We start from the raw sequence: 57,671 nt of genomic DNA on the forward strand, positions 1-57,671 counted from the left end.
TGGTGATAACATCGCTATGACTGTTACTCTAATCGCACCTATCGCGATGGACGAAGGTCTACGTTTTGCTATCCGTGAAGGTGGCCGTACAGTTGGTGCTGGTGTTGTTGCAACTATCATTGCATAAGTTACGACGACTTCGTTGAATTTAATTTGACGACAGCGCACAAAAAAGGGCATCATTTGATGCCCTTTTTCTACACTTTAATACAAAAATGCATGTTTTTTGTTCAAGTGATAGAGATAAATTTTCGTAAGATGAAGTTTTTTATTAATGTTATTAAAGGCTTACCCCTTTTTCTTCATCCATGGCCTCGCTATAGCGGGGTTATTTTCGTCTAAATAAAGACTAGTTACAGGTTGGTTGTATGAATGCGAATGCCGAAAACCAAGAAAGCGAAAGCAAAATGGATGGCCTGAAATGGGTCGTAGTTTTTGCTTTGCTAGCTGCTGCTGTGGTTGGTAATTACCTGTACAGTGATGTTTCTGTTGTGCTGCGTACATCTGCAGTAATTGCTTTAGTGGCAGTTGCTGGGATCACTGCTGCATTTACAGCAAAAGGTAAAGCCGCGATTCGTTTTGCAAGTGAGTCGCGCATGGAAGTCCGCAAGGTGGTATGGCCTACTCGTCAGGAAGCTACGCAGACAACCTTTATCGTTCTAGCAGTCACTGTAGTGATGGCGTTAGCCCTTTGGGGTATCGACGGCATTATGGTCCGTTTAGTACGCCTATTTACCGGCGTGTGAGGTAAGAATTCATGAGCGAAGCTCCAAAAAAACGATGGTATGTAGTACAGGCTTTTTCAGGTTTTGAAGGCCGAGTTGCACAGTCACTACGCGAACATATCAAAATGCACGGTATGGAAGAGCACTTTGATGAAGTTCTTGTTCCTACAGAAGAGGTAGTTGAAGTTCGTGCAGGTCAGCGCCGTAAGAGTGAGCGTAAGTTCTTCCCAGGTTACGTACTGGTACAAATGGTGATGAACGACGAAACATGGCACTTAGTACGCAGTATTCCACGTGTTATGGGCTTCATTGGCGGAACTTCTGATCGCCCAGCTCCGATTTCTGATAAAGAAGCGGATGCGATCCTAAACCGTCTACAGCAAGCTAGTGAGTCTCCTGTTCATAAAACAGTATTTGAACCTGGTGAAGTTGTTCGTGTGACTGATGGTCCATTTGCTGATTTCAATGGTACAATTGAATCAGTAGATTACGATAAGAGCCGCGTGAAGGTTTCTGTATCGATTTTCGGTCGTGCAACGCCAGTAGAATTAGAGTTCGGTCAAATCGAAAAGAACTGATCAAATTCTGTTCAAGTTGTATTGTCAGGGGCGTGAGATTAGGCTATAATTTCGCGCCCTTTCGTTAGACGGGGAGTCTGTTTGTTTAAAAATAGACGTTTGAACCCAAATTTAGGTATATAGCAATGGCTAAAAAAGTAGAAGCTTACATCAAGCTGCAAGTTGCAGCTGGTATGGCGAACCCTAGTCCACCAGTTGGTCCAGCTCTTGGTCAACATGGTGTTAACATCATGGAATTCTGTAAAGCGTTTAACGCTAAGACTGACTCAGTAGAGAAAGGTCTTCCAACTCCAGTTGTTATCACTGTTTACAGTGACCGTTCATTCACGTTCGTAACTAAGACTCCACCTGCAGCAGTTCTTCTGCTTAAAGCAGCTGGCCTTAAGTCTGGTTCTGGTCGTCCGAACACTGAGAAAGTAGGTACTGTAACTGACGCTCAGATCCAAGAGATTGCTGAGACTAAAGCTGCAGACATGACTGGTGCTGATATTGAAGCTATGAAGCGTTCAATTGCTGGTACTGCTCGCTCAATGGGCCTAGTGGTAGAGGGTTAATAAGATGGCTAAACTGACTAAGCGCATGCGCGTTATCCGTGACAAAGTTGACTCTACTCGTGAGTACGAAATCAACGAAGCTGTTGCTCTTCTAAAAGAACTAGCTACTGCTAAATTCAATGAAAGTGTTGACGTTGCAGTTAACCTAGGCATTGATGCACGTAAATCTGACCAAAACGTACGTGGTGCAACTGTACTACCAAACGGTACTGGTCGTGATATCCGTGTTGCTGTATTTACTCAAGGCGCAAACGCTGAAGCTGCTAAAGAAGCTGGCGCTGAGCTTGTAGGTATGGAAGATCTAGCTGATCTAGTTAAGAAAGGCGAGATGAACTTCGACGTAGTTATCGCATCTCCTGATGCAATGCGCGTTGTAGGTCAACTTGGTACTATCTTAGGTCCTCGTGGTCTTATGCCAAACCCTAAAGTTGGTACTGTAACTCCTAACGTTGCTGAAGCAGTTAAAAATGCTAAAGCAGGTCAGGTTCGTTACCGTAACGACAAAAACGGTATCATTCACACTACTATCGGTAAAGTGAACTTCGATGCCGCTCAACTACAAGAGAACTTAGAAGCTCTTCTAGTTGCACTGAAGAAAGCTAAGCCTTCTTCAGCGAAAGGTACTTTCATTAAGAAAGTAAGCATCTCTACTACTATGGGTGCAGGCGTAGCATTAGATCAGAACTCTCTGAAAACTAACGTAGCGTAATAATTTGCAGAAGCGATAAGTTAGTGTATAATTTGTCGCTTCCGAATTCGTGGCTGGGGCTAATTGCTTGCAGTTAGCCTCCGTCAAAGACCGTAGGTGTTTTTCGGAACTTAATATTTACCTACGTAGACGGTGCCAGAGCATGATTGATGTATGTCTTTCTTGGATCTGCGCCGTAAGACTCTCCTGCTATTTGAGCAGTGAGTGGTGTCAAACAATCCAGGAGCAAATCCAATGGCATTAAATCTTCAAGACAAAAAAGCAATTGTTGCTGAAGTCAACGAAGCTGCCAACGGTGCACTTTCTGCTGTTGTTGCTGACTCTCGCGGTGTTACTGTGGGTGCGATGACTACTTTACGTAAGCAAGCTCGTGAAGCTGGCGTATACGTTAAAGTTGTTCGTAACACACTAGCACGCCGTGCAGTGGAAGGAACTGACTTCGAATGTCTACAAGACGTTTTTGTTGGTCCTTCTCTAATCGGTTTCTCTAATGAGCACCCAGGTGCTGCAGCGCGTCTTTTTAAAGACTTCGCTAAAGAGAACAAAGCATTCGAGATCAAAGCAGCTGCATTTGAAGGCGCTGTTGCAAACGTTGAAGTACTAGCAACTCTACCAACTTACGACGAAGCTATCGCACGCTTAATGATGTGCATGAAAGAAGCGTCTGCTGGTAAACTTGTACGTACTATCGCTGCAGTACGTGATCAGAAAGAAGAAGCTGCTGCTTAATAGCAGAGTTTTATCTGATTACTATTTAAACTTATTGTTGACTTTAAAAGAGAATTGTTATGTCTATCACTAACGAGCAAATCCTAGACGCAGTTGCAGAAATGTCTGTAATGCAAGTTGTTGAGCTAATTGAAGCTATGGAAGAAAAATTCGGTGTTACTGCTGCAGCTGCAGTTGTAGCAGGCGGCGCAGCTGCAGATGCAGCTGAAGAGCAAACTGAATTCGACGTAATCCTAACAGCTTGTGGCGCTAACAAAGTTGCTGTAATCAAAGCAGTACGTGGCGCAACTGGTCTTGGTCTTAAAGAAGCTAAAGCAGTAGTTGACGGCGCTCCAGCACCTCTAAAAGAAGGCGTTGAGAAAGCTGAAGCTGAAGCTCTTAAAGCTCAATTAGAAGAAGCTGGTGCTTCTGTTGAAATCAAGTAATAATTATTTGATTTCATAGCCTTTTATGGCTATTGGCTGGTGGCAAATTGCCACCGGCCTTTTTGCGCTGTAGGGCAGTGGTAATTTTCACCTTGTTTTGTATCCACTGTCTAGCAAAAAAACGACCCTGATTTCATTGGGTTGTTCCTACACATAAACAACGTTTAGTCACTACCCCCCGTGTGTATTGGGGTAGTTTGGATCACTTATCAGCGATCTGAGGAACCTATGGTTTACTCTTATACCGAGAAAAAGCGTATCCGTAAGGATTTTGGTAAGCGTCCGCAAGTGTTGGATGCTCCATACTTGCTGTCGATCCAGCTTGATTCTTTCCAAAAATTTATCGAGCAGGATCCAGAAGGGCATTACGGTCTAGAAGCTGCCTTTCGCTCTGTTTTTCCAATCCAGAGCTACAATGGCAATTCCGAGCTGCAATACGTTAGCTATCGTCTCGGTGAGCCGGTCTTCGATGTTAAAGAATGTCAGATTCGTGGCGTAACTTATTCTGCTCCACTGCGTGTGAAGCTACGTCTTGTCATGTACGATAAAGACGCGCCGGCTGGCACTGTAAAAGACATTAAAGAACAAGAAGTTTACATGGGCGAAATTCCGCTCATGACAGATAACGGTACATTCGTTATTAACGGTACCGAGAGGGTTATCGTATCCCAGCTACACCGTAGCCCGGGTGTCTTCTTCGACAGCGATAAGGGTAAGACCCACTCCTCAGGTAAAGTGTTATATAACGCTCGCGTAATCCCTTACCGTGGTTCATGGTTGGATTTCGAGTTCGATCCTAAGGACAGTGTATTCGTACGTATCGACCGTCGTCGTAAATTACCTGCGTCTATCATCCTTCGTGCACTTAACTACACAACAGAACAGATCCTTGACATGTTCTTCGAAAAAATTCATTTCGAAGTTCAAGGTAAATCTCTTGTTATGGAGTTGGTACCGGATCGTCTACGTGGCGAAACTGCAAGCTTTGATATTGAAGCGAACGGTACAGTTTACGTAGAGCAAGGTCGTCGTATCACTGCTCGTCATATTCGCCAATTAGGCAAAGATGGCATTGATCACATCGAAGTACCAGTTGAGTACATCGTTGGTAAGATCGCATCACGCGATTACATCAACGAAGAAACCGGTGAACTGATTGTAGCGGCTAACCAGGAATTAAGCCTGGAAGCATTAGCACTTCTATCTCAGGCGGGTCACAAGTCTATTGAAGTTCTGTTTACGAACGATTTAGACCACGGTCCTTACATGTCAGATACCCTACGTATCGACAACACAACTGACCGTTTAAGTGCATTGGTAGAAATCTACCGTATGATGCGCCCTGGCGAGCCACCAACACGTGAAGCAGCTGAGCAACTTTTTGAAAGCTTGTTCTTCTCAGAAGATCGTTACGATCTATCTGCTGTTGGTCGTATGAAGTTCAACAGTTCTCTACTTCGTGAAGAGACTACAGGTCCTGGTATCTTAGACCACGCAGACATCATTGATGTTATGCGTAAACTGATCGATATCCGTAACGGTAAAGGTGAAGTTGATGATATCGACCACCTTGGTAACCGTCGTATTCGTTCTGTTGGCGAAATGGCTGAAAACCAATTCCGCGTTGGTCTAGTACGTGTTGAGCGTGCTGTTAAAGAGCGTCTAAGCTTAGGCGATCTTGATGCAATCATGCCTCAAGACCTAATTAACGCTAAACCTATTTCTGCGGCAGTGAAAGAGTTCTTCGGCTCTTCTCAGTTGTCACAGTTTATGGACCAAAACAACCCACTGTCAGAAGTTACTCACAAACGTCGTATCTCGGCGCTTGGTCCAGGTGGTCTGACTCGTGAGCGTGCTGGCTTTGAGGTTCGAGACGTACACGCGACGCACTACGGTCGTCTATGTCCTATCGAAACGCCTGAAGGTCCAAACATCGGTCTAATCAACTCGCTATCTGTTTTTGCGCGTTGTAACCCTTACGGTTTCTTGGAAACACCTTACCGTAAAGTGATAGACGGAAAAGTTACAGACGATATCGAATACCTATCAGCAATCGAAGAAGGTCTATACGTTATTGCACAGGCTAACGCCGCGCTTAACGAAGACGGTTCATTTGCTGACGAATTGATCACTGCTCGTCAGAAAGGTGATTCAGGTCTGCACCCACGTGACCATGTTCAATACATGGACGTTGCAACCAACCAGGTTGTATCTGTGGCGGCATCTCTGATCCCGTTCCTAGAACACGATGATGCTAACCGTGCCCTAATGGGTGCGAACATGCAACGTCAGGCAGTTCCAACTATCCGTGCTGATAAGCCGCTAGTAGGTACTGGTATTGAGCGTCAAATCGGTGTTGATTCTGGTGTTACAGCTGTAGCTAAACGTGGTGGTACAGTTCAGTCTGTAGATGCATCTCGTATCGTTATCAAAGTTAACGACGACGAGTTGATCCCTGGTGAAGCAGGTATCGATATCTACAACCTAACTAAGTACACGCGTTCTAACCAGAACACATGTATTAACCAGCGTCCAACCGTGCTACCTGGCGAGCCAGTATCACGCGGTGATGTTCTTGCTGATGGTCCTTCAACAGACCTTGGTGAGCTAGCGCTTGGTCAAAACATGCGTATCGCGTTCATGCCTTGGAACGGTTACAACTTCGAGGATTCCATCTTAGTTTCTGAGCGTGTAGTTCAGGAGGATCGTTTCACAACAATCCACATTCAAGAGCTTTCTTGTGTGGCGCGTGATACGAAGCTGGGTTCTGAAGAAATCACTGCTGATATCCCTAATGTGGGTGAAGCTGCGCTTTCTAAGTTGGACGAGTCAGGTATCGTTTACATCGGTGCTGAAGTGAAGGGTGGTGACATCCTAGTTGGTAAAGTGACACCTAAGGGTGAAACACAACTAACACCAGAAGAGAAGCTTCTACGAGCTATCTTCGGTGAGAAAGCATCTGATGTTAAAGATTCATCTCTACGTGTTCCTGGAAGTGTTACTGGTACGATTATTGACGTACAAGTATTTACTCGTGATGGCGTTGAGAAAGACAAGCGTGCTCTTGAAATTGAAGAGATGCAGCTGAAAGAAGCGAAGAAAGATATCACAGAAGAATTCCAGATCCTTGAGGGTGGTCTTCTTGCTCGTGTTCGTACGCTTCTACTATCTGCGGGTTACGGCGAAGACAAGATTGCTTCAATGAACCGCGATGCACTATTCGCTGTTACGCTTGATGACGAAGCTTTACAAAACCAGTTGGAACAGCTTGCAGAGCAGTATGATGAACTGAAAGCTGAGTTCGATAAGAAGTTTGAAACTAAGCGTCGTAAGATCACTCAAGGTGATGACCTAGCACCTGGCGTACTTAAGATTGTTAAAGTATACCTAGCTGTTCGTCGTCGCATCCAACCGGGTGATAAGATGGCGGGTCGTCACGGTAACAAGGGTGTTATCTCTAAGATTAACCCTGTTGAAGACATGCCTTACGATGAGAAAGGTCAAACGGTTGATATCGTTCTGAACCCACTGGGTGTACCGTCTCGTATGAACATCGGTCAGATCCTTGAGACTCACTTAGGTCTTGCGGCGAAAGGTATCGGTGACAAACTTAACGATATGCTTAAAGAGCAGCAGGAGTTACACAAGTTCCGTAACTTCCTACAACGCGTATACAACCTAGGTGATACTCGCCAGAAAGTTGATATCGAAGCTCTTACTGATCAGGAAGTGCGTACTCTTGTACAAAACCTTCGTAAAGGTCTACCGATTGCAACACCTGTATTTGATGGCGCACCTGAGTCATCAATTAAAGAGTTGCTAAAATTGGGTGATCTACCTGAATCAGGTCAGCTAACGTTGTTTGATGGCCGTACTGGTGATGCATTTGAGCGTCCTGTAACTGTTGGTTACATGTACATGCTTAAACTGAACCACTTGGTTGATGACAAGATGCACGCCCGTTCTACCGGTTCTTACAGCCTTGTTACTCAGCAGCCGCTGGGTGGTAAAGCTCAGTTCGGTGGTCAGCGTTTTGGTGAGATGGAAGTATGGGCGCTTGAAGCATACGGCGCAGCATATACCCTTCAAGAAATGCTAACCGTTAAGTCAGATGACGTTAACGGCCGTACGAAGATGTATAAAAACATCGTTGACGGTGATCATCGTATGGAACCAGGTATGCCGGAATCATTCAACGTATTGTTGAAAGAAATCCGCTCGTTGGGTATTAACATCGAGCTGGAAGACGAATAAGACTGGGTTAGTCACCTATACTTATTAGTTACTCCGGTATAAATATGAAGGCGCCAGTAGACTGGCGCCTTTATGGGTCAACTCCTCACAGGAGCCGAATGTGAAAGACTTACTTAAGTTTCTGAAAGCACAACATAAGACCGAAGAATTTGATGCAATCAAAATCGGTCTAGCTTCACCTGACATGATCCGTTCATGGTCTTTTGGTGAAGTTAAAAAGCCAGAAACAATCAACTATCGTACCTTCAAGCCTGAGCGTGACGGTCTTTTCTGTGCACGTATCTTTGGCCCAGTAAAAGACTACGAGTGTCTTTGTGGCAAGTACAAGCGCCTGAAGCACCGTGGTGTGATCTGTGAAAAATGTGGTGTTGAAGTTACTCAGACTAAAGTACGCCGTGAGCGTATGGGTCACATTGAGCTTGCTTCACCTGTTGCCCACATCTGGTTCTTAAAGTCACTGCCATCTCGTATCGGTTTGTTAATGGACATGCCTCTACGTGATATCGAGCGTGTACTTTACTTTGAATCATACGTAGTTATTGAACCTGGTATGACCAACCTTGAGCGTAGCCAGCTGCTTTCTGAAGAGCAGTACTTGGATGCACTTGAAGAGTGGGGCGACGAGTTCGACGCTAAGATGGGCGCAGAAGCGGTTAAAGCACTTTTAGGCAACATGGACCTAAATGCTGAAATCGAAAATATGCGTGAAGAGTTAGAAGAAACTAACTCTGAAACTAAGCGTAAGAAGCTAACTAAGCGTCTTAAGCTAGTTGAAGCTTTCCTACAGTCAGGTAACAACCCAGAGTGGATGATCCTGTCTGTACTGCCAGTTCTACCGCCGGATCTACGTCCGTTGGTACCACTAGACGGCGGCCGTTTCGCGACTTCAGATCTGAATGATCTATACCGTCGTGTTATTAACCGTAACAACCGTCTGAAGCGTCTTTTAGATCTGGCTGCTCCTGATATCATCGTACGTAACGAAAAGCGTATGCTTCAGGAATCTGTTGATGCATTGCTAGATAACGGTCGTCGTGGCCGCGCTATCACTGGCTCTAACAAGCGTCCTCTGAAATCTCTTGCTGATATGATCAAGGGTAAACAAGGTCGTTTCCGTCAGAACCTTCTTGGTAAGCGTGTAGACTACTCAGGTCGTTCTGTTATCACAGTAGGTCCATACCTACGTCTGCATCAGTGTGGTCTTCCTAAGAAGATGGCACTAGAGCTATTTAAGCCATTCATCTACGGTAAGTTAGAGACTCGTGGTCTTGCTACGACAATCAAAGCTGCTAAGAAGATGGTTGAGCGCGAAGAAGCAGTCGTTTGGGATATCCTAGACGAAGTTATTCGTGAACACCCAGTAATGCTTAACCGTGCACCAACACTGCACCGTCTAGGTATTCAGGCGTTTGAACCAATCCTAATCGAAGGTAAAGCGATTCAGCTTCACCCACTTGTGTGTGCGGCATACAACGCCGACTTCGATGGTGACCAGATGGCGGTTCACTTGCCGTTGACGCTAGAAGCACAGCTAGAAGCACGTGCTCTAATGATGTCAACAAACAACATTCTTTCACCAGCATCTGGTGATCCGATCATCGTACCTTCTCAGGACGTTGTATTGGGTCTTTACTACATGACGCGTGAGAAAATCAACGCGAAAGGTGAAGGCATGTACCTTGCTGGACCAGCTGAAGCTGAGAAAGCATACCGTACTAAGATGGCTGAGCTTCATGCTCGCGTTAAAGTACGTATTACAGAATATGTGAAAGACGAGCAGGGTAACTTTGTTGAGAATTCTCAACTTGTTGATACTACTGTTGGTCGTGCAATGCTATGGCCTATCGTACCGAAAGGTCTGTCATTTAGCCTTGTAAATACTGAAGCACTAGGTAAGAAGCAAATTTCTAAGCTTCTTAACACCTGTTATCGTAAGCTGGGCATGAAAGATACTGTTATCTTTGCTGACCAGATTATGTACACAGGTTTTGCTTACGCTGCACTTTCTGGTGTATCTGTTGGTATCGACGATATGGTTGTACCTGCGGCTAAATACACTAAGATCGCTGAAGCTGAAGCTGAAGTTGCTGAAATCCAAGAGCAGTTCCAATCAGGTCTTGTAACTGCTGGTGAACGTTACAACAAAGTTATCGATATCTGGGCTACAGCGAACGAACAAGTTGCTAAAGCGATGATGGATAACCTGTCTTTCGATACTGTTATTAACCGTGACGGTGAAGAAGAGCAGCAAAAATCGTTCAACAGCGTATACATGATGGCCGACTCTGGTGCTCGTGGTTCTGCTGCACAGATTCGTCAGTTGGCGGGTATGCGTGGTCTGATGGCTAAGCCAGATGGCTCAATCATCGAAACGCCGATCACTGCGAACTTCCGTGAAGGTCTAAACGTACTCCAGTACTTTATCTCTACTCACGGTGCTCGTAAGGGTCTTGCGGATACCGCACTTAAGACAGCAAACTCAGGTTACCTAACGCGTCGTCTAGTAGACGTAGCGCAAGACGTAGTGATCACAGCAGATGACTGTGGTACTTACGCTGGTATCACCATGATGCCTCTAATCGAGGGTGGTGATGTTAAAGAACAACTTGGTGATCGTGTTCTTGGTCGTGTTGTTGCTGAAGACGTTCTAAAACCGGGTACAGAAGAAGTTCTAGCACCACGTAATACGCTTCTTGATGAGAAGTGGTGTGAGATCCTAGAAGCAAACTCTGTAGACCAAGTTAAAGTACGTTCAGTTGTAACGTGTGAAAATGACTTCGGTTGTTGTAAGTTCTGTTACGGTCGTGACCTTGCTCGTGGTCACTTGGTTAACTCTGGTGAGGCAGTGGGTGTTGTTGCTGCTCAGTCAATCGGTGAACCGGGTACACAGCTTACGATGCGTACGTTCCACATCGGTGGTGCGGCATCAGCAGCAGCAGCAGACAATAGCGTTGTAGTGAAAACTACAGGTTCTATGAAGCTGCACAATGCTAAGTTCGTAACGAACAATGCTGGCAAGCTTGTAATTACTTCTCGTGCATCTGAACTAAGCATCATTGATGAGTTCGGCCGTACGAAAGAGAACTACAAACTGTCTTACGGTACTATTTTAAGCAAAGGTGACGGTGCAGACGTTGTTGCTGGTGAAACAGTAGCAAACTGGGAAGCGCACACCATGCCAATCATCACTGAAGTGGCTGGTCGTATCCAGTTCGTTGACATGATCGACGGCGTAACAGTTTCTCGTCAAACAGATGACCTAACAGGTCTATCTTCAAGCGAAGTAACTGATGCAGCAGCTCGTCCAGCAGCAGGTAAAGATATGCGTCCAGCTATCAAACTTGTTGATGCTGATGGTAATGATGTAATGATCCCTGGTACTGATATGCCAGCTCAATACTTCCTACCTGGTAAGGCGATTGTTCAGCTTGACGACGGCGCTATGGTTGGTATCGGTGATACGCTTGCACGTATTCCGCAAAAATCTGGCGGTAACAAGGATATCACGGGTGGTCTACCACGCGTTGCTGACTTGTTCGAAGCACGTAAGCCAAAAGAACCAGCTATCTTGGCAGAAATTACCGGTACAGTATCGTTCGGTAAAGAAACTAAAGGTAAGCGTCGCTTGATCATCACACCAAGTGAAGGTCAGCCGTACGAAGAGATGATCCTGAAGCATCGCCAACTTAACGTTTTCGAAGGCGAAAAAGTTGAGAAGGGTGACGTAATCGCTGATGGTCCAGAAACTCCGCACGATATTCTACGTCTACGTGGTGTACACGCAGTTGCAGAATACATCGTTAACGAAGTTCAGGAAGTTTACCGTCTACAGGGCGTTAAGATTAATGATAAGCACATTGAGACTATCATTCGTCAGATGCTACGTAAGGTAACTATCACTGTTGCTGGTGATTCTGAGTTCCTAGAAGGCGAGCAAGTTGAATTCTCTCGCGTAACGATTGCTAACCGTCAGCTTGAAGCTGAAGGTAAGACTCCTGCAAGTTACTCTCGTGACTTACTAGGTATCACTAAAGCATCGCTTGCGACTGAGTCATTCATCTCAGCAGCATCGTTCCAGGAAACAACGCGCGTACTAACAGAAGCTGCTGTTTCTGGTAAGCGTGATGACCTACGTGGTCTGAAAGAGAACGTAATCGTGGGTCGTCTGATCCCAGCGGGTACAGGTTTCTCTTACCACCAACGTCGTCAATTGCAGCGTGATGTTGAGCTTGAGCCAGTAGCACCACAAGTTGATGCAGAGCAAGCCTCTCAAGACTTAGCGGCACTATTGAATGCAGGTCTTAACGACGAGAATTAATTCTCAACGTAACTGATTCTAAAAGGCATCCTTCGGGGTGCCTTTTTTATTGTTTGTAATAAATATCAGGCTAGTGGACGGGTTATGTAAGAGGGAAAAAGAAGGTGTTGGATAGTGTGTAATGAAGTGGCAGCCTATGTTACTGCCACATATTATAATGGCTAGGCTATGCGCCAGGAGGGCAAGATAGACTGTCGCTGATCAGCTCAATCAGTTTGTCTTCAAGGGCAAAGCGAAGTTCCATTAGCTCACCCACTTGAGATAAATCTTCATCAAATTTTTCAAGTAAATCGTCTTTTTTGACTTCACTGTATTTATCATTGAAGTTCAATAATGGATCTGTCGTTAAAGTGATTTTTGCGTAAAGAGTGGAAATTTCTTCGGTAGGTGAATAACCTGTTTGATGCCAGCGCTCCATTACGTTATCGTAAATTTTGAAGTGACCCGCTGAAATATAATCAACCAGAGCTTCACTGAATAACGATAATTGAGAGGCGGTAGGAAGTTGGCGGTTAGCCTCTTCTTTCGGGGCTAAGCCTGCTAGTTTACAAAAATCGATAAGCAGTTGTTGACGCATCATCAGCCATTGGTCAATGACGTCATTATGACCGCCCCATTCTTTTTTGACTTGTTCGAATTTACTAAGCATGAGCACGTCCTCATGGTCATGTCGATATCGTTAAATCGATAGTCGATGATCTTTCTCTTTTAAAGAGAGCTAGTTGTTCGGATAACTACTTGGTTTAAACTTTAGATTGCCAGTAAATTTACGCAGCCGCAAGGATGAAAGTAATAAAAATGTTAAAAAATGAGAATTTGGCATATTGCTGCGAAACCCTGAATGGTAAAATACTACTTGAAAATAGTAAGCTTCCATTGCGAGCAATGTCTGATTTAGCGACTAAGATGAGTGATATTCGACAAATAGGTACGTTTAATGGGATACCTGTTTATTGGGGAGAAGCTAAGTTTTTAGACGATTCAGACGTTTTCTATAGTTTGCGCGAATTATTAAATGAAGATTCAGGGCTTTTTAATCTTGTCGGACGAGCAATCCAATTATCTCATATGCTCTATCAACAACACTTTTGCGGACGCTGTGGTCATGAAGCAATGTTGTGTGAAGACCAATTGGCAATGCAGTGTCAAATTTGTAAGGCAATGGATTATCCACGTGTTTCGCCTTGTATTATTGTCGCGGTACGTAAAGATGAGAAAATTTTGCTCGCGCAGCATCCCCGACATAAAACAGGTATGTATACCGTGATTGCGGGTTTTGTTGAAACCGGTGAAACACTAGAGCAATGTGTTGCACGTGAAGTATTGGAAGAAACAGGCATTACTGTTGCGAATATTCAATACTTTGCTAGTCAGCCGTGGGCATTTCCCTCTAATCTGATGATGGGATTTACTGCTGATTACGCCAGTGGTGATATTAAGCCTGATTATGAAGAGTTAACCGACGCAATCTGGGCTGATGCGGAGCATTTACCTCAGTTACCGCCACAAGGGACAATCGCACGTCGGTTAATAGATCATACGCTGTCTTTTTCAAGCTCGCCCTGTAATGATTAACAATCAGGTTTAACGCGTTATCGTATCGTTATTTCCTATTGATAGAATAAGATATGCTCTATTTTGTTCTGAGTAATGAATGATACAATAAATGCAGAATTTACCCATGGAGTCTCAAATGAGCGAATTAAAGAATGACCGCTACCTACGTGCGTTGTTAAAACAGCCTGTTGATTACACGCCGGTGTGGATGATGCGCCAAGCGGGTCGTTATCTCCCAGAATACCGTGAAACACGTAGCGTTGCAGGTGACTTTATGTCGCTATGTAAGAACGCTGAGCTAGCAAGTGAAGTCACATTGCAGCCACTGAAGCGTTTTCCGCTTGATGCTGCTATCTTGTTCTCAGATATCTTGACGATTCCTGATGCAATGGGTCTTGGCTTATACTTCGAAGCAGGCGAAGGACCTAAATTCCAACGTCCTATTACTTGTAAAGCTGACGTAGATAAAATTGGTTTACCCGATCCTGAAGGTGAGCTGCAATACGTAATGAATGCCGTTCGTCAAATTCGTCATGATCTGCAAGGTGAAGTACCATTGATTGGCTTCTCTGGTAGCCCATGGACATTGGCGACTTACATGGTTGAAGGTGGTAGCTCTAAAGCTTTCACTAAGATCAAGAAGATGATGTATGCAGAGCCACAAACACTACACCTATTGCTAGATAAGTTAGCGGATAGTGTTACTGAATACCTTAATGCACAGATCAAAGCCGGTGCACAGGCTGTGATGGTATTTGATACTTGGGGTGGTGTGTTAACCCCACGTGATTACAACGAATTCTCGCTGCGTTACATGCATAAGATTGTAGATGGCTTAATTCGTGAAAATGAAGGTCGTCGTGTACCAGTTACGCTGTTCACTAAAAATGGTGGCATGTGGCTTGAGCAAATCGCAGCAACGGGCTGTGATGGCGTAGGCTTAGATTGGACCATTGATATCGCAGAAGCGAAACGTCGCATCGGTGATAAGGTTGCACTACAAGGTAATATGGATCCATCCATGCTTTATGCGCAACCTGAACGTATTCGTCAAGAAGTAGCAACGATTCTTGAAGGTTTTGGCGATGGTGGTACAGGCCATGTCTTTAACTTAGGTCATGGTATTCACTTGGATGTTCCGCCTGAAAATGCTGGTGTGTTTGTTGAAGCCGTGCATGAATTATCGAAGCCTTACCATAAGTAATTTGCCAAATTGATATGATAAAACTGAAACCCACGTAATTGCGTGGGTTTTTTTTATCTCTAAACTTGGTCTTTGATTGCTAAATGCTGGTGGACGTATTGGCGAATATAAGGGACGACGTCTAATTCAAACCATGGATTCTTTTTAAGCCAAATGGCATTACGAGGCGATGGGTGAGGCAATGGAATGTAGCGTGGTGCCCATTGTTGCCATTGCCTTACGGTTTCTGTGAGTGTTTTCGGCTTATCTTGTAAATAATAGTTTTGTGCGTATTGTCCGATCAGTAATGTCATACCGATATTAGGCATCAGATCAAGCACTGGCTGATGCCATTTTGGTGCACACTCTGGGCGAGGCGGTAAATCACCAGTTTTCCCTTTTCCGGGATAACATAAACCCATCGGCATAATGGCAATGTGTTCTGGGTTATAGAAGGTATCTTTGTCCAACCCAAGCCATTGGCGTAGACGATCACCGCTAGGATCATTGAATGGGATCCCTGTTTGATGGACTTTTAATCCGGGCGCTTGTCCAATAAGCAATAACCTAGCTTTAGAGCTAAATTGAATCACAGGCCGTGGTACTAGGTGATCTTTGCAGATCTCGCAGTGGTGAATAAGATCGCGTAAGTTATCAACTTGTTTCATCTTAGTTGTACGTTCAAATATAGTTGCACTTTTAATATCCACTTTTAAAATCAATAAGATAATTTAGATCTTGCTGTTGTTTAAAGCGGAGGTAATTAGTTTTGAATATCTCTATGACTTGTTCTGGAAAACTTTCCGCCGCTATATGTGGAGTGATACTGATTTTTGGATGATGCCAAAAAGGATGATCTTGGTTAAGTGGCTCTTGCTTGAACACATCAAGGTAAGCATGGTTGAGTTGTTTATTATCAAGCGCATTAATTAAGTCTGATTCAACAACAGTATTACCTCTACCAACATTGAAAAAAAGTGCATTACGACAGTGCGACCAGCATTGTTGGTTATAGATATCATTCGTGTGTTCTGTTGATGGCAGAATAGAAACAATCACATCAGCCTTGCTGAGTGCGTGCTGCAATTCTGTAATTGGATATGTTTGAGTAAAATCAGTAGAGGCTGATAAGCCTTGCCTGTTGACACCAATGACCGAGAAGTTCAATGCTTTTGCCGTTTTTGCGAGTATACAGCCGATGCTTCCTGTTCCTATGATTACCATGGTTTTACCACTGACAGATTGATAAGGGATTGGCTGCCATAAAGATTGTGTTTGTTGCTGTGCGTATTGGTGGAAGTGACGATAGTAATTAAGGCACTGACCAATAACATATTCACTGATCAAAGGGCCAAAATATCCTTTAACGTTAGTGAGTAAATAATCTTGTCGTAGGTGAGGTTTAATGAGGGCATCAATGCCTGCAAATGTTGATTGTAACCATTTTAGTTTGGGTAATTGTTCGAGTTGGTTGGCGATCAAAGGAGGATCCGCTAGAATTATGCTTGCTTGCGAAGGATCATCGGTTAAGCAAAGGTCCGGTAACTGCGCCTGTGCCAATAATTGGGTATAGCGTTGTTGTTGCTTTGATATTACTGAAACTTTGATCATGCTTTTCCTTTAGCCTTATTCGTTTATCAAGTAAACTTCACTTCAAATCACTACTGTAGATTATCTCATGCTTAAAAATCCGATCCAGTTACGCTTAGAAAAATTAGAACCGTGGCAACACCTGACATTTATGGTGTCTTTGTGTGAGCGTATGTACCCAAATTATGTATTTTTCTGTGCAGAAACAGGATTTGCTGATTCTTATAAATATCGAGTGATCTTAGATAGCGTCTGGGAGATTTTGACCGTTAAAAACGCCAAGATTAACTTCGAGAATCAGCTAGAAAAATTAGAAGATATGGTGCCAAGCGAAGATGAGTTTGATATCTACGCGGTAAGCCCTGCGATTGATGCGTGTGTTGCACTTGCTGATCTTCTTCATGCGATGTTAGATCGTGATCTTATGATGGAAACAGTGATCAAACTAAGTGCTTTATCGGCAGAAACTGTTGCTAATCTTGAGTACGCACAAACAGGTATCGAGATCACTAACGATAATCAAAAAGAAAATGAAGCAGTATGTGCGGAATGGGATACCCAGTGGGCGATTTTCCGTGCATTAAAAGAAGCGGAAACACGTGATATTGAATTGATTAAAGATCTTCGTGCAGAGTTGCGTGATGAGCCTGTCAGTAATATCGGTATTGAGCTCTAACAGCTAATATCGCCATGACAGTAAAAAAAGAGCCTAAGGGCTCTTTTTTTGTATCGGGTGAAAGTGCGTTGTTCAGCATAAAAATATTTCGTTATATAAGCAAAATATCGTAGAAAAGACGGTTATTTCATTATTTGTATTGTTTGTGTTTCAGTATGTTTGGGATTTGTGAAGTTTTTAGTTCTGGTTTTTGATTTAAAATCCAGTGAATATCACTGCTTGGTGATTTGAATTTGCACCATTACACTTATTTTATTTTGGCTATTGTAATTCGATCCCTTCACCGTTTATAACGTTACAGCGCCGTAGCACATTGTTTATGGCAATAATGGTTTATTCACGAGGAGGTACAATGCATACATTTATAGCAATGACATTCGCTACCTGTTTTTGTGGTCGTAATATTACTGCGCAATATGCGATGTGTGACGGTAATATCCGCCAACTCCTCATGCTCTCTCTAAAACGTATTTAGAGCTGGCTGCTTATATTTAAACATTACTGTCAGCTTGCGAAGAAGCTGATAGGTCCTTTGAAACATATTCCCATCTCGCTTCCTCCAAGCTGAAAGTCACAATCAAAGGAATACTATGTTAAGTGCACGCAATATTGCCGCATTAGGCTTTATGACATTCGCCATGTATTTAGGCGCGGGAAACTTAATTTTCCCTCCATTCTTAGGTTATCAAGCTGGTGATAACTTTCTAAGTGGCATGACAGGATTTCTTTTAACTGGAGTGGGTTTACCTGCGATTGCGCTGGTGATTGTCGCTTGGGTTCGAGGCTCTGATAACTTAACTGCTGCATTACCGAAACCTTTAGCAACTAGCTTTTGGGTGATGTTGTTTATTGTGATTGGTCCTGCTTTTATTATTCCTCGTACGATCACCGTGGCTTACCAATTTAGTCTTGCTCCCTTCATGGGTGATGTTGGTCTTATCCCTTTTTCTATAGCATTTTGTATCGCCGCTATTTTGTTCTCGTTATATCCCGGTAAGCTGGTGGACACTTTAGGCAAATGGTTAACGCCAATACTGCTAACGATTTTAGGTGTGATGGCTGTTGTCGCTATTTTATATCCTTCAGGTTATGTCACTGAAGCGACGGGAGCTTATGTTAATGGGGCGATGGCTGAAGGTTTAACCCAAGGTTATATGACAATGGATGCGTTAGGATCGATTGGTTTTGGCTGGGTTATCTTCCGTGCTATTGAAGGTATGGGCGTTAAAGAGCCTAAAGCCATTGCAAAATACACCTTAATTGCGGCGCTTATGTATTCAAGTGCAATGGCATTAGTGTACTTGTCTCTTGCTTATATTGGCGTAACAAGCGAAGGGCTGGGATTAAACTTCACTAATGGTGGTGAGATCTTAACCGCTTTCACCAATTATCATTTTGGTGTGTTTGGTACTTTGTTATTAGGTGCGGTATTGGTATTGGCGTGCTTAACAACAGCGATTGGGGTGACAACTGCGGGTAGTGAGTTTTATAGCCGTACTTTCACACCGGTGACCTATCGTAAAAGTGTTATTGTGATTATGGTGCTATCAGGCATTATTGCTAACGTTGGCTTATCGCAATTGTTGAAAGTGACATTACCTGTGGTTGTTGCGTTACACCCTATTGCGATTTCATTACTGATTATTGCACCACTGCGTCATCAATTATCACAAAAGATGGTATTGGCAACCTTAGCCGTTGCGATGATTTTTGGCTGTATTGATGCAACGCATATTCTTGAAGCGATGCCAGCACAGATGGATAAGATACTAGAGGCTAATCTACCGTTATATCACTATTACGCAGGTTGGATTTTGCCGACGGTAATCACCTTGGTTATCGGATTAATTGCGCAGCGTTTGACAGTAAAACGCCAAGTACTGACTAAAGAATACTAATGTACTGAGTGGTTTAAAGAGATAATAAAAAAGGGACCGAAAGGTCCCTTTTTTCATGATGGAGGATTATTTTTCTTCATCATTATTTTGAATTACACCATGCTTTTTCTTCCACTTTTCCCAACGCTGGAAAGCCAGTTGCTGCATGTCAGTATTTTTATCGGCTTCATCGACAATTTCTTCACCTACCAGGCTTTCGAAAATATCTTCTAAGGTCACGAGACCTTGTACTGTGCCGTATTCGTCAACGATTAAGATAAGCTGTGAACGTTCCTGCATTAAGCGCTCAAAAGCCTTAGGTACGCTAACGTTATTCATAATAACGGGTAGTGGGCGCATTAATACACCGAGTTCTTGGCCCCCTTTACCCGCTTGGCTTTCAGCAAATAGCTCTAGGCGGTGAACGAAACCGACAATGTTGTCACTCTGCTCGCTATATACCAATGGACGAGAGAACGGGCTATTTTTATGCTGAGACAAGAATTCATTAATGGTTTGCTCTGCATCAACACGGAATAGCACCGGACGTGGCGTCATAATTTTCGTTACGCTTACATCACGGAATTGCAGTAAGTTGGTTAGGATTTTTGACTCGCCTTCACCTAATTCACCTGTTTCGTGTGCTAATAACGCCATTGCTGAAATTTCATCACGTAATTTTGGTTGCTCATGACCGCGTGATAAACGACGAGTAATTTGCTCTGATACCCACACTAGAGGGATCAAAAGCAATACCATCCAACGCAACATAGTCGCTGAGAATGGTGCAAGTTGACGCCAGTAAGTTGCACCAATGGTTTTTGGCACAATTTCAGACAGTAATAAAATACCTATGGTTAATACGCCCGAGAACACACCTAACCATTCACTACCAAATACGATAGTCGCTTGTGCACCTGCGGTTGCAGCACCGATGGTGTGAGCGATGGTGTTTAGGGTCAAGATCGAGGCAAGAGGCCGATCAATATTATCTTTGAGCGCGGTGAGTTTTGCCGCCGCAGGGTGGTTTTGTTGGCGTAATGTGGCGATATAACTTGGTGAAATACTAAGTAACACCGCTTCTAATACGGAACAAATAAACGAAACACCAATCGCAACGGAGATGTAAATCGTAAGGAGTACCATGTCAACCTATCAGTAAATTAGCGAATATCAGCTATATTAATCGGGGCTGGGCAGAATAAATACAACTATTTTTATGCGGTATTTGGTAACATTTTGTGAACTTGCGCTCAGATTGTGGTTAAAGAGTCCGCACCTGAGTCGAATAAAGCAGACAAACCTTTGCCACACGGGCTTCTTTTGAATTAGAGTTGTCTCGTCTTACGAAAAACCTTAGAAGGGAAACCTAATGAACAAGACCCAACTGATTGACCTGATCGCAGAAAAAGCGGATCTATCTAAAGCACAAGCAAAAGCAGCTTTGGAATCTACTCTTGACGGCATTACTGATGCGCTAAAAGACGGTGACCAGGTTCAACTAATTGGCTTTGGTACATTTAAAGTAAACCATCGTGCAGCTCGCACTGGCCGTAACCCACAAACTGGTGCTGAAATTCAAATTGCTGCAGCTAACGTTCCTGCGTTTGTTGCTGGTAAAGCACTAAAAGATGCATTGAAGTAATTGTGATACCGCCAGAATGAATTATTCATCTGGCGGTTTTTTTATGTCTAAAATTTCATTTCTCTTTTCTTTTCTTCTTCCTCTCATTCTCACTGGATGTGTTGCAGGAAACCTTGCTGATAACACCGCATTGCCGATCACTAAGGTGAATGTTGCTGAGCAAAAAGTAGATGGTACATATATCTATTGGTATTTATCCCGTCAGAATGCTCCAGAACGGCTAGGAGAGCGTGTGTACAGTACTAAGCAAGGTGATTATCAAAGTGATTACCAATGGCAGTCAGGTAAGCTTAAAACGCTGTTACAACAGGGTGAGCGGTTAATCGATGGACAGCAAGTTCCCTTTGAATTACAACTTCGCTTCGATAGCCAAGGAATCGCAGTTTATCAACGCTATAAAGAAGATGGGCATATCTTACCGTTAACGACAAATGAAATAACGGAGCTCAAACAGCACAGCGAATATTTAGTCCATCGGATTGAACGACTAAAAAGATCAAAACAGTATTTTGAGCAAGGCTATAGACAGCAACAACAGCAGATCTCTTGTCAAACTCAACAGCCGATCACGATTGATGATCCTAATGTATTATCCGCATTTTCCCCATCGGGACATTGGGCGGCTATTGGCGAGCAGAAAAACGGTAGGTTAAGAATTCATAAGTTGTTATCGGGTGTGGTGAGTGAGACTTGTCTACAAGCACCGACACTGATTGATACGAAGCAATAAATGCTTGCAAAAAAAGACAATAAAAAACGCGCTCATTAAGCGCGTTTTTTAACTTAGGGAGAATGCGTTTTATTGCTGTTGCTCACGAGCAATAGCGCGATAACCAATATCGTCACGATGGAACATGCCATCCCACGAAATTTGTTTTGCCAACGTATAAGCACGCTGTTGTGCTTCTAAGACAGTATCGCCCATCGCGGTTGCACACAGCACACGACCACCGTTAGTGACGATATCGCCTTGATTATTCGTTGTGCCGGCGTGGAAGACTTTCTCGCCAGCCACTTCTTGTTGCGGCAAGCCTGAAATCACATCACCCTTGTTGTAGCTTGCTGGATAGCCGCCAGCGGCTAAAACAACACCGATAGAAGCGCGTGGATCCCATTTCGACTCTACGGTATCTAGCTTGCCATCAATCGCTGCTAAACATAGCTCAACCAAATCAGACTGCATACGTAACATGATAGGTTGAGTTTCCGGATCACCAAAGCGACAGTTGTATTCGATCACTTTTGGGGTGCCATCGCTCATGATCATCAAGCCAGCATAAAGGAAACCTGTATAAGGTGCGCCTTCTGCGGCCATCCCTTCAACCGTTGGGTAGATCACTTCTTTCATCACGCGGTCATGGATATCTTGTGTTACAACAGGGGCTGGTGAATAAGCGCCCATGCCACCCGTGTTAGGGCCAGTATCGCCATTTCCAACACGTTTATGATCTTGGCTGGTGGCCATAGGTAGAACGTTTTTACCGTCTACCATTACGATGAAACTGGCTTCTTCACCATCTAAGAACTCTTCGATAACTACGCGGTGTCCGGCTTCACCAAATGCATTGCCAGCGAGCATATCGCGTACGGCATCTTCGGCTTCTTGCTCTGTCATTGCGACAATCACGCCTTTACCTGCTGCTAAGCCATCCGCTTTTACTACAATCGGTGCGCCTTTTTGCTTTAAGTAAGCAAGAGCGGGGTCGATTTCAGTAAAGTTTTGATATTCCGCCGTTGGAATATTGTGGCGAGCAAGGAAGTCTTTAGTGAAAGCTTTAGAACCTTCAAGTTGTGCTGCGGCTTCTGTTGGGCCAAAGATGGGCAGTTTAGCTGCGCGGAACGCATCAACCACACCAATAACCAGTGGCGCTTCTGGGCCGACAATGGTTAAACCAATTTGATTATTTTGCGCAAATTCAACTAATGCTGCGATGTCTTCAACACCAATCTCAACATTTTCCAGTTTAGGTTCAAGTGCTGTTCCTGCATTACCAGGAGCAATAAATACCGTTTCTACTTGTGGGTTTTGTGCAACTTTCCAGCCTAATGCGTGTTCACGGCCGCCGTTACCAATGATCAGTACTTTCATCGTTAATCCTTATTGCTTCGCGCTAAATACTTAAAAATCTCTGCTCTTTAAAAAAGAGCAGAGACTAAATCGATAGTTTTATTCACTTAAGTTTGTGATGACAACTTAGTGGCGGAAGTGGCGCATACCGGTAAATACCATCGCCATGCCATGCTCGTCAGCAGCAGCAATGACTTCATCATCACGCATTGAACCACCCGGTTGGATAACACAAGTAATGCCTGCTTCTGCTGCGGCATCAATACCATCACGGAACGGGAAGAATGCATCTGATGCCATTACGCTACCCGCGACTTCTAGGTTTTCGTCAGCAGCTTTAATACCTGCAATTTTGGCAGAATAAACGCGGCTCATTTGGCCTGCACCAACACCTATGGTCATATTGCCTTTTGCATACACAATCGCGTTTGATTTCACGTATTTCGCTACTTTCCAGCAAAATAGTGCATCACGCAGTTCGTCTGTGGTTGGTTGACGTTGAGTGACAACGGTTAAATCATCAACCGATACCATACCTTGGTCACGGTCTTGAACCAATAAACCACCATTTACACGTTTAACGTCAAAACCCGTGGTTTTGGTTGTCCATTCGCCACACTCAAGAAGACGTAAGTTTTTCTTGGTTGCAACAACGGCTGCCGCCTCTGCTGATACTTTCGGCGCGATAATAACTTCGACAAATTGACGATCAACAATCGCTTGTGCAGTTGCTGCATCTAATTCACCGTTGAACGCAATAATGCCGCCAAATGCTGAGGTAGGGTCAGTTTTGTAAGCGCGATCGTAAGCTTCAAGTAAATTGTCCCCGAGTGCGACACCACATGGGTTAGCATGTTTTACAATCACACAAGCGGGTAAATCGAATTCTTTCACACACTCAAGTGCTGCATCTGTATCGGCGATGTTGTTGTATGATAGCGCCTTACCTTGAAGTTGCGTTGCCGTTGCGACAGAAGCTTCTTGTGGGTTGGCTTCAACATAGAATGCTGCTGCTTGGTGGCTGTTTTCACCATAGCGCATGTCTTGTTTTTTCTCGAATTGCTGATTGAAAGTGCGTGGAAACTTCGATTCCTCGTCACCTTCTTTGTTGTCGCCGTAAGATGGCACCATAGTACCAAAGTAGTTGGCGATCATACCGTCGTAAGCTGCAGTATGTTCAAAAGCTGAGATAGCTAAATCGAAACGTGTTGCCTGAGTTAGTGAGCCATTGTTGGTGCTAATTTCTGTTAGTACGCGGTCGTAATCGTGCGCATTAACGACAATCGCTACATCTTTATGGTTTTTTGCTGCAGAGCGAACCATTGTTGGACCACCGATGTCGATGTTCTCAACTGCGTCGGCGAGCGTACAACCGGCTTTGGCAACAGTTTCAGCAAAAGGATAAAGGTTAACAACAACCATATCGATAGGGTTAATACCGTGCTTTTCCATTACTTCGTCGTCAGTACCACGACGGCCTAGTACGCCACCATGAACTTTTGGGTGAAGGGTTTTTACACGGCCATCCATCATTTCTGGGAAACCGGTGTAATCAGAAACTTCAGTGACTTGAATGTTTTTCTCGGCAAGTAAACGAGCGGTACCGCCTGTCGATAAGATTTCTACGCCGCGATTGGCAAGAGCCTGTGCGAATTCCACAATACCTGTTTTGTCTGATACGCTGATCAGTGCACGGCGAATAGGACGAGCGTTTTCCATGGCTACTATCTCTTTTAATTACACGGTGAATAGAATATTTCCCAAGACCAAGCCCATTTGGTGTGAATTGGTTTTGGGAAATATCCTGATTCTCATCACATCAACAAAACTTGGGTGATGACAATAGTGATTTATCAATAATGGTCATTTGTGTGTAATGTGACCATTATTTTACATGAATAGGAAGATTACGCAAACGTTTGCTTTTTTGGGTGTCTTTAGGAGAAATGAGCAAGATGGCGATGTATTTGATTGGTCAATTAGCAAAGTTATGTCAGGTCAGTAGCGATACATTACGGTTTTACGAAAAAAATGATTTGCTCCAGCCTGCAGGCCGAAGCGACAGTGGTTATCGTTTATATAGTGATGATAATTTATCGCGAGTTAAATTTATCTTACGGGCCAAAGCTATTGGCTTAAGTTTGGAAGAAATTCGTGAGCTATTAGATATCCGACTGGAAGCTAGTCAACATAGTTGTGCGGAAGTAAAAGCGATCACCCAAGCTAAGCTTGACGAAGTGGATATGAAAATAAAGGAACTCTCGCGTATTCGACGCGCGTTAAAAAAGATCAATGATGCGTGTTGTGGCCATGTGGATGATGATGCGAGCCATTGCTCAATCCTTGAGGCCTTGAACGATAGCTGTGATACGCCAGATCCTATCGGTGACACCAAGTCATGTTGTTCAAGGCACAAGAAATAGAACGTATAAATTAATCGCTGGTGGCTTCTTTTGCATTTTGGATCGCATCTTTTGTGGTATCACGGAAAAAGTGTCCCGTTGCTTTGGTTGCATCACGGGTCGCGTGACCAATCTCAGTGAAGCCATCTTTAATATTTTGTTTATCGCTACTGCTACAACCAACTAATGGTAACGAAGCGATCAGTAGTACCGCTAAAACATGTTTATTTAACATCTGAGATCCCTTGATAAAATTTCAAAGACTAGTGTAGCGTTTTTTTATCATGAACCAAGTTAAATTCATGTCATGAATATCGTGATTAGCGTCATTATATTTCATTAGGGCATTGTGAAATTTTGTGATAATTTCCAGTCAAAAGCGTATCGCTAATACGAATTAAAGATAAGGAAAATCGATGTTAAAAGTAAATGAATATTTTGATAGCCAAGTAAAATCAATTGGCTTTGAATCTTCGGGTGATCATGTCAGTGTTGGCGTAATGGCACCTGGCGAATATACTTTTGGTACTGTAGCACCTGAGCGTATGACGGTGGTTAAAGGTGCATTAACTGTAAAACTACCAGGCCATGTTGACTGGGAAACTTACAACGCAGGCGATAACTTTGAAGTTCCAGGTGACAGTTCATTTAATGTGGAAGTATTGGTTACTACTGCTTATCTTTGTGATTACTTATAATTTTAAATTATAGTGATTATCTAAAAGCTTCACTTCGGTGGAGCTTTTTTGTTTGCCGCTGTTTGATATCTCTATGCCGATCCTCGTTCAATTAATTGTGGCGGTAAAATAAACTGTTGTGCCGTTTCATTATGAACCGTCATTTTTGCGAGTAACCGTTGTCCTGCAAGTTGACCCATTTGTCGCGTAGGAGAGCTGATCATGGTTAGGCTTGGCTGAGTTAAAGCCGCTTCAGGGGTATCATCAAACCCAATTAAGCCGATTTGTTGACCAATATAGTTATCTTTTCCGACACTTTTCCCTACCCGTTGAATACCATACATCGCCCCTAATGCAATGGCTGGTCGGTGGCATAATAGCGCGGTAATTTTAGGATGCTGAGTTAGCAGTTGTTGAACATGATCCGCGGCTTGGCACTGGTTATTCTGAGCTTCAATTATCCATTCATTTTTAAACGGTAAGCCATATTGCATTAATGTCGTGCCATAGCCGCCAATACGCTCAGCACGGGTGAGTGAGTCACTGCTGCCACCAATATACGCAATATGACGATGACCTTGTTGGATCAAGTGCTGAGTTGCAAGGATTGCGGCTTGATGATTATCAGGCCCAATATAATCGACCTCATTATTCACGGCGGAGCGGGCCAAGCAAACCGCAGGAATATTGGCTTGTTTTGCCATTTCGAGTACTTTGTTGGTTGCTTCTCTTACCGGGCTAAATGCAATACCTGCGACACCTTGTTGGATCATCGATTGGACACATTGGATTAATTTGTCTGCTTGATGGTTGGACTGAGCAAGAAATAACATATGGTCATGTTGTTCAAGCTCATCGCTTAACCCTGCCGTGACTTCGGTATAAAAGGGATCTGTAATATCCGCTAAGATCCAGCCGATCAAATTTGAGTGATTGGATCGTAAATTCGCTGCGGCGTTATTGCGAACATAGCCTAAGGCTTCAACTGCTTGATTGACCTTATCGATTGTCGCTTTTGATATACGGCCTTTATTGCCCAGCACCAAAGAAACAGTAGAAACGGAGACGCCGGCATAGTCGGCAACATCGGTGATCTTTACTTTGCTTGATTTAGCCATTAGATAGTTAATTACCCTGTATTTATCTATCAATATAAAACGTTATATCTATAATCCGAATATTAACAGGATCACAGTTTTTAATATGTGTTATGGCGCGAGATATGTTCCGTGATCTCGATGCCGATAAAAGTTGATAAAACGTTTTATCATTTATTTCGTAATTCAGCAAAAGCGTTGGCAGAAGTTTTGAGCTCATCTTCGTCGACGTTTTTTTTCAACAAAGTGATAAAACGTTTTACCACTTTGTTTTTGACGAAGATAAAACAGTGATCAGGTGACAATGATGTCTAAATCTGCAAATAAAACAACGCTATGGGAATTTTTCCAAAGCTTAGGTAAAACGTTTATGTTGCCAGTGGCACTTTTGGCGTTTTCCGGTATTTTACTGGGTATTGGTAGCTCGTTATCAAGTGCTGCAGTAAAAGAAAGTATGCCTTTTCTTGATAATACCGTACTGCAATTGCTGTTCATGTGGATGACCAAAGTTGGTTTGGTTGCATTTATCTATTTACCTATCATGTTTGCCGTAGCCATTCCTCTTGGCCTTGCTCGTGAAGAAAAAGGTGTTGCCGCGTTTGCAGGTTTTGTTGGTTACGCAGCACTTAACTTATCGATTAATTTTTACCTAACAGTGGCTGGCGTATTAGGCAATGCGATCGAAGAAAAAGCCTACGGTGTGAAGTCTGTTTTAGGCATAGAGTCGATTGATACTGGCATTTTAGGCGCGGTGATCGTCGGTATTATTGTGGCGAAACTGCATGCACGTTTCTATACCTACAAAATGCCTGATGCATTAGCTTTCTTTGGTGGCGCGCGTTTTGTTCCGATCATCTCAACCTTAACGCTCGGTGTGGTTGGTCTATTAGTACCGCTAGTATGGCCTTACTTTGCTATGGGTATTAATGGTATTGGTAGCTTAATCTCTCACTCAGGCCCATTTGGTCCATTCCTTTTCGGTACCGGTGAGCGTTTGTTATTGCCATTTGGCTTACACCACATTCTTGTTGCATTGGTGCGTTTTACGGAAGCGGGTGGCACGATGGATGTGTGTGGTAACACGGTAAGTGGCGCATTAAATATTTTCTATGCAGAGCTTTCTTGCTCAACAACTAATGGCTTCTCTAACTCGGCAACATCATTCTTGTCGCAAGGTAAAATGCCTGCTTTCCTTGGTGGATTACCCGGTGCTGCTCTTGCGATGTACCACTGTGCTCGCGTTGAAAATCGCAGCAAAGTAAAAGCGTTATTGTTATCAGGTGTGGTTGCGTGTGTGATTGGTGGTATCACAGAGCCATTAGAATTCTTATTCCTGTTCGTTGCACCAGCACTGTACTTTGTTCATGCTATTTTAACAGGTGTTGGCTTTATGGCGATGCACCTATTAGGCGTAACGATTGGTAATACTGATGGCAACATTATCGACTTTTTGATTTTCGGTGTACTTCAAGGTACGGCAACGAAATGGTACTTAGTACCTCTTGTTGCTGCAGTATGGTTTGTGATGTATTACAGCGTATTCCGCTTTGTGATCACTCGCTTTAATTTAAAAACTCCAGGCCGTGAAGTGGCTGATGTAAAAGATGAGTTAGCCTTTGCGGAAACGGGTGAGAAAACGACGGGTTACAAAGGTAATATTATTTTAGAAGCACTGGGTGGTGCTGCAAACATTACGTCACTGGATAACTGTATTACTCGTTTACGTTTATCGGTTAATGATATGAGTTTAGTGAATGACGCCGTACTCAAAGCTAACGGTGCGTTGGGGGTCGTTAAGCTTGACGATCATAACTTACAAGTCGTGATTGGGCCTCAGGTGCATATGGTCAAAAATGAAATGCAGGGCTTAATGCCAGCGACGGCATAATATGATTGCGGAGCCTAGTGCTCCGCTTTTTTGTTTTGGATAACTGTTTTTGCTTGTTGCAAGAGGTTGATATGTTTGATTTCTCTACCCCAGTTAACCGTTATGGTACCTATTGTACCCAGTGGGATTATGTTGAAGCTCGGTTTGGTGAAGCGGATTTATTGCCGTTTACTATTTCTGATATGGATTTCGCCGTTGCGCCATGTATTGAGAAAGCGTTATCTGAGCGATTAGCACATGGTGTATTTGGCTATAGCCGATGGAATCATGATGATTTTAAATCTGCGATCACAGGATGGTTTTCACGCCGCTATCATAGTCCAATCAATCCCGAGCATATTGTGTATGGTCCATCGGTGATTTACATCATTTCGCAATTAGTGATGCAGTGGACAAAACAGGGGGAAGGAGTCCTCATTCATACTCCAGCCTATGATGCGTTTGGTAATATGTTAGCGGCTAATGATCGTCTCATGCTAACAAGCCCGTTGTTAAAAACGGCTGGTGGCAGTTATGAGATTGATTGGGCACAATTTGAAGCACAAGCGGCAAAATCAAACTGTAAAGTGTTATTACTGTGTAGTCCACAAAATCCAACTGGACGAGTATGGACACGTGATGAACTCAGCCGTATGGCACAGATCTGTTTGCAACATCAGGTGAAAGTGATCTCCGATGATATCCATATGGATATGGCATTTAATGATTATATTCCTTGGCCTGAAGTGGCATTAGATGATAATTGGGCGTTGGTTTCTTCAGGATCAAAGTCATTTAATATTCCTGCATTAACGGGCGCATATGCGTTTATTGCCGATCAAACGGTGCGTGAACGGTACCTTACTCAGTTAAAAGCGGCACATGGTTTATCGTCACCGTCGATTTTAGGCGTTATAGGACATATTGCCGCTTATAACCAAGGTGAAGTATGGCTCGATAGTTTAAAAGACTACCTTCAAGCTAACCTTTGTTATGTCGCAGAGCAGTTAAATCAGGCCTTTCCTGAGTTGAATTACCAAGTGCCTGAGGGGACATATTTAGCGTGGATTGATTTAACGCCATTGAGCGTGGATATGGATGCCCTACAACAACGTCTAATTAGTCATTACAAAGTCGCCATTATGCGCGGTGATACCTATGGTCAAGAAGGGCAAGGCTATGTTCGTTTGAATGTCGGTTGTCCTCGTAGCAAAGTAGAAATAGGTCTCAAGGCATTGATGAGTGCATTGCATGATCTAAAACATCAATAGAATATTGCTTGTTTTATAACTAAGAAAAGCTTCGCGTCGGCGGAGCTTTTTTGTATCTGCTATTGCCACTCATTTTTAGAGATCAAGCGTTTTATCAATTGCGCCTTTATATGACATGTAACGCATATGTTGGATTTATAAAAATTATCTGGAGAGAAAGCATTATAGTAACAGTATTTAGCAAGGTTGAGTTCTGGTTAATCACGCCTAACATGTTGCTTTAGATACTTAGAGCCTAATTGATCTTGTCGTTATAGCGAAACTATTTCATGACTAAACGTAATAAGTAGGATAGGGAGTTCTATGAATCTATCGTTAACACATGCATCAATTAGTACCAAAGCTTGGATCATATGGCTGTTATTTGCCATCGGTCTTATTTCTATTTCTGCATTAAATATTTCCTCAACTAATCAACATATGCGAGCTAATTATGAGGGAGGTATTAAGCAAATAGTAGAAGGGGCGGTAGGAGTGGTTAATTACTATCATGCACTTAGCTCCAATGGCACATTGAGCGAAGAAGAAGCGCAAAAACAGGCTTTAGCGGCAATTAACGCAATGCGTTTTGATGGCGGAAATTATATTTTTGCGGGAAATAAGGAAGGCTATCAAATCGCAACCCGTTTTGATGAAATGATGGGGACTGACATTCTGTCACTAACAGACGGTAATGGACGACGATTCGTCGAAGAGCTTTACAGTGTCGGTAAGCAAGGTGGTGGTTTTGTTGATTATATGTGGAAGTCATCGTCAGATCCTAATCAACTGATTTTAAAAACGAGCTATGCTGATTATTTTCATCCTTGGGGCTGGATGATTGGCGCAGGAATGAATATCAAAGCCTTAAACCAAGATATTCAAGCCAGCCAATGGCTATCGTTTGTGAATGTTGCTGTTATTTTGGCAATACTGTCATTATTGATGGCGTATTTTATTCGTAGTATTACTTTGCCAATTAAAAAAACCGTTGCTGCGATGCGCGATCTATCAACCGGTGAAGGTGATTTAACTCAGCGTCTTAAAGAAGAGGGCGGTCCTGAATTAACGGCACTTGCGAAACATTTTAATCGCTTTGTTATTTCTATTCAGGCCATTATCCATAATATTAGTGATGCAGGTTCACAACTGACTCACTCTTCGCGTTGTTTATCACAATCAGTGTTATCGATGGATAGTAATTTAAATCAACAGAAAGAAGACACCGATCAACTCGTGGGGTCAATGGGGGAAATGCTCACTGCGGTTGAAGAAATTGCAGGCAGAACCGTTGATGCCACTGATTTTAGTATTAAAGCAGCGAAACAAACAGAAGCCAGTAAAGTGATTATTCAGCGTAATATTGAAGAGTCACAATTGCTCGCATTAGATATTGGTGAAGCCAGTAAAGTGATCACCCAACTAGCAACAGATAGCCGTAATGTCGATACCGTGTTGGAAGTGATACGTGGCATTGCAGAGCAGACCAACTTATTAGCGTTAAATGCTGCGATAGAGGCTGCAAGAGCCGGTGATGCAGGGCGAGGCTTTGCTGTTGTTGCTGATGAAGTTCGCACCCTATCACAGCGCACACAAGAGTCGACGATTGAAATTCAAACCATTATTGAAAAATTACAACAAGGTGCGGAGCAAGCGGTTGGTGTCATGAATCAGGGGGCTGAAAAAGCCCAGAATGCGTCAAAGATTTCTGCATCGGCAGGGGAAGCGTTGAATTTAATTGTTGAAGAAGTTCATGCGATACAAGGGATGAATCAGCAGATCTCAGCCGCAACAGAGCAGCAATCATTAACCGTTAATAGTATTAATCAAAATGTGGCAAGTTTGAATGATAGCTCGATATCATTGTCGACTGAATCTAATCAGATGTCGTCATCGAGTGAAGAGCTCAATCAAATTTCGGAAGATCTAATGGTGACGATTCAGCGTTTTAAACTGCATTAAAGTAGGACTATTATGTTTTATTTAGCATGACAGTACCGAATAGCAGCCAATAAAAAAGCCATGCCTGAAATACAGGGATGGCTTTTTTATCAATAAGTTAAACTAAATGTATTAGTTCATGCCATATTTTTTAAGCTTCTTACGTAGCGTACCACGGTTGATACCCATCATGGTTGCAGCGCGAGTTTGGTTACCGCGAGTGTACTGCATGATAGTGTCTAATAGTGGTTGTTCAACTTCTGCAAGCACAAGCTCGTACAGATCGTCGACTTCCTGACCATTTAATTGAGCAAGGTAGTTTTTAAGGGATGCCTTCACTGAATCACGTAATGGTTTCTGTGTGATTTGGTCTTGTGAAGTTACAGTTGTTACTGTTAACGCTTCGGAAGTCAGATTTTGTTCGAACATAATTCTGTAAGCTCTTCTAGTATTTATGCAACGTTTTCGAAGTAGCCTTGCAGCGCATCAAGTTGCTGTTGAGCATCCTCGAGTGCGTTGAAGGTCTGGCGGAAATCACCGGCTGGTGCATGTTCTTTCAAGTACCAAGACACGTGTTTACGTGCAATGCGCAGTCCTAGGTATTCACCGTAGAACTGGTGGAGTTCTTGAACATGTCCCAACATGATTTCACTGATCTCATCAATTGATGGGGCAGCGAGGTGTTCACCAGTTGTTAAGTAATGGTGGATTTCTCTAAAAATCCACGGCTTCCCTTGTGCAGGTCGGCCAATCATTAGAGCATCGGCACCCGTATAATCGAGTACAAAGCGTGCTTTTTCCGGGCTATCGATATCACCGTTAGCGATAACTGGGATCGAGATGGCTTGTTTCACCGCTCTAATGTAGTCATATTCCGCTTCACCTTTGTACATACATGCCTTGGTACGTCCGTGAAGGGCGAGGGCTTGTATGCCGCATTGCTCGGCGAGTTTGGCTATGTCGACACAGTTTCTATTTTCCAGATCCCAACCAGTACGGGTTTTAAGCGTAACTGGAACATCTACCGCATCCACCACTGTACGAAGAATGTCTTCGATAAGGTTGGGATATTGCAGTAGTGCAGAACCGGCTAATCGTTTGTTTACTTTCTTTGCTGGGCATCCCATGTTGATATCGATGATTTGCGCACCGTTTTCAACACTGAACTGCGCAGCTTCAGCCATCAACTTTGGATCAGCCCCTGCTATCTGAACCGAACGAATACCTGATTCACCTTCGTGAACCATACGATTGAGCGATTTAGACGTCTTCCAGAGATCTGGGTTCGACGACATCATCTCGCTAACTGCCATACCTGCACCGTAGCGAAGGCATAACTCACGAAATGGCCGATCGGTCACACCCGCCATAGGCGCGACTATCAGCTGGTTTTTAAGTTGATAAGGACCGATTTGCAAAATGTCTCTACCTGACTGTGCCAGTAAGGGCGCGCATTTTACGCATTTTTTGCTCTGCTGAAAAGGCCAATAATTGAGCATGATGATTTTGTTTGCCAAAATCGTATGATTTTCAATCAATTGACCGATTAAATTTATAAATAAAAATCAGCAGTAGTACCCAAAACTGCGTGTGATTATGCCTTACGGCCTGAGATGCGACACCACTCTTCACGTGCAATTACTGGGTCTAAAGCCAGTTCATCGCTGTAGTAGGTTGACACATCAGCCGCTTGGCTTTCTAGCACACCTGAGATCGCTAAGTCGCCACCGTCTTTAACAAGGCTCTTGATCACTGGTGATAGTTCACGCAGTGGGCCTGCAAGGATGTTAGCAACTACAACGTCAGCTTGAATACCTTGAGGCTGATCTTGTGGTAGGTATAGTTCTAGATTGTCAGACACACCGTTACGTTCTGCGTTATCACGTGACGCTAAGATAGCTTGTGGGTCGATATCAATACCAATAACTTTTGCTGCGCCAAGTTTTAGTGCAGCAATCGCTAGAATGCCTGAACCACAACCAAAATCGATAACCGTTTTACCGGTTAGGTCTTGGCTGTCTAACCACTCAAGACAAAGTGATGTTGTTGGGTGAGTGCCTGTACCAAATGCTAGACCTGGGTCTAATAGTACGTTCACCGCATCTGGCTCTGGCGCTTCACGCCAGCTTGGGCAGATCCATAGACGACGACCGAAACGCATAGGGTGGAAGTTATCCATCCACTCACGTTCCCAGTCTTTATCCTCTAACTGCTCGATTTTATAAGCAAAATCATCAGCAATTAATGGGCTGTTTTTAAGCATGTTCAGCACGAAATCCATGTCGGCTTCAGCATCATACAAACCAATTACATCGGTATCACCCCAAAGGCGGGTTTCACCTGGCATAGGCTCGAAAACTGGCGTGTCTTGTGCGTCTAGGAAGGTGACAGACAGAGCACCAGTCTCTTCCATTAGCATGTCGCCAATTGCTTCTGCGCTCTCTGCAGTTGCGTTCAGTTTAATTTGAATCCAAGGCATGGTTTATTCGCTTATTTTGTGACTACTTGAACATAGGGGGCGAAGTCTAGCATGAAATTTCACCAATCCCCATTATCAGATGCCATTCTAGGGATAAAAAAAAGATAGTACCGACTGGCACTATCTTTAATGTAGTTGATTATTTAGCGTGATATAGCCGATTTTAGTCGCTTAATTGCGGTGTTTCTACTTTTGTTGGTTTGGCATAGCTACCAACGACAAAAGCGATCAAACCTAATAATAGCGTTGGTACAATCGCATGAACGCCATTCATATCGGGTTTACTAAATGACAAAATAATGTAGCTACTCAAGCCGACGATCATGGAAGCAAAAGCGCCGGTTGCGGAGGCTTTTTTCCAATATAAGCCGAGTACCAGAGGCCACAAAAATACGGCTTGTAAGCTACCAAAGGCTAATAGGTTAAGCCAAATGATCATATCCGGTGGATTCATCGCAGCGATAAACACTAAGCCTGAGAAAATCCCTGTTACCCATAGTGATAATTTAGGTAGGCGCTTTTCAGCGTGTTCATTATTGGCAATGTTTGGATTGATATAGTTGATATATAAATCTTTGAGCAGTGTTGCTGAAGCTTGAATGAGTTGTGAGTCGATAGTCGACATAATCGCCGCCATTGGGCCTGCCAAGAACACACCGGCTACAACAGGTGGTAATACGGTTACCATAAGGGTTGGCATGATCTGATCGGGGCTAGCGATATCAGGCACGATAGCACGGCCTAATGCGCCTGCTAAGTGCATCCCAAACATCAGTAGCGCTACCATGATGGTACTGAGTACCATGCCTTTATGCAGTGAATTACTGTCTTTATAAGACATACAACGTACCGCAGCATGCGGCAAACCGATGACACCAAAACAGACCAAAATCCAAAAACTCAACATAAAGGGCTGACTCAGGAAATGATTTGGACCGTAAGGGGTAATTAACGCCGGATCAATATCGTGAAGCTTGGTGACTAATGCGCCGATACTTCCGCCGGCATGCACGATCCCAACCAGTAACGCAATGGTACCGATGATCATCATCAAGCCCTGTAAAGTATCAGTCATCACAACAGCACGAAAGCCACCAATTGTCGTGTATAGGCCTACGGTGATCGCAAAGATCATTAAGCCATGCATATACGATAGGCCTGTTACGGTTTGGAGCAGACGTGCACCACCGACAAACTGTACGACCATGGTGCCAAAGAAGGCGATCAGTAATGACAGTGAAGCAAAAATGACAACGCCACGGTTTTTATAGCGAGCATAAAGGATGTCATTAAGGGTTAATGCGTTATGACGTCTCGCTTCGATGGCAAATTTCTTACCGAGTACACCAAGGGTCAGCCATGCTGCGGGTAACTGGATCATCGCAAGTAATACCCAGCCTAAGCCCATTTTATAGGCAGCCCCTGGACCACCAATAAAGGTGCTGGCGCTGGCGTAAGTGGCTGCAAGGGTCATCGCAAGGACAAAGCCGCCCATGCTACGCCCACCGACTAGGTACTCGGTAAGAAAGTTTCCTTTGCTTTGAAAGCGTCGGGTGTAAAGTGCCATCGCAAAGACTGCGGCAAGGTACAGTACGATAGGAATAATGAGTTGGCTATTCATGGGGGTCTTCGTGGTTAATATCTAAAGGAAGATCTCGGTAGACGACTTTGACCATGACACCGCACATGACGGTAAAAATGATCGGGCCGACAATGCATGACATCAAGAACCAGAGTGGAAAGCCAAAATATAGGGTTGGCATGCTTAGATCACCGATGGCGGGCGCTAAGCCGTAGGCGGATAGGTACCACCAAAGAAAATAAGCTAACGCTAGTCCTATCGCCCAGAGTGCCTCTTTATGGGCTTGGCGATAGCGTGCTGAGAGCGTTTTCATGCTGTATCTCCAGTTGTTATCAAGTGTTTTCCTACTCAATACAGTGTAGTAACTAGTAGGGTTGGTCAAAAAGGTGGGCTATTGTGGCAAAAGATGCTGTGTTATGCCATGTGAACCGATCAATCGAGGTGAATTGAGATTGGGTATAAACAAAAAAGACTACCCGAAGGTAGCCTTTTATCGTCAAGCAAGTTCGCTTATTGCAGACCGAGTTTCTTCTCAAGGTAGTGGATGTTTGCGCCACCTTTTTGGAAGTTCTCGTCAGCCATAATATCTTGCTGAAGCGGAACGTTGGTTTTAATGCCGTCGATGATCATTTCGCTCAATGCATTACGCATACGAGAAATAGCGACATCACGATTTTCACCGTACGCAATTAACTTACCGATCATTGAATCGTAGTAAGGCGGTACTGTGTAACCTGAATAGATGTGTGATTCCCAACGGATACCCATACCACCTGGCGCATGGAAACGCTCGATAGTACCTGGGCAAGGTAGGAAACGCTCTGGATCTTCAGCATTAATACGACACTCGATAGCATGGCCACGAATTTGAATATCGCTTTGGCTAAATGACAGCGGTTGACCTGCGGCAATACGTAGCTGCTCTTTGATCAAGTCAACGCCTGTTACCATTTCGGTTACTGGGTGCTCAACCTGAATACGGGTGTTCATTTCAATGAAGTAGAACTCACCGTTTTCGTAAAGGAATTCGAATGTACCTGCGCCACGGTAATTGATTTCTAAACATGCACGAGTACAACGCTCACCGATGTACTTACGCATTTCTTCGGTAATGCCCGGTGCTGGTGCTTCTTCAACCACTTTCTGGTGACGACGCTGCATCGAACAGTCACGTTCACCTAAGTGAATCGCGCCACCTTGACCATCAGCTAAGACTTGAACTTCAATGTGACGTGGGTTTTCAAGGTATTTCTCCATGTAAACCATGTCGTTATTGAAACAAGATTTTGCTTCAGCACGGGTCATTGCGATCGCTTCAGTCAATTCATTTTCTGAACGAACCACACGCATACCACGACCACCGCCGCCACCAGAGGCTTTGATGATCACAGGATAACCGATACGTTTAGCAAAAGATTTGTTCTTTGCTTCATCGTCATCAAGTGGGCCGTCAGAGCCAGGTACACAAGGTACGCCAGCTTTTTTCATTGCCGTAATAGCAGAAACTTTATCGCCCATTAGACGAATAGTGTCAGCTTTTGGACCTACGAAAATAAAGCCTGAACGCTCAACTTGTTCTGCGAAGTCAGCATTTTCAGAAAGGAAACCGTAGCCTGGGTGGATAGCGACTGCCCCTGTAATTTCAGCGGCACTGATAATACGAGGAATATTTAAGTAACTATCGATACCGCGTGCAGGACCAATACATACTGACTCGTCAGCAAGTAGAACGTGCTTAAGATCGCGGTCAGCGGTTGAGTGAACCGCAACCGTTTTAATCCCTAGCTCTTTACAAGCGCGCAAGATACGAAGTGCAATTTCACCTCGGTTTGCAATTACTAATTTATCTAACATAGCCAGAGCCTCGATTACTCGATGATGATAAGAGGCTGATCGAATTCAATCGCATCGCCGTCTTCTGCAAGAATAGCGACAACTTTACCGGCTTTGTCAGCTTGGATTTGGTTCATCATTTTCATCGCTTCAACGATACATAGTGTGTCGCCGATATTCACCGATTGACCAACTTCAACAAATGATTTTGCTTCAGGGCTTGGAGAGCGGTAGAAAGTACCAACCATAGGTGAAAGCACAGAGTGACCTGATGCAACAGGTGCTGGTGCTTCAGTTGCAGCTACAGGTGCTGCTGCTGGCGCTTCTACCGATGCAGTTGGCATAGGCTGTTGTGCCATTGGCGCTGCCATGTATTGTTGTGGCATTGCTGTTGCTGGAACGCTACGGCTGATGCGTACTGATTCTTCACCTTCAGAGATTTCTAGCTCAGCGATGCCTGATTCTTCTACAAGCTCAATTAGCTTCTTGATTTTACGAATATCCATTTATATTTCTCTTTTTATATTGTTCAGTTAGCTATCTGCATGCAGACGACGTACCGCTGCATTCAGGGCGAATTCATAGCCGTCAGGGCCTAAGCCACAAATCACGCCTACTGCTTTATCGGATAAGTAAGAATGATGACGGAAAGGTTCACGAGCGTGGACATTAGATAAATGCACTTCAATAAACGGAATGGCGACGCCGAGTAAGGCATCACGAAGGGCTACACTCGTATGAGTAAAAGCAGCAGGATTGATAATGATGAAATCGACCTTGCCATAAGCTTGATGGATTGCATCAATTAACACATGTTCCGCGTTGGATTGAATATGTTCTAATGCCACACCTAATTGGGTAGCTTTAGCAGTGAGCCCATCAACCACTTGAGTTAATGTTTGATGGCCATAATGGCCCGGCTCTCGTAGACCTAGTAAGTTAAGATTAGGTCCATTTATTAATAAAATTCGTTTAACGGTCGACATCTTGACGTATTTTCACTTGTTTATGAGGTTAAACTCTAACAACTTGCAGACTTATGCAATTTTGTTTCCGTGTGTCCGTTTTTTTACTGCTAAACGTTCATTGTTGAGCAATTATAGTGAATTCACCGCAAATCGCAGCAAAATACTGGTCTAATCACCACTTTTTTGTGCGAACACGTGTAAGCCTTAGTGAGGAGTGTCGTTACTATTAGAGGTTTTATCTTACGACAAGTTCACTCTACTAAGTGTAAGAATTTAGTAATAATTATGACTAAATTCGAACCATACCCACAAGATGAAAAACGGTAAAGTTCAGTAGATAATATTTGACGAATAAATCAACAATCAAGCTGTTGATTTATTCAGCATTGCGATCAAAGTGGCGTATTTTAGGCTGAGAAGGCTGGTATTTAGCTGAATTGAATGAAGATAATGATGGCGAGAAAATAAAAAAGACCGCAATTGAGCGGCCTTTGTATATTGATAAAAAAGTTGAATTACATCACTTTTTGTTTTTCTTCAATGAGTCGATCAACGACGGTTGGATCAGCAAGGGTTGAAGTATCACCTAAGGTTGAGGTATCTCCAGTTGCTATCTTACGAAGAATTCGGCGCATGATCTTACCTGAACGGGTCTTCGGTAATGCATCTGTCCAGTGTAAGAAGTCTGGTGTAGCGATAGGACCGATTTCCTTACGTACCCAGTTTTTCACTTCTTTATGCAGTTCTGCACTTGGGATTTCACCATCGTTTAGGGTGATATAGGCGTAAATTGCTTGGCCTTTTATCTCATGTGGTACACCCACAATCGCCGCTTCTGCAATCTTATCGAAAGCAACGAGTGCAGATTCAATTTCAGCCGTTCCCATACGGTGACCTGAAATATTTAACACGTCATCGACACGACCTGTGATCCAGTAATAACCGTCTTCATCACGACGTGCGCCGTCACCGGTGAAGTACATACCTTTAAAGGTAGAGAAGTAGGTCTGCTCAAAACGTTCGTGATCGCCCCAAAGCGTACGCATTTGACCTGGCCATGAATCGGTCATGACTAAGTTACCGTCAGTCGCGCCTTCAAGGATATTACCGACGTTATCAACCAGTGCTGGTTGTACACCAAAGAATGGACGCGTAGCAGATCCTGGTTTTAGTGCGGTTGCACCCGGTAGTGGGGTAATTAAAATGCCGCCTGTTTCTGTTTGCCACCATGTATCTACGATTGGGCAACGTTTGTCACCAATTGTACGGTGATACCATTCCCATGCTTCAGGGTTAATGGGTTCGCCAACAGAGCCCATGATACGCAGTGATGAACGGTTAGTACCTTCAATTGCTTCATCACCTTTCGCCATTAGTGCACGAATCGCAGTAGGTGCTGTGTATAAAATGCTGACTTGGTGCTTATCAACCACTTCACTCATGCGACTGGTTGATGGGTAGGTTGGCACACCTTCAAATAAAACGGTTGTTGCACCATTAGCGAGTGGTCCGTATACCAAGTAGCTGTGACCTGTGATCCAACCCACATCTGCGGTACACCAGTACACATCACCTTCTTGGTAATCAAATACATATTTAAACGTCATCGTGGCGTAAACCAGATAGCCACCTGTAGTGTGAAGTACACCTTTAGGCTTACCTGTTGAGCCTGACGTATAAAGAATAAACAGAGGATCTTCAGCGTTCATTGGCTCAGGAGCACAGTGAGCCGAAGCCACTGCTGTTGCTTCATGCCACCATACATCGCGATCATCATTCCAAGCAACTTCACCGCCTGTACGTTTAAAGACAACCACTTTTTCAACCGTCGTTACTTCAGGGTTGACTAGCGCGTCATCGACATTTTTCTTAAGGGGAACGGCACGACCACCACGTACGCCTTCATCAGCAGTCACAACTACTTTTGCATTTGAATCGATAATACGTCCAGCCAAGGCTTCCGGAGAGAAACCGCCAAAGACGATAGTGTGCACCGCACCAATACGGGTACAAGCGAGCATTGCAATTGCCGCTTCGGCAACCATTGGCATGTAAAGACACACTACGTCACCTTTACGAACACCTTGGCTCTTCAGGGCGTTAGCAAACTGACAGACTTCTTGATGTAATTCATTGTAGGTTAGGGTGGCGTCATCATTAGGATCATCACCTTCCCAAATAATTGCTGCTTGATCGCCTTTGGTCGCGAGGTGGCGGTCAATACAGTTAGCAGAGACATTAAGCTCACCGTCTTCAAACCATTTAATGCTGACGTGGCCGGTATCAAATGAGGTGTTTTTAACTTTAGTAAATGGTGTCATCCAATCAACGATTTGGCCATGTTCACGCCAAAAACCTTCAGGGTTAATCACTGATTGCTGATACATCTCACGGTATTGCTCTTCATTGATATGAGCTGTTTTTGCGATGGTCTCATTGACCGGATAAACGTGAACCTCACTCATCCTATTCTCCTTGAGTTCTTATACTTTCTGCGCCCTGCATCCTTAGCCGATGTAATAAGGGTGAGCAAACTGACTTTTTATAGTTGTTTTGTGCTGCGTATACGTTGTGCCATTTTGTGTGTGTCTACAATTAGACTTTAGGATGAGAGAGCTGGATCAAAGGGCGTAAATGCAAGTTACATGGATTTTTCATGACAATTTGTAGATGAATATAGGAACTTGAGTGATAGCGTGAGGCGAATAAAAATAAAAAGGAGATCTAAGTCGCACTATTAGAGTAATTATGTGTTGTTAGTGGGGTTAAATTGCGGACTGACATTAGTTTGAGAAGGAAACTACGTCATAATATGTTGCTTTTTTATTCACCACATTATGCGAGATCACTATGTTTACACGTTCGCCCTACAGCTGGAGCTCACAATACTTGTGGGGCTTCTTCTTCTCTTACGGTGTTTACCTGCCATTTTGGGCTATTTGGTTTAAGCATATTGGAGTGGATGATTCTGATATTGGGTTGCTGTTGGGCTTAGGTTTTGCCGTTCGTTGCTTAGCTAATTTAGTCTTAACCCCGCGTATCCATAAAGTAGAGCATCTTATCCCTGCTTTACGAGGTTTTACTCTGCTCGGTCTGCTTGCTTGTATTCTTTATATTGTCGGTGGTGGGGGATTATGGGTACTTGCTGCTGTCACTATCTTATTTAATTTATCCGCAGGGCCTATCGTGCCAATTTCTGATGCTATCGTGAACCATTATGCAAAAGATGGGCATCTTGATTATGGTCGCACCCGTTTATGGGGATCGATTGCCTTTATTGCGGGTTCAACGGTAGTAGGGATGCTGGCTAATCACTATGGTGCCGATATCATTCCGTGGGTGGCATTATCAGGTTTAGCTTTCTCACAATTAATGGCGGCAAGAAACCCTGCGATTATGCCATTCGATGAAGGGAGCTCTGAGCAAGTTCGCCCTGCATTGTGGGGGATTCTACGTAATGGTGCGGTGATTAAGTTGATTGTGATTGCGGCATTACTGCAAGGTAGCCATGCGGCTTATTATGGTTTTAGCTCTATCTATTGGCAGAAAATTGGTTTTAGTGAATCAATGATTGGTTACCTATGGAGCTTCAGTGTTGCTGCAGAAGTGATGGTATTTCTGGTTAGTAAGCGCTTATTTTCTGGCTGGTCGGTAAATAATATGTTTCGCTTAGCAGCATTCGGTGTCTTGGTGCGTTGGGGATTAACCGCCACTTTGACAGAGCAGTGGCTGATGTTCCCCGTTCAAGCTTTACATGGCGTAACTTTTGCTGCAGCTCACTTAGCGGCGATTCGCTATATTCAACAACAGCCGAGTAACCATTCTGTCGCGCTGCAATCGTTATACAACGCGATTCCGTTGGGAGCAGTAATGGCAGTATTAACATCGATGAGTGGTTGGATGTATGGTAATTGGGGGGCTAATGTGTTTTGGATCATGGCCGCGATGGCTTTTCCGGTGTTCTTTATTCGTTTAACGCCTTCTCAACAGATCGCGGCGACCGACTATCAAACCAGTAAAGCATAGTGATTACTAACTTCTATTCTAAAGCGCAGTCTTGATGGCTGCGCTTTTTTATTGCGATAAAGAAAAGAGAAGGCTCACTATCTTACTGAGAGAACTGTGATCAGACAGGATTGAGTAAGCTGTGACAACTTAGTTACAGTGGTGAATCAGTTTTAAAAGGATGATGTGTGATGGTACAGGGATGGATTGTTATAACCGTATCACTGGTATATCTCGGCGTACTGTTCGCGATTGCATGGTATGGCGATAAAAAAAGCCAATGGTTAGCAGGGTGGCGACCGTGGATATATAGTTTATCCATTGCGGTGTATTGTACCTCGTGGAGTTTTTTTGGCACGGTGGGACAAGCTAGCCGTGAGCTGTGGTCTTTCCTCCCCATTTATCTCGCGCCAATTATCGTATTTACTTTAGGCTGGAAAGTCTTAGCTCGGCTGATCTTTATTGCTAAGCGAGAACACATTACTTCAATAGCGGATTTCATTGCAGCCCGTTACGGAAAATCGCAAGGTTTAGCCATGCTCGTCACCGTGATCGCGGTGATAGGTATTTTGCCTTATATCGCGTTGCAGTTGCGTGGCATTACGCTGGGGCTTGAACAGATCACGCCGAATTTAGGCGAAATGTTTAATCAAGAAGGGTTAGATACTGCGTGGATAGTGTCCGGTGTATTAGCATTATTTTCTATTTTGTTTGGTACTCGGCATATTGATTCCACCGAGCACCACCGCGGTATGATGATGGCGATAGCGTTTGAGTCATTGATCAAGCTTGCAGCGTTTCTCGCGGTTGGCATTTTCGCGCTGAGTTTATTTAAAACCGCTCCTCAGCTCAACGCACTAAGTTGGCAATCACTTACTTACACATCGCCTAATGTCGGTAGCTTATTTATTCATATGTTACTTACCATGGCGGCAATTATCTGTTTGCCTCGTCAATTTCATACCATTGTAGTGGAAAACCATAGCCAAGCTGATTTACATAAAGCGCGTTGGATCTTTCCTTGTTACCTGTTCTTAATGGGGATTTTTGTTATCCCCCTTGCTTTGATTGGCCAGCAATTACTACCGAATGTTTCAGCAGATACTTACGTAATTAATTTACCGTTACAGCAAGGTGCGAACGGTATTGCGCTGCTCGCTTTTATTGGGGGGGCCTCCGCGGCGACAGGGATGGTGATTGTTTCAACCATCGCTTTGGCAATCATGGTATCAAATGATTTAGTGATGCCCTTAATGTTACGTCGAGTACGCATTGGGCCGCGTAATTTTTCAGCTTTTTCTGGCTTATTATTAAATGTCCGTCGGGTGTTAATTGCGGTGTTATTACTTGCAGCATGGGGCTTTTATCATGTGCTAGATAACGTTCATTCACTGTCGGCGATAGGTTTATTGTCATTTGCTGCGATTGCACAATTTGCTCCAGCGTTGCTTGGCGGTATTTACTGGCGCTTTGGTAATAAAAAAGGCGTGTATACCGGTTTAGTTGGTGGGATGACGATTTGGCTTATTACCATGATGAGTCAAACCAGTATGTTGGCAGGGGATGCGGGCAGTAATGTTTTACTGTGGTTATTAAGTCCACCACAACTGCCTATTTTACGAAGCTTGACTTCTGTTGATTGGGGCATGTTGTTGAGCTTATGTGTCAATGTTAGTTTGTTTGTCGGGGTTTCATTAATAACACGGTCGTCACTCACTGAGCGTTTACAAGCGGCTTCTTTTGTTGGTGCTTCTCCTGCAGAAACGGAAGATGGAAGCTTATATCAAACCCGTGTGACGGTCGCTGAATTAGAAATGTTGGCTTCTCGTTTTGTTGGCCGTAAACGCGTTCGCCATGCATTTGCTCAGTTTGCCGAGCAGCAAGGTAATCGCTTAGAGCCTCAGCAACAAGCTTCTGCCAGTATGATCCGTCATACCGAAAGAGTATTGGCTGGCGTTTTTGGTGCCTCTTCAGCAAGGTTAGTGCTTACTTCTGCCTTGCAAGGAAGAAACATGCAATTAGAAGAAGTCGCAACGATTGTTGATGAAGCTTCTGAGTTGTTTGACTTTAGCCGAGGGTTATTACAAGGAGCGATTGAGCATATTAGCCAAGGTATCGCTGTGGTTGATAAACAGCTTCGGCTGGTGGCATGGAACCAACGGTATTTAGAGCTGTTTTCTTTTCCTCCCGGTTTGATCCAAGTTGGTCGCCCTATTACTGATGTGATTCGGTATAACGCTGAGCAAGGATTATGTGGCCCCGGCGATCCTGAAGCACATGTAGCTAAACGAGTTGAGCATTTACAGCGGGGAACGGCACATACGTCATCGCGAATTCGGCCTGATGGACAAGTGATAGAAGTACAAGGTAATCCAATGCCTGGTGGTGGTTTTGTGATGAGTTTTAGTGATATTACCGCGTTTCGTCAGGTTGAAATGGCATTAAAAGAAGCCAATGAAAACCTTGAAGCGCGAGTTAAAGAGCGGACCCAACAGCTTGAACAATTGAATCATCAATTAATGATAGCCACTCAGCAAGCGGAGCAACAAGCGCAATCCAAAAGTCGCTTTTTAGCGGCGGTGAGTCATGATTTGATGCAACCGCTCAATGCTGCGCGCCTTTTTTCATCTTCGTTAACTGAAGTTGCTGAGGGCAAAGAAAGTGCGCGTTTAGCCACTCATATCGAAAGTGCATTAGGCGCAGCAGAAGATCTGATTGGAGATCTGTTGGATGTTTCTCGTTTAGAAGCAGGTAAATTACAAACACATATTGTGCCGTTTAAAGTCAGTGATGTGCTTAATACATTATCGGCTGAATTTGGTGCTTTAGCGCAACAACAACAGATCACCTTTGATGTGGTATGCAGTGATGCAGTGATCATCTCAGATGCCAAGCTCTTACGCCGTGCTTTGCAAAATTTCTTAACTAATGCTTTTCGTTATAACCCTAGCGGTAAAGTGTTGTTAGGTGTGAGGCGTCGAGGCCTGCGTTTACAGATTGAGGTTTGGGACAATGGACCGGGGATCCCGATAGAAAAGCAGACCAATATCTTTGATGAATTTACCCGTATAGAACAAACAGGGAGCGAGCATGGCTTGGGATTAGGGCTGGCGATTGCGCGTGGGATCTCACGGGTATTGGATCACCCATTAGATTTACGCTCATGGCAGGGAAAAGGCACAGTCTTTTCGTTATCAGTACCATTAGGTAATGCGTCTATGCTAGCTGCTTGTACGCAGGTATCCACAACTGAGATCAAAGCGCCATTAGCTGGGCTGAAAGTGCTGTGTGTCGATAATGAAAATGACATTTTATTAGGAATGGAAACCTTACTCACTCGCTGGGGCTGTGAGGTTAAATTAGCTGAAAACCTTGATGAAGCTATGTGTGCTCTCGAACAACAGTGGCAACCCGATGTGATCTTTAGTGATTACCATTTATCCCATCAACAAACAGGATTAGAAGTATTGCTGCAATGCCGTTCAAGGTTAGGTGATAGTTTTAAAGGGGTGGTGATTAGCGCAGATAGAATGACCGAAAATCAGGCCGCGATCCGAGGCCATGGTTTTGGATTTATCAGTAAACCAGTTAAGCCATTAAAGCTTCGCGCGGTACTGAATCAATGTTTGCCTGTAGAAGCATAATGTGAATTAGTACAAAGAAAAAGGCGGAGTCCAATGGACTCCGCAAAAGCTAGGGAAGTATAGCTAAGGAGAAGTGAGGTATTGCTTAGTGATCTTGGGCAGCGCCAGAGCCTTGAGGGAAGCGGATAGATTCCACCATCTCTTGGACATCATCAGGTACTTCGGCAGTAAACTTATTCACCACAATCGCGACAACAAAGTTTAGACACATACCAAGCGTACCGATCCCTTCTGGGCTAATACCAAAGAACCAGTTGTCAGGTGTACTTGCTGCAGGGTTAATAAATTTGAAGTAAATAATGTAAGCTGCAGTGAAAGTAATACCCGAAATCATGCCTGCTATCGCCCCTGATTTATTCATCTTCTTATAGAAGATCCCAAGAATAATGGCAGGGAAGAAAGACGCGGCGGCTAAGCCGAATGAGAAAGCAACTACTTGAGCAACAAAGCCAGGTGGATTGATTCCTAAGTAGCCCGCACCCACAATCGCTACGGCGGCACCAATACGGGCGGCGAGTAACTCTTGTTTGTCGGTCATGTTCGGTTTCAAGCCTTTTTTCAGTAAATCATGTGAAATAGAGGTGGATATCACCAGTAGTAACCCTGCAGCGGTTGATAGTGCGGCAGCTAAACCACCGGCGGCAAGCAGTGCGACAACCCAGTTAGGTAACTTAGCTAGTTCAGGGCTGGCTAATACAATGATGTCACGGTTGATCTTCATTTCATTACGATCATCGCCAGAGTAGAACATCTTGCCGTCATTATTTTTATCTTCCCACGCGACAAGGCCCGTTTTTTCCCAGTTTTTCACCCAACCAGGTGCTTGCTCGGCAGGAACCCCTTTCATGTCTGGGCCATTGATCGTATCAATCATATTGACACGGGCAAATGCGGCAACAGCTGGTGCGGTAGTGTATAAAATGGCAATAAAGACTAATGCCCAGCCAGCTGATACGCGTGCATCTTTTACTTTTGGTACAGTGAAGAAACGGATAATTACATGAGGTAGACCTGCAGTACCCACCATAAGAGCAGCACAGATGAAGAACACATCGACCATACTTTTTGAACCATCGGTGTAAGCGGTGAAGCCAAGTTCAGTTGTTAAACCATCTAGCTTTTCAAGTAGATACGTTTCAGAGCCATTGACTGTTGAGCCTAAACCAAATTGTGGAATAGGGGATCCTGTCATCATTAAAGAAGTAAAAATAGCGGGAACCATGAAGGCAAAAATTAACACACAATATTGCGCGACTTGGGTATAGGTGATCCCTTTCATACCACCCATTACTGCGTAGAAGAAGACGATCCCCATACCGATAATGATCCCCATGTTGATATCCACTTCTAAGAAACGAGCGAATACTACCCCGACTCCACGCATTTGGCCTGCTACATAAGTGAATGAAACAAAAATGGCACAGAACACAGCCACCATGCGGGCAGTTTTAGAGTAATAACGATCGCCGATAAAATCAGGTACCGTAAATTTACCGAATTTACGTAAGTAAGGTGCCAGACATAGCGCTAATAATACGTAGCCGCCAGTCCAACCCATTAAGTAGACGCCACCATCGTAACCAATGAATGAGATGATCCCTGCCATTGAAATAAATGAGGCGGCTGACATCCAGTCTGCAGCTGTTGCCATGCCGTTAGCGACAGGGTGGACACCACCGCCAGCAACATAGAACTCACTGGTTGATCCTGCACGAGCCCAAATCGCAATACCGATATAAATGGCGAATGTAATGCCGACGAGAATAAAGGTCCAAGTTTGAATATCCATGTGACGCTTCCTTAATCTTCCTGAACGTTGAATTTACGATCGAGTGCATTCATGCGATTAACATAAACAAAGATCAGAATGACAAAGGTATAAATCGCCCCTTGCTGCGAGAACCAAAAACCTAACTTAAAACCACCAATTTGAATGGTATTGAGGGCATCAACAAATAAGATCCCTGCGCCATACGAAACACCAAACCAGATTGCGAGTAGCGATCCCATGATACTGAGATTTTCTTTCCAATAGGCTTGTGCTTGCTCCTTGGATGCGAACGCCATTGTTATCTCCTTCACAATTTCAAATACGATATTTGTTGTTAATAAATTGTTACGAAAGAAACAATAGCAATGAAAGTAGATTCTATCTGTGCAACTTTAGTCGAGGGTAAAAAAGCAAAAACGCCCTGATGAGGGCGTTTTTGTGAGCGGTAAATCGCTTTTTATAATGAAGACGGCAATTATGATTAGCCAAAAGTCTAAGTTAATAGGTAGAAATCTTTTATACCCATTAAAAGATTATTGACGGCAACAGCGGCCAATATTAATCCCATGACACGGCTGATGATCGCCGCGCCTACATTACCAATGTATTGTTGGATTTTATTGGCGCCAAGTAAGAGTAATAAGGTAATCAGTAATACCGATATCATCACCAGTGTCGTAATGATTTGTTCACTGATGGCGTAGCGATTGTTATCTGTCAGCATCACGATAGCCATCATAGCGCCAGGAGATGCAATGGAGGGAATAGCAAGTGGGTAGACAGCTAAGCTGCCCAACTCTGAATGAGCGACTTCTTCTTTGCTCATTTTACATTCTTGATCGACTTTACCCTCACCAAAAATCATGGTTAAGGCAAAAAGTAGTAGAACGAGCCCGCCAGCGGCTTGAAAAGCGGGCAATGGAATTTGCATCGCTTCTAATAGTACCTGACCGACAATAACAAAAAATAATAATACACCTGTTGCAATAGCAACGGCTTTTAAAGCAACAATACGCTGTTGTTGTGCAGTTAATTGTTGGGTTTGAGAAAGGTAAACCGGGACTGAACCGATAGGATCAATCACAGCCCAAATAAGAACAAATTGAGTCACTAAGGCAGTAAGCAAACGACCCTCCATAAGCTAAGGCAATGAAATAGTGTGAGTAGCCGCTTACGAGTGTATCAAAATATTCAATTGTGATGGTTAGTCACATTTTATTTAAGGCATGATAACGTAACAAAATATTATCAGACCGATAGTGAAAGGGGCGTTATAGATCCAGCTGTTGCAACAATATAACGGCTTGGGTTCTATTTTTGACTTCAAGCTTGCGAAATATCGCGGTCATGTGTGCTTTTATCGTTGCTTCAGAAACGGTTAGCTCGTAAGCAATCTGTTTGTTGAGCAAGCCATCTGACAACATGCCTAATACTTTATATTGCTGTGGCGTTAGTGTGGCAATTTTATCTGCTAGATCTCGATAAGCGTTATTGTTATCTGCGATGTCTTCAGGAAAAAAAGGTTCACCATCGAGGACTTGATTCAGTGCAGAGATCAACGCACGCATATCACTAGATTTTGGAATAAAGCCAAATGCACCATGACTATGAACCTGACGAATGACTTTTTCTTCTTCACTGGCAGAGATCACAACAGTCGGTAGTTCTGGGTATTGTTGACGAAGTTGGATTAATCCAGACATGCCATTTGCACCAGGCATTTTGAGATCGAGTAACAGCAAATCGACATCAGGCTCTTTTTCTAACAACGCAAATAAAGAATCAAGGGAGTCTGCCTCGAGCAGGTTCGCACCGCTAATCGCCATATGGACCGATTGAAACAGGGCATTACGAAACAGAGGATGATCATCGGCAATAACGATAGTGTGCTGAGCTTCCATGGCAGTACTTTTTTTATTATTAATAAACTAACGCTAACACTTCACTGATCACTGCGCAATTTTCATACCATAAAGATCTGAAGTTGATCCTTAATCATTCACTTTAGTTGTAACTCAACACTTCTATTTTGTTAAATGTGACTGTTTTTCTGCAAATAGTTACTGGAGATGCAGTGCTTGTTGGTGCAGGTGTTCACTAAATTTACTGGCATCCATAAACCCTGTTACTCGGGCTTTCGTTGCTTGGTTACCGTTATTATCCCAGAACAATAATGTTGGGAAACCTATGACATTTAGCTGTTGCATCAACGCTAGATCTTGTGGGGTATTAGCGGTCACATTCGCTTCGAGTAAGGTGTATTTCTGTAATTGCATCGCCACGGATGGTGAAGGGAAGACTTCTTTTTTGTAGGTAATACAAGGCGCACACCAATCAGCGGTTACGTCCAGCAATACCGGTTTATGTTGGCTTGCTGCGTCTGCTAACGCTAGATCTAAATCATCAATAGATTGAATAGAGATAAAAGTAGTGGTCGAAATGAGCTGAGCTTGGCGTTCTAAATGTTTAATCGTGGTAAAGAGGAAAATAGAGCACAGACCAATAATGATCCCAAGTCCAATGCTATATAACCCTTTATATGGGATAGGGTGGCGGCAGATAAACCAGAGTGTTCCGCAAGATAACAGGATACATATAATCGTTATCGCCATGATAATCGGGTAATTAGTTAATAACATCATAGTGATAACTCTTATCTTTGGGGATGTTATTAGCTTAGCAAGAATTTCATCAATTTGTGTAAATGGATGTCAAAGTTAAGACAAAAAAAGATTGCTCGAGAGCAATCTTTTTTAAAATTGGAATGTGTATTTGGTATTACAGCAAGAAGCCGCCAACAGCAAAACCAAGTGCTACGGAAGTCGCTATCGTAACGACACCAGGGACAAAGAATGGGTGGTTAAAGACAAGGTTACCAATACGGGTGGAACCTGTGTCATCCATTTCAACGGCAGCCAATAGGGTTGGGTAAGTAGGCAGAACGAACAATGCACTCACTGCTGCAAATGAAGCAATCATAGTTAGCGGTGCGACGCCAATCGCCAATGCTGCTGGCATCAGTGCAACAGTTGTTGCGCCCTGAGAGTAAAGTAGCATTGATGCAAAGAATAATACCAGTGATAGCATCCATGGGTATTCACCTAATAGAGAACCAGCAACTTCCTTGATACCATCAACGTGGGCGTTAACAAATGTTGAACCTAACCATGCCACACCTAATACACAGATACAGGCAGTCATACCTGAACGGAACGTCGGCGCAGAAGCAATTTTTGATGCGTCAATCTTACATAACCAAACGGTAGCTGCAGCTGCTGTTAGCATTACCGACATGATTGCTTCGTTACGACCTAGAGTTGGGTTGTCAATTAAGCCAATAGAGTGCGAAATAGCAGCGGCGTAGCAAACGACAAAGATAATCGCGACTAAAAAGATGTAAGTTGCCCGTTTTGCTTGAGGTTTAATTTCGCGACGGCTTGTATTATCAGCCGTTACTAGACCTTTTGCTAGGCGTTCTTGATAAATAGGATCATCTTTTAGCTCACACCCCATAAAATTGGCAACAAAAGCGCCAACCATACAAGCAATGAATGTTGTAGGGATACAGATTGCCAGTAGTGTTACGTAGCTTACGCCGATAGGTTCTAAAATACCGGAGAAAGCAACAACGGCCGCAGATATTGGGGATGCAGTAATTGCAATTTGTGAGGCAATAACGGCAATAGAAAGAGGGCGAGATGGGCGAATACCTTGGCCTTTAGCCACTTCTGCAATAACCGGTAAGGTTGAAAATGCGGTATGTCCAGTACCTGCCATTACCGTCATTAAGTAGGTCACGATTGGCGCATAGAAAGTAATGCGCTTTGGATTTTTACGCAGAAAATCTTCTGCAAGTTGTACCAGCCAGTCCATACCGCCCGCGACTTGCATGGCGGCAATGGCAGTGATCACTGACATAATGATTAAGATAACATCGACAGGGATAAATGATTGGCTGGTAGGCACACCTAACACTAGCGATAAAACAATAACGCCTGCACCACCGGCGAAACCAATCCCGATCCCACCAATCCTTGCCCCTAAAAAGATAAAGGCAAGGACAACAAAGAGCTCTATTCCAATCATAGAATTTTTCCTGTTTAAAAGTTTAAAAAATAGAAGTTAAAAATAAAAAGTTTGAGGTAAAAACAAAAAATTTCGCAAAAAAAAGCGGATCCTCTAGTGAAAATCCGCTGTATTACTCAGGTACCGCTACGCTTAGTTATAGCGCTGTGCCTTGTATTGAGGGTGCATTAAGTTTTCGATGGAGAAGATATCATCTAATTGCTCTTCCGTCAGCAAGCCGCGCTCTAGCACCACTTCACGGACACTCTTACCGGTTTCAGCACAGATTTTACCTACGATATCGCCTTCATGGTGACCAATGAATGGGTTTAAGTAAGTCACGATACCGATAGAGTTAAACACGTAGCTCTCACAGACATCTTGATTGACTGTGATGCCTTCGATACATTTCTCACGTAAATTAACACACGCATTTTTAAGTAAGCTGATTGATTCAAACAACGCTTGGCCAATCACAGGCTCCATGACGTTAAGTTGAAGCTGACCTGCTTCTGCTGCAAAAGTAATGGTTGTATCGTTACCAATTACTTTAAAGCAAACTTGGTTAACCACTTCTGGGATAACAGGGTTTACTTTTGCTGGCATGATAGATGAGCCTGCTTGCATTTCAGGAAGGTTGATTTCGTTCAAACCAGCACGAGGACCAGAAGACAGTAGACGTAGATCGTTACAGATCTTAGAGAGTTTCACCGCAGTACGTTTTAGCGCGCCGTGAACCATAACATAAGCGCCACAGTCAGATGTTGCTTCGATCAAGTCTTCTGCTGGGGTAACAGGTAGGCCTGTAATTTCAGCGAGACGTTGAACCGCTAGGTGTTGGTAACCTGTCGCTGCATTCAAACCAGTACCGATAGCCGTCGCACCTAGGTTGACTTCAAGCAGTAGCTGCGCGGTGTAATGCAGGTTTTTGATTTCTTCTTTTAACAACACACTATAAGCATGGAATTCTTGGCCTACCGTCATTGGTACAGCGTCTTGTAGCTGAGTACGGCCCATTTTTAAGATGCTAGCAAATTCCGTTGCTTTCACATCGAAGGCTGTCTTTAGGTACTCTAATGCTTCTAGCATGTTAATGATGCTGTTATATACCGCAACACGGAAACCAGTAGGGTAAGCACAGTTAGTCGATTGTGACTTGTTTACGTGATCGTTCGGGTTAATGATGTCATATTCACCTTTCTTTTTGCCCATAAGCTCAAGAGCAAGGTTTGCAATCACTTCATTGGTGTTCATGTTGACAGATGTGCCAGCACCGCCTTGGTATACATCAGAAGGGAATTGATCCATACAACGGCCTGTTTCTAAAATAAGATCACAAGCTTGCTCGATGTAGTTACCGACTTCTGAAGGGATCGCACCCAGTTCTTTGTTCGCCATCGCTGCAGCTTTTTTGGTGAAAACCATGCCGCGAACAAACTCAGGTACGTCTGAGATGGTGGTATTAGAGATATTAAAGTTTTCGATTGCACGTAGAGTGTGAATACCCCAATACGCGTCTGCTGGAACGTGACGCTCACCAAGAAGATCTTCTTCGATTCGAGTTGCAACATTCAGTGCTGCTTCGTTATTTTTTTCAAGATCAATCATCTGAGACATAATATAGCCCTTTGGGAATCTTTTAATAAAATCAATGATTAAGCCAACTGTCTAAGCAAAGGGTCCGTTTTGCTAAGTTGAAGCAAGATGATCGTACCTGACATCTTAATTGATGCTGATGATACTCCCCTGATTGGCTAAAAACATAATCCAGATCACTTTTTACGTGAGCCTGAAAATATTTGCACAGAAACGCGATCCTACTCACAAAAGTTGTTAACAGGAGGGGTGGCTTATTTATCTAAAAATGAAAAGAAATAACAAAATATGAACAAGTTGTTTGAGGGGGAAATGTGTATTTAAGGTTTAGTGCAAAAAGAACTGTTGAATTATTTGTTAACGATTTTTTATCTTAGGCGACACGGTATTTAGCGTTTAAACATGTAATACTATATTGAGTCATTCAGCGTTTTGAATACCGATACGTTATAAAAAAGAGGTTAGGTGTGTTTGCAATATTAATGCTGCTTTTTATCGCCGTTCCAATGATTGAAATTGGTCTATTTATTCAGGTCGGTGGCTTTTTAGGTTTTTGGCCGACCATGATGCTAGTGTTTATTACTGCCGTGGTTGGGGCTTCTTTGGTACGTAGCCAAGGATTAGCGACATTAATGTCTGTACAAACAAAGATGCAGCAAGGGCAAATGCCAGCACAAGAAATTGTTGAAGGTGTACTGTTAGCCGTTGCTGGAGTGTTATTGCTTACGCCTGGATTTATGACAGATGCATTAGGCATGTGTATTTTACTGCCGCCTATTCGTGCCAAAATTGCACAGCAATTAATGCAGCGCGTAAAAGTGCAGAGCAACTTTAATCAGTTTGGTGGCGGTTTTAGCTCAGGGTTTGATGGGCAATCAACTGGGCCGTTTAGTCATAAAAATGACAATGGTGATGTTTTCGATGGTGAATTTGAACGTAAAGATGATCAAAATAACAACCATCAAAACCCACGTTTAAAGTAGGTCTTTAAACGTAGTATATAAAAAGTTATTAATAAAAAAGGCAGCGTTAGCTGCCTTTTTTATATTTACACTATTCATATTTTAGAGGGGATAACGAGCGAAGATAAGGTCGTTTTTCGTAATCGCCGTGCATACAAATAAGCACAAATACCACCAATAACATTGGCAATGGAGATGCCGATAAAGAGCCCTTTCGTACCATAGTACAAGCTGCCTACCCAAGCGCTTGGTAGCAGAAAACCAAATAAACGTAACAGGTTCCAAATCAGTGCGTTGACGGTTTTATGTAATGCATTGAGCGCGCTAATGAGTAGCATACATACTGCTTGTAAACCATAACTAGCTGGTACGACTAATAAATAATGCCACAGTTGATGTTGTACTGTGGCATCACGAGAAAACAGTGAAGCTAATGGCACACTGAGTGGCACCATGGCGATAAAAATCAACAGTTGGAATAAAATCGCAAAATGCATGGCAGTAAAAAGCGCCTTAAAAGCCCGTTCCGGTTTATTGGCGCCAAGGTTTTGCGCCATAAACGGCATTAATGCTGAGCCCAATGCCATCATCCCTATCACTAAAATTGATTCAATACGCATCGCGGCACCGAATGCGGCAACTGATGCGGTACCTTGCGCGGCAAGCAATGACATTAATAGAGCGCTCGATAATGGATTGAGTGCGTTTGATAATCCAGCAGGCGCGCCAATATGTAAAATCTGCTGCCAATCAGATTTTAATTTTAGGAGGACTGGCATTGTGAGTAATTTTTCACGGCGATGGAGCAAATACAATGATGCGGTTAATGCTACAGCCCAACTGATCCCGCTTGAGATAGCAGCGCCTTTCACTCCTAATTCTGGAAACGGGCCGTAACCAAAGATCAATAAAGGATCGAGGATACCGTTAATTAAACCAGCTATGATCATAATTTTAGCTGGGCTTTTGGCATCGCCTGTTGCGCGTATTGCACTGTTACCCGTCATAGGGATCACCAATAAGGGGATTGCGATGTACCACACAGTCATATATTCGTGGATGATTGGCAGTAAATCCGCACTGGCGCCCATTAAGGAAAAGAGTGGATCTATCGTTAGCCACCCAACTGTTGAACCTAACACCATTAAAATAACGGCAAGCAATAAACCATGTGTGGTAAGCCTTGCTGCACTTTTGGTATCACCACTTCCGAGTAAACGTCCAATGCTGGTGGAGATCCCAACACTCATGCCCATGGTGATACAGTTCAGACCAAAGGTAACGGGAAATGTAAAACTGACCGCGGCTAATGCATTGGTGCCAAGTAGTGAGATAAAAAATGTATCAACCAGATTAAACATTAAAATAGCAATCATACCGAATACCATTGGTACAGCTAAACGGCGTAATGCATCTGGGATCGGATCGGATAATAAGCCGTATTTATCAGGCTTGTTGTTGGTTTCCATGGCGGTCTCATTGTAAGGATGCTTGCATACCCTAATGCAAAGAATGTGATCGGGCAAAAGTTCTCAAATAAATAATGAAAAAAAATTGGTCTACACCTTGGGTTCTCTCATATTAGACCCAACATGATTAGATAATAGAAAAGTCGCCAAACATCAGTTTGTGTGTACATTCATGTATGGAAATTACCAATTATCAGGAGAGACGACCGATGAATATTCGTCCTTTACACGACCGTGTTATCGTTGAGCGCCAAGAAGTTGAATCTAAGTCTGCTGGCGGCATTGTATTAACAGGTTCTGCGGCTGAAAAATCAACACGCGGCAAAGTACTTGCAGTAGGCAAAGGTCGTATTTTAGAAAACGGTTCTGTTCAGCCACTTGACGTTAAAGTTGGCGACACTGTTATCTTTGCTGAAGGCTACGGCACTAAGACTGAAAAGATCGATGGCAAAGAAGTTCTAATCATGTCTGAAAATGACATCATGGCAATCGTTGAATAATCCGATCACATCGAATTAAAAATTAAGAAAGGAAACGCAAGATGGCTGCTAAAGACGTTAAATTTGGTAACGACGCACGAATTAAAATGCTAGAAGGTGTCAACATTCTAGCTGACGCAGTAAAAGTAACATTAGGTCCTAAAGGCCGTAACGTTGTACTAGACAAATCATTTGGTGCACCAACGATTACTAAAGATGGTGTTTCTGTTGCGCGTGAAATTGAACTGGAAGATAAATTCCAGAACATGGGCGCACAAATGGTGAAAGAAGTTGCATCACAAGCTAACGATGCGGCGGGTGACGGCACAACAACAGCAACAGTACTTGCACAAGCGATCATCGCTGAAGGTCTAAAAGCAGTCGCTGCGGGTATGAACCCTATGGATCTTAAGCGCGGTATCGACAAAGCGGTTATTGCTGCGGTTGAAGAGCTAAAAGCGCTATCTGTTCCATGTGCTGATACAAAAGCTATCGCACAAGTAGGTACAATCTCTGCGAACTCTGATGCAACTGTGGGTAACCTAATTGCTGAAGCGATGGAAAAAGTAGGCCGTGATGGCGTTATCACCGTTGAAGAAGGCCAAGCACTTCAAGACGAACTAGACGTTGTTGAAGGTATGCAGTTTGACCGTGGCTACCTATCTCCATACTTCATCAACAACCAAGAAGCGGGTT

Annotated in this window: 50 protein-coding genes and 1 pseudogene (1 of these 51 running past the window's edge); 26 read left to right on the forward strand and 25 right to left on the reverse strand. The window is 43.6% G+C overall.

The window, feature by feature from the left end; genetic code table 11:
* From tuf to rpoC, 9 genes and pseudogenes are all read left to right on the forward strand, one after another.
* Nucleotides 1-127, forward strand: a pseudogene (tuf, locus tag C9J45_RS16370) (elongation factor Tu); the annotation flags it as partial.
* A gap of 241 nt (nucleotides 128-368) precedes the next feature.
* Complete coding sequence (secE, locus tag C9J45_RS16375; RefSeq protein ID WP_107207944.1) at nucleotides 369-746, forward strand: preprotein translocase subunit SecE; 378 nt, start codon at nucleotides 369-371, stop codon at nucleotides 744-746.
* 11 nt (nucleotides 747-757) lie between these two features.
* The gene (gene nusG / locus C9J45_RS16380) at nucleotides 758-1,303 is read left to right on the forward strand and encodes a transcription termination/antitermination protein NusG (RefSeq protein WP_045084741.1); all 546 of its coding nucleotides are present in this window, start codon (nucleotides 758-760) and stop codon (nucleotides 1,301-1,303) included.
* A 125-nt stretch (nucleotides 1,304-1,428) separates the two neighbouring features.
* On the forward strand, nucleotides 1,429-1,857 hold the full coding sequence (gene rplK / locus C9J45_RS16385) for a 50S ribosomal protein L11 (protein ID WP_005372708.1): 429 nt from the start codon (nucleotides 1,429-1,431) through the stop codon (nucleotides 1,855-1,857).
* 4 nt (nucleotides 1,858-1,861) lie between these two features.
* The gene (gene rplA / locus C9J45_RS16390) at nucleotides 1,862-2,566 is read left to right on the forward strand and encodes a 50S ribosomal protein L1 (protein WP_107207946.1); all 705 of its coding nucleotides are present in this window, start codon (nucleotides 1,862-1,864) and stop codon (nucleotides 2,564-2,566) included.
* A 234-nt stretch (nucleotides 2,567-2,800) separates the two neighbouring features.
* Complete coding sequence (gene rplJ, locus C9J45_RS16395; protein ID WP_107207948.1) at nucleotides 2,801-3,295, forward strand: 50S ribosomal protein L10; 495 nt, start codon at nucleotides 2,801-2,803, stop codon at nucleotides 3,293-3,295.
* Between the two features lie 59 nt (nucleotides 3,296-3,354).
* Nucleotides 3,355-3,720: a 50S ribosomal protein L7/L12 gene (gene rplL / locus C9J45_RS16400; protein WP_105061414.1), complete on the forward strand. Its 366-nt coding sequence runs from the start codon at nucleotides 3,355-3,357 to the stop codon at nucleotides 3,718-3,720.
* 228 nt (nucleotides 3,721-3,948) lie between these two features.
* Nucleotides 3,949-7,974 carry a DNA-directed RNA polymerase subunit beta gene (gene rpoB / locus C9J45_RS16405; RefSeq protein ID WP_107291277.1) on the forward strand — a complete coding sequence of 1,342 codons (4,026 nt, stop codon included), beginning with the start codon at nucleotides 3,949-3,951 and terminating at the stop codon, nucleotides 7,972-7,974.
* Between the two features lie 100 nt (nucleotides 7,975-8,074).
* Nucleotides 8,075-12,292, forward strand: coding sequence for a DNA-directed RNA polymerase subunit beta' (gene rpoC / locus C9J45_RS16410; RefSeq protein WP_107207949.1), 4,218 nt, complete (start codon nucleotides 8,075-8,077; stop codon nucleotides 12,290-12,292).
* Between the two features lie 166 nt (nucleotides 12,293-12,458).
* On the opposite strand, the gene rsd is transcribed toward rpoC, so the two are convergent.
* Nucleotides 12,459-12,941, reverse strand: a complete 483-nt coding sequence (gene rsd, locus C9J45_RS16415) for a sigma D regulator (protein ID WP_107207951.1) — start codon at nucleotides 12,939-12,941, stop codon at nucleotides 12,459-12,461.
* A gap of 149 nt (nucleotides 12,942-13,090) precedes the next feature.
* Between rsd and nudC the strand changes: the two genes are divergently transcribed.
* Nucleotides 13,091-13,867, forward strand: coding sequence for an NAD(+) diphosphatase (gene nudC / locus C9J45_RS16420; protein WP_107292772.1), 777 nt, complete (start codon nucleotides 13,091-13,093; stop codon nucleotides 13,865-13,867).
* 118 nt (nucleotides 13,868-13,985) lie between these two features.
* Nucleotides 13,986-15,053, forward strand: a complete 1,068-nt coding sequence (gene hemE / locus C9J45_RS16425) for a uroporphyrinogen decarboxylase (RefSeq protein WP_005372689.1) — start codon at nucleotides 13,986-13,988, stop codon at nucleotides 15,051-15,053.
* A 59-nt stretch (nucleotides 15,054-15,112) separates the two neighbouring features.
* On the opposite strand, the gene C9J45_RS16430 is transcribed toward hemE, so the two are convergent.
* Nucleotides 15,113-15,700 (reverse strand): uracil-DNA glycosylase family protein, encoded by a 588-nt coding sequence (locus C9J45_RS16430; protein ID WP_107247343.1) that lies wholly within the window; start codon nucleotides 15,698-15,700, stop codon nucleotides 15,113-15,115.
* Nucleotides 15,701-15,731: 31 nt separating this feature from the next.
* A complete protein-coding gene (locus C9J45_RS16435) occupies nucleotides 15,732-16,643 on the reverse strand; it encodes a D-2-hydroxyacid dehydrogenase (protein ID WP_107207954.1) in 912 nt (303 codons plus the stop codon).
* Between the two features lie 67 nt (nucleotides 16,644-16,710).
* On the opposite strand from C9J45_RS16435, the gene C9J45_RS16440 reads away from it, so the two are divergent.
* The 3 genes from C9J45_RS16440 (at nucleotide 16,711) to brnQ (ending at nucleotide 19,196) form a co-directional block, all read left to right on the forward strand.
* Nucleotides 16,711-17,298: a YjaG family protein gene (locus C9J45_RS16440; protein ID WP_005372684.1), complete on the forward strand. Its 588-nt coding sequence runs from the start codon at nucleotides 16,711-16,713 to the stop codon at nucleotides 17,296-17,298.
* A 352-nt stretch (nucleotides 17,299-17,650) separates the two neighbouring features.
* Nucleotides 17,651-17,773 (forward strand): hypothetical protein, encoded by a 123-nt coding sequence (locus C9J45_RS21845; protein ID WP_255418321.1) that lies wholly within the window; start codon nucleotides 17,651-17,653, stop codon nucleotides 17,771-17,773.
* Nucleotides 17,774-17,888: 115 nt separating this feature from the next.
* Nucleotides 17,889-19,196: a branched-chain amino acid transport system II carrier protein gene (gene brnQ / locus C9J45_RS16445; RefSeq protein WP_107207956.1), complete on the forward strand. Its 1,308-nt coding sequence runs from the start codon at nucleotides 17,889-17,891 to the stop codon at nucleotides 19,194-19,196.
* Between the two features lie 66 nt (nucleotides 19,197-19,262).
* On the opposite strand, the gene C9J45_RS16450 is transcribed toward brnQ, so the two are convergent.
* Nucleotides 19,263-20,321: a CNNM domain-containing protein gene (locus C9J45_RS16450; protein WP_005372680.1), complete on the reverse strand. Its 1,059-nt coding sequence runs from the start codon at nucleotides 20,319-20,321 to the stop codon at nucleotides 19,263-19,265.
* Between the two features lie 226 nt (nucleotides 20,322-20,547).
* Here C9J45_RS16450 and hupA point away from each other — a divergent pair, with 226 nt between their 5' ends.
* Entirely contained in the window at nucleotides 20,548-20,820 is a 273-nt protein-coding gene (hupA, locus tag C9J45_RS16455; protein WP_005372678.1) for a nucleoid-associated protein HU-alpha, read from the forward strand.
* Nucleotides 20,821-20,863: 43 nt separating this feature from the next.
* Nucleotides 20,864-21,550: a DUF1481 domain-containing protein gene (locus tag C9J45_RS16460; RefSeq protein WP_233217812.1), complete on the forward strand. Its 687-nt coding sequence runs from the start codon at nucleotides 20,864-20,866 to the stop codon at nucleotides 21,548-21,550.
* 69 nt (nucleotides 21,551-21,619) lie between these two features.
* Here the strand turns inward: C9J45_RS16460 and purD are convergent, their stop codons facing one another.
* Complete coding sequence (purD, locus tag C9J45_RS16465; RefSeq protein WP_107207958.1) at nucleotides 21,620-22,909, reverse strand: phosphoribosylamine--glycine ligase; 1,290 nt, start codon at nucleotides 22,907-22,909, stop codon at nucleotides 21,620-21,622.
* 105 nt (nucleotides 22,910-23,014) lie between these two features.
* On the reverse strand, nucleotides 23,015-24,607 hold the full coding sequence (gene purH, locus C9J45_RS16470; protein ID WP_107207959.1) for a bifunctional phosphoribosylaminoimidazolecarboxamide formyltransferase/IMP cyclohydrolase: 1,593 nt from the start codon (nucleotides 24,605-24,607) through the stop codon (nucleotides 23,015-23,017).
* Between the two features lie 236 nt (nucleotides 24,608-24,843).
* On the opposite strand from purH, the gene zntR reads away from it, so the two are divergent.
* Nucleotides 24,844-25,311 (forward strand): Zn(2+)-responsive transcriptional regulator, encoded by a 468-nt coding sequence (gene zntR / locus C9J45_RS16475; RefSeq protein WP_107207960.1) that lies wholly within the window; start codon nucleotides 24,844-24,846, stop codon nucleotides 25,309-25,311.
* Nucleotides 25,312-25,321: 10 nt separating this feature from the next.
* Here the strand turns inward: zntR and C9J45_RS16480 are convergent, their stop codons facing one another.
* Nucleotides 25,322-25,525 (reverse strand): hypothetical protein, encoded by a 204-nt coding sequence (locus C9J45_RS16480; RefSeq protein ID WP_105061403.1) that lies wholly within the window; start codon nucleotides 25,523-25,525, stop codon nucleotides 25,322-25,324.
* 181 nt (nucleotides 25,526-25,706) lie between these two features.
* Between C9J45_RS16480 and C9J45_RS16485 the strand changes: the two genes are divergently transcribed.
* Entirely contained in the window at nucleotides 25,707-25,988 is a 282-nt protein-coding gene (locus C9J45_RS16485) for a pyrimidine/purine nucleoside phosphorylase (protein WP_107292774.1), read from the forward strand.
* A 71-nt stretch (nucleotides 25,989-26,059) separates the two neighbouring features.
* On the opposite strand, the gene malI is transcribed toward C9J45_RS16485, so the two are convergent.
* Nucleotides 26,060-27,085, reverse strand: coding sequence for a Mal regulon transcriptional regulator MalI (malI, locus tag C9J45_RS16490; protein WP_107207961.1), 1,026 nt, complete (start codon nucleotides 27,083-27,085; stop codon nucleotides 26,060-26,062).
* A 286-nt stretch (nucleotides 27,086-27,371) separates the two neighbouring features.
* Here malI and malX point away from each other — a divergent pair, with 286 nt between their 5' ends.
* The 3 genes from malX to C9J45_RS16505 all read left to right on the forward strand — a co-directional run bounded on the left by malX (nucleotide 27,372) and on the right by C9J45_RS16505 (nucleotide 32,143).
* Nucleotides 27,372-28,952 (forward strand): maltose/glucose-specific PTS transporter subunit IIBC, encoded by a 1,581-nt coding sequence (malX, locus tag C9J45_RS16495; protein ID WP_107292775.1) that lies wholly within the window; start codon nucleotides 27,372-27,374, stop codon nucleotides 28,950-28,952.
* 71 nt (nucleotides 28,953-29,023) lie between these two features.
* Nucleotides 29,024-30,202: a MalY/PatB family protein gene (locus tag C9J45_RS16500; protein ID WP_107292776.1), complete on the forward strand. Its 1,179-nt coding sequence runs from the start codon at nucleotides 29,024-29,026 to the stop codon at nucleotides 30,200-30,202.
* Nucleotides 30,203-30,505: 303 nt separating this feature from the next.
* On the forward strand, nucleotides 30,506-32,143 hold the full coding sequence (locus tag C9J45_RS16505) for a methyl-accepting chemotaxis protein (protein WP_107207964.1): 1,638 nt from the start codon (nucleotides 30,506-30,508) through the stop codon (nucleotides 32,141-32,143).
* Nucleotides 32,144-32,254: 111 nt separating this feature from the next.
* Here the strand turns inward: C9J45_RS16505 and fis are convergent, their stop codons facing one another.
* The 9 genes from fis to acs all read right to left on the reverse strand — a co-directional run bounded on the left by fis (nucleotide 32,255) and on the right by acs (nucleotide 41,449).
* A complete protein-coding gene (gene fis / locus C9J45_RS16510) occupies nucleotides 32,255-32,551 on the reverse strand; it encodes a DNA-binding transcriptional regulator Fis (RefSeq protein ID WP_005372656.1) in 297 nt (98 codons plus the stop codon).
* Between the two features lie 23 nt (nucleotides 32,552-32,574).
* The gene (gene dusB, locus C9J45_RS16515; RefSeq protein ID WP_199187146.1) at nucleotides 32,575-33,540 is read right to left on the reverse strand and encodes a tRNA dihydrouridine synthase DusB; all 966 of its coding nucleotides are present in this window, start codon (nucleotides 33,538-33,540) and stop codon (nucleotides 32,575-32,577) included.
* A 176-nt stretch (nucleotides 33,541-33,716) separates the two neighbouring features.
* On the reverse strand, nucleotides 33,717-34,601 hold the full coding sequence (gene prmA, locus C9J45_RS16520; protein ID WP_107207966.1) for a 50S ribosomal protein L11 methyltransferase: 885 nt from the start codon (nucleotides 34,599-34,601) through the stop codon (nucleotides 33,717-33,719).
* Between the two features lie 163 nt (nucleotides 34,602-34,764).
* A complete protein-coding gene (gene panF / locus C9J45_RS16525; protein ID WP_107207967.1) occupies nucleotides 34,765-36,222 on the reverse strand; it encodes a sodium/pantothenate symporter in 1,458 nt (485 codons plus the stop codon).
* Nucleotides 36,215-36,496 carry a YhdT family protein gene (locus tag C9J45_RS16530; protein WP_045084725.1) on the reverse strand — a complete coding sequence of 94 codons (282 nt, stop codon included), beginning with the start codon at nucleotides 36,494-36,496 and terminating at the stop codon, nucleotides 36,215-36,217. Before C9J45_RS16530 ends, panF begins: the two co-directional genes overlap by 8 nt.
* Nucleotides 36,497-36,693: 197 nt before the next feature.
* Nucleotides 36,694-38,037, reverse strand: coding sequence for an acetyl-CoA carboxylase biotin carboxylase subunit (gene accC, locus C9J45_RS16535; protein ID WP_105061397.1), 1,344 nt, complete (start codon nucleotides 38,035-38,037; stop codon nucleotides 36,694-36,696).
* 14 nt (nucleotides 38,038-38,051) lie between these two features.
* Nucleotides 38,052-38,522 (reverse strand): acetyl-CoA carboxylase biotin carboxyl carrier protein, encoded by a 471-nt coding sequence (accB, locus tag C9J45_RS16540; protein WP_107247313.1) that lies wholly within the window; start codon nucleotides 38,520-38,522, stop codon nucleotides 38,052-38,054.
* 27 nt (nucleotides 38,523-38,549) lie between these two features.
* Nucleotides 38,550-39,002: a type II 3-dehydroquinate dehydratase gene (aroQ, locus tag C9J45_RS16545; RefSeq protein ID WP_105061395.1), complete on the reverse strand. Its 453-nt coding sequence runs from the start codon at nucleotides 39,000-39,002 to the stop codon at nucleotides 38,550-38,552.
* 497 nt (nucleotides 39,003-39,499) lie between these two features.
* Complete coding sequence (gene acs, locus C9J45_RS16550) at nucleotides 39,500-41,449, reverse strand: acetate--CoA ligase (RefSeq protein ID WP_107292777.1); 1,950 nt, start codon at nucleotides 41,447-41,449, stop codon at nucleotides 39,500-39,502.
* 385 nt (nucleotides 41,450-41,834) lie between these two features.
* Between acs and C9J45_RS16555 the strand changes: the two genes are divergently transcribed.
* Complete coding sequence (locus C9J45_RS16555; RefSeq protein WP_107292778.1) at nucleotides 41,835-43,010, forward strand: 3-phenylpropionate MFS transporter; 1,176 nt, start codon at nucleotides 41,835-41,837, stop codon at nucleotides 43,008-43,010.
* Nucleotides 43,011-43,180: 170 nt separating this feature from the next.
* A complete protein-coding gene (locus C9J45_RS16560; RefSeq protein ID WP_107292779.1) occupies nucleotides 43,181-46,633 on the forward strand; it encodes a PAS domain-containing hybrid sensor histidine kinase/response regulator in 3,453 nt (1,150 codons plus the stop codon).
* Nucleotides 46,634-46,718: 85 nt separating this feature from the next.
* On the opposite strand, the gene C9J45_RS16565 is transcribed toward C9J45_RS16560, so the two are convergent.
* From C9J45_RS16565 to aspA, 7 genes are all read right to left on the reverse strand, one after another.
* Nucleotides 46,719-48,422 carry a sodium:solute symporter family protein gene (locus C9J45_RS16565; RefSeq protein WP_107260834.1) on the reverse strand — a complete coding sequence of 568 codons (1,704 nt, stop codon included), beginning with the start codon at nucleotides 48,420-48,422 and terminating at the stop codon, nucleotides 46,719-46,721.
* 11 nt (nucleotides 48,423-48,433) lie between these two features.
* Nucleotides 48,434-48,700 carry a DUF4212 domain-containing protein gene (locus C9J45_RS16570; RefSeq protein WP_005372635.1) on the reverse strand — a complete coding sequence of 89 codons (267 nt, stop codon included), beginning with the start codon at nucleotides 48,698-48,700 and terminating at the stop codon, nucleotides 48,434-48,436.
* Nucleotides 48,701-48,897: 197 nt separating this feature from the next.
* Nucleotides 48,898-49,530 carry a MarC family protein gene (locus C9J45_RS16575; protein ID WP_107207973.1) on the reverse strand — a complete coding sequence of 211 codons (633 nt, stop codon included), beginning with the start codon at nucleotides 49,528-49,530 and terminating at the stop codon, nucleotides 48,898-48,900.
* 145 nt (nucleotides 49,531-49,675) lie between these two features.
* Nucleotides 49,676-50,305 (reverse strand): response regulator transcription factor, encoded by a 630-nt coding sequence (locus tag C9J45_RS16580; protein WP_005372631.1) that lies wholly within the window; start codon nucleotides 50,303-50,305, stop codon nucleotides 49,676-49,678.
* A gap of 159 nt (nucleotides 50,306-50,464) precedes the next feature.
* Complete coding sequence (locus C9J45_RS16585; protein WP_107207974.1) at nucleotides 50,465-51,046, reverse strand: thioredoxin fold domain-containing protein; 582 nt, start codon at nucleotides 51,044-51,046, stop codon at nucleotides 50,465-50,467.
* 136 nt (nucleotides 51,047-51,182) lie between these two features.
* Nucleotides 51,183-52,490 carry an anaerobic C4-dicarboxylate transporter gene (locus C9J45_RS16590; RefSeq protein WP_107260832.1) on the reverse strand — a complete coding sequence of 436 codons (1,308 nt, stop codon included), beginning with the start codon at nucleotides 52,488-52,490 and terminating at the stop codon, nucleotides 51,183-51,185.
* Nucleotides 52,491-52,622: 132 nt separating this feature from the next.
* Nucleotides 52,623-54,086: an aspartate ammonia-lyase gene (aspA, locus tag C9J45_RS16595; protein ID WP_107207976.1), complete on the reverse strand. Its 1,464-nt coding sequence runs from the start codon at nucleotides 54,084-54,086 to the stop codon at nucleotides 52,623-52,625.
* 446 nt (nucleotides 54,087-54,532) lie between these two features.
* Here aspA and C9J45_RS16600 point away from each other — a divergent pair, with 446 nt between their 5' ends.
* Entirely contained in the window at nucleotides 54,533-55,048 is a 516-nt protein-coding gene (locus tag C9J45_RS16600; protein WP_107207977.1) for an FxsA family protein, read from the forward strand.
* 74 nt (nucleotides 55,049-55,122) lie between these two features.
* Here C9J45_RS16600 and C9J45_RS16605 read toward each other — a convergent pair whose 3' ends face one another.
* Nucleotides 55,123-56,496: an MATE family efflux transporter gene (locus C9J45_RS16605; protein WP_107247319.1), complete on the reverse strand. Its 1,374-nt coding sequence runs from the start codon at nucleotides 56,494-56,496 to the stop codon at nucleotides 55,123-55,125.
* Between the two features lie 209 nt (nucleotides 56,497-56,705).
* Between C9J45_RS16605 and C9J45_RS16610 the strand changes: the two genes are divergently transcribed.
* Together C9J45_RS16610 and groL are read left to right on the forward strand one after the other, a co-directional pair.
* Nucleotides 56,706-56,996 (forward strand): co-chaperone GroES, encoded by a 291-nt coding sequence (locus C9J45_RS16610; protein WP_005372610.1) that lies wholly within the window; start codon nucleotides 56,706-56,708, stop codon nucleotides 56,994-56,996.
* Between the two features lie 41 nt (nucleotides 56,997-57,037).
* On the forward strand, nucleotides 57,038-57,671 hold the 5' portion of the coding sequence (gene groL, locus C9J45_RS16615) for a chaperonin GroEL (RefSeq protein WP_105061388.1). Its footprint extends 1,010 nt past the window's final position; the window shows 634 of its 1,644 coding nt (coding positions 1-634); it begins with the start codon at nucleotides 57,038-57,040; its stop codon lies off the right edge, out of view.

The sequence above is a fragment of the Photobacterium sp. GB-1 genome, from assembly GCF_003026165.1.
GTDB lineage: Bacteria > Pseudomonadota > Gammaproteobacteria > Enterobacterales > Vibrionaceae > Photobacterium.

Excerpts from the sequence above, each read along its gene's own strand:
- secE (WP_107207944.1), top strand. The coding sequence starts at position 369 with ATGAATGCGAATGCCGAAAACCAAGAAAGCGAAAGCAAAATGGATGGC.
- nusG (WP_045084741.1), top strand. The coding sequence starts at position 758 with ATGAGCGAAGCTCCAAAAAAACGATGGTATGTAGTACAGGCTTTTTCA.
- rplK (WP_005372708.1), top strand. The coding sequence starts at position 1,429 with ATGGCTAAAAAAGTAGAAGCTTACATCAAGCTGCAAGTTGCAGCTGGT.
- rplA (WP_107207946.1), top strand. The coding sequence starts at position 1,862 with ATGGCTAAACTGACTAAGCGCATGCGCGTTATCCGTGACAAAGTTGAC.
- rplJ (WP_107207948.1), top strand. The coding sequence starts at position 2,801 with ATGGCATTAAATCTTCAAGACAAAAAAGCAATTGTTGCTGAAGTCAAC.
- rplL (WP_105061414.1), top strand. The coding sequence starts at position 3,355 with ATGTCTATCACTAACGAGCAAATCCTAGACGCAGTTGCAGAAATGTCT.
- rpoB (WP_107291277.1), top strand. The coding sequence starts at position 3,949 with ATGGTTTACTCTTATACCGAGAAAAAGCGTATCCGTAAGGATTTTGGT.
- rsd (WP_107207951.1), bottom strand. The coding sequence starts at position 12,941 with ATGCTTAGTAAATTCGAACAAGTCAAAAAAGAATGGGGCGGTCATAAT.
- nudC (WP_107292772.1), top strand. The coding sequence starts at position 13,091 with ATGTTAAAAAATGAGAATTTGGCATATTGCTGCGAAACCCTGAATGGT.
- hemE (WP_005372689.1), top strand. The coding sequence starts at position 13,986 with ATGAGCGAATTAAAGAATGACCGCTACCTACGTGCGTTGTTAAAACAG.
- C9J45_RS16430 (WP_107247343.1), bottom strand. The coding sequence starts at position 15,700 with ATGAAACAAGTTGATAACTTACGCGATCTTATTCACCACTGCGAGATC.
- C9J45_RS16435 (WP_107207954.1), bottom strand. The coding sequence starts at position 16,643 with ATGATCAAAGTTTCAGTAATATCAAAGCAACAACAACGCTATACCCAA.
- C9J45_RS16440 (WP_005372684.1), top strand. The coding sequence starts at position 16,711 with ATGCTTAAAAATCCGATCCAGTTACGCTTAGAAAAATTAGAACCGTGG.
- C9J45_RS21845 (WP_255418321.1), top strand. The coding sequence starts at position 17,651 with ATGCATACATTTATAGCAATGACATTCGCTACCTGTTTTTGTGGTCGT.
- brnQ (WP_107207956.1), top strand. The coding sequence starts at position 17,889 with ATGTTAAGTGCACGCAATATTGCCGCATTAGGCTTTATGACATTCGCC.
- C9J45_RS16450 (WP_005372680.1), bottom strand. The coding sequence starts at position 20,321 with ATGGTACTCCTTACGATTTACATCTCCGTTGCGATTGGTGTTTCGTTT.
- hupA (WP_005372678.1), top strand. The coding sequence starts at position 20,548 with ATGAACAAGACCCAACTGATTGACCTGATCGCAGAAAAAGCGGATCTA.
- C9J45_RS16460 (WP_233217812.1), top strand. The coding sequence starts at position 20,864 with ATGTCTAAAATTTCATTTCTCTTTTCTTTTCTTCTTCCTCTCATTCTC.
- purD (WP_107207958.1), bottom strand. The coding sequence starts at position 22,909 with ATGAAAGTACTGATCATTGGTAACGGCGGCCGTGAACACGCATTAGGC.
- purH (WP_107207959.1), bottom strand. The coding sequence starts at position 24,607 with ATGGAAAACGCTCGTCCTATTCGCCGTGCACTGATCAGCGTATCAGAC.
- zntR (WP_107207960.1), top strand. The coding sequence starts at position 24,844 with ATGGCGATGTATTTGATTGGTCAATTAGCAAAGTTATGTCAGGTCAGT.
- C9J45_RS16480 (WP_105061403.1), bottom strand. The coding sequence starts at position 25,525 with ATGTTAAATAAACATGTTTTAGCGGTACTACTGATCGCTTCGTTACCA.
- C9J45_RS16485 (WP_107292774.1), top strand. The coding sequence starts at position 25,707 with ATGTTAAAAGTAAATGAATATTTTGATAGCCAAGTAAAATCAATTGGC.
- malI (WP_107207961.1), bottom strand. The coding sequence starts at position 27,085 with ATGGCTAAATCAAGCAAAGTAAAGATCACCGATGTTGCCGACTATGCC.
- malX (WP_107292775.1), top strand. The coding sequence starts at position 27,372 with ATGTCTAAATCTGCAAATAAAACAACGCTATGGGAATTTTTCCAAAGC.
- C9J45_RS16500 (WP_107292776.1), top strand. The coding sequence starts at position 29,024 with ATGTTTGATTTCTCTACCCCAGTTAACCGTTATGGTACCTATTGTACC.
- C9J45_RS16505 (WP_107207964.1), top strand. The coding sequence starts at position 30,506 with ATGAATCTATCGTTAACACATGCATCAATTAGTACCAAAGCTTGGATC.
- fis (WP_005372656.1), bottom strand. The coding sequence starts at position 32,551 with ATGTTCGAACAAAATCTGACTTCCGAAGCGTTAACAGTAACAACTGTA.
- prmA (WP_107207966.1), bottom strand. The coding sequence starts at position 34,601 with ATGCCTTGGATTCAAATTAAACTGAACGCAACTGCAGAGAGCGCAGAA.
- panF (WP_107207967.1), bottom strand. The coding sequence starts at position 36,222 with ATGAATAGCCAACTCATTATTCCTATCGTACTGTACCTTGCCGCAGTC.
- C9J45_RS16530 (WP_045084725.1), bottom strand. The coding sequence starts at position 36,496 with ATGAAAACGCTCTCAGCACGCTATCGCCAAGCCCATAAAGAGGCACTC.
- accC (WP_105061397.1), bottom strand. The coding sequence starts at position 38,037 with ATGTTAGATAAATTAGTAATTGCAAACCGAGGTGAAATTGCACTTCGT.
- accB (WP_107247313.1), bottom strand. The coding sequence starts at position 38,522 with ATGGATATTCGTAAAATCAAGAAGCTAATTGAGCTTGTAGAAGAATCA.
- aroQ (WP_105061395.1), bottom strand. The coding sequence starts at position 39,002 with ATGTCGACCGTTAAACGAATTTTATTAATAAATGGACCTAATCTTAAC.
- acs (WP_107292777.1), bottom strand. The coding sequence starts at position 41,449 with ATGAGTGAGGTTCACGTTTATCCGGTCAATGAGACCATCGCAAAAACA.
- C9J45_RS16555 (WP_107292778.1), top strand. The coding sequence starts at position 41,835 with ATGTTTACACGTTCGCCCTACAGCTGGAGCTCACAATACTTGTGGGGC.
- C9J45_RS16560 (WP_107292779.1), top strand. The coding sequence starts at position 43,181 with ATGGTACAGGGATGGATTGTTATAACCGTATCACTGGTATATCTCGGC.
- C9J45_RS16565 (WP_107260834.1), bottom strand. The coding sequence starts at position 48,422 with ATGGATATTCAAACTTGGACCTTTATTCTCGTCGGCATTACATTCGCC.
- C9J45_RS16570 (WP_005372635.1), bottom strand. The coding sequence starts at position 48,700 with ATGGCGTTCGCATCCAAGGAGCAAGCACAAGCCTATTGGAAAGAAAAT.
- C9J45_RS16580 (WP_005372631.1), bottom strand. The coding sequence starts at position 50,305 with ATGGAAGCTCAGCACACTATCGTTATTGCCGATGATCATCCTCTGTTT.
- C9J45_RS16585 (WP_107207974.1), bottom strand. The coding sequence starts at position 51,046 with ATGATGTTATTAACTAATTACCCGATTATCATGGCGATAACGATTATA.
- C9J45_RS16590 (WP_107260832.1), bottom strand. The coding sequence starts at position 52,490 with ATGATTGGAATAGAGCTCTTTGTTGTCCTTGCCTTTATCTTTTTAGGG.
- aspA (WP_107207976.1), bottom strand. The coding sequence starts at position 54,086 with ATGTCTCAGATGATTGATCTTGAAAAAAATAACGAAGCAGCACTGAAT.
- C9J45_RS16605 (WP_107247319.1), bottom strand. The coding sequence starts at position 56,496 with ATGGAAACCAACAACAAGCCTGATAAATACGGCTTATTATCCGATCCG.
- C9J45_RS16610 (WP_005372610.1), top strand. The coding sequence starts at position 56,706 with ATGAATATTCGTCCTTTACACGACCGTGTTATCGTTGAGCGCCAAGAA.